53 protein-coding genes (2 of these 53 only partly in view) are annotated in these 55,251 nt (G+C 65.1%); 23 read left to right on the top strand and 30 right to left on the bottom strand.

Annotation, left to right across the window (positions count from 1 at the left end; all coding sequences use genetic code 11):
- From Q5H89_RS17065 to Q5H89_RS17055, 3 genes are all read right to left on the bottom strand, one after another.
- Positions 1-104, bottom strand: partial view of a hypothetical protein gene (locus Q5H89_RS17065; RefSeq protein ID WP_305020550.1) — the start only. It extends 568 nt beyond the left edge of the window; only the first 104 of its 672 coding nucleotides appear in the window; the start codon lies at positions 102-104; its stop codon lies beyond the left edge, outside the window.
- Positions 105-200: 96 nt separating this feature from the next.
- The gene (locus Q5H89_RS17060; protein WP_305020549.1) at positions 201-857 is read right to left on the bottom strand and encodes a hypothetical protein; all 657 of its coding nucleotides are present in this window, start codon (positions 855-857) and stop codon (positions 201-203) included.
- A 206-nt stretch (positions 858-1,063) separates the two neighbouring features.
- On the bottom strand, positions 1,064-2,524 hold the full coding sequence (locus Q5H89_RS17055; RefSeq protein ID WP_305020548.1) for a dicarboxylate/amino acid:cation symporter: 1,461 nt from the start codon (positions 2,522-2,524) through the stop codon (positions 1,064-1,066).
- Between the two features lie 159 nt (positions 2,525-2,683).
- Between Q5H89_RS17055 and Q5H89_RS17050 the strand changes: the two genes are divergently transcribed.
- On the top strand, positions 2,684-3,706 hold the full coding sequence (locus Q5H89_RS17050; protein WP_305020547.1) for an enolase C-terminal domain-like protein: 1,023 nt from the start codon (positions 2,684-2,686) through the stop codon (positions 3,704-3,706).
- Between the two features lie 47 nt (positions 3,707-3,753).
- Here Q5H89_RS17050 and Q5H89_RS17045 read toward each other — a convergent pair whose 3' ends face one another.
- Positions 3,754-4,323, bottom strand: a complete 570-nt coding sequence (locus tag Q5H89_RS17045; protein WP_305020546.1) for a DUF6799 domain-containing protein — start codon at positions 4,321-4,323, stop codon at positions 3,754-3,756.
- Between the two features lie 147 nt (positions 4,324-4,470).
- On the opposite strand from Q5H89_RS17045, the gene Q5H89_RS17040 reads away from it, so the two are divergent.
- Both Q5H89_RS17040 and Q5H89_RS17035 read left to right on the top strand, forming a co-directional pair.
- Positions 4,471-4,926 (top strand): MarR family winged helix-turn-helix transcriptional regulator, encoded by a 456-nt coding sequence (locus Q5H89_RS17040; protein WP_305020545.1) that lies wholly within the window; start codon positions 4,471-4,473, stop codon positions 4,924-4,926.
- Positions 4,927-4,998: 72 nt separating this feature from the next.
- Positions 4,999-5,649, top strand: a complete 651-nt coding sequence (locus Q5H89_RS17035; RefSeq protein WP_305020544.1) for a YceI family protein — start codon at positions 4,999-5,001, stop codon at positions 5,647-5,649.
- Positions 5,650-5,758: 109 nt separating this feature from the next.
- On the opposite strand, the gene lpdA is transcribed toward Q5H89_RS17035, so the two are convergent.
- Positions 5,759-7,156, bottom strand: coding sequence for a dihydrolipoyl dehydrogenase (gene lpdA, locus Q5H89_RS17030; protein ID WP_305020543.1), 1,398 nt, complete (start codon positions 7,154-7,156; stop codon positions 5,759-5,761).
- Between the two features lie 203 nt (positions 7,157-7,359).
- Here lpdA and Q5H89_RS17025 point away from each other — a divergent pair, with 203 nt between their 5' ends.
- Positions 7,360-8,232: a tetratricopeptide repeat protein gene (locus Q5H89_RS17025; RefSeq protein ID WP_305020542.1), complete on the top strand. Its 873-nt coding sequence runs from the start codon at positions 7,360-7,362 to the stop codon at positions 8,230-8,232.
- Between the two features lie 78 nt (positions 8,233-8,310).
- Here Q5H89_RS17025 and Q5H89_RS17020 read toward each other — a convergent pair whose 3' ends face one another.
- The 3 genes from Q5H89_RS17020 to Q5H89_RS17010 form a co-directional block, all read right to left on the bottom strand.
- Entirely contained in the window at positions 8,311-8,844 is a 534-nt protein-coding gene (locus tag Q5H89_RS17020; RefSeq protein WP_305020541.1) for a YfiT family bacillithiol transferase, read from the bottom strand.
- Between the two features lie 119 nt (positions 8,845-8,963).
- Positions 8,964-10,949: a right-handed parallel beta-helix repeat-containing protein gene (locus Q5H89_RS17015; RefSeq protein WP_305020540.1), complete on the bottom strand. Its 1,986-nt coding sequence runs from the start codon at positions 10,947-10,949 to the stop codon at positions 8,964-8,966.
- Positions 10,950-11,281: 332 nt separating this feature from the next.
- On the bottom strand, positions 11,282-12,631 hold the full coding sequence (locus tag Q5H89_RS17010; protein WP_305020539.1) for a YfcC family protein: 1,350 nt from the start codon (positions 12,629-12,631) through the stop codon (positions 11,282-11,284).
- A 96-nt stretch (positions 12,632-12,727) separates the two neighbouring features.
- On the opposite strand from Q5H89_RS17010, the gene Q5H89_RS17005 reads away from it, so the two are divergent.
- Entirely contained in the window at positions 12,728-12,976 is a 249-nt protein-coding gene (locus Q5H89_RS17005) for a hypothetical protein (protein WP_305020538.1), read from the top strand.
- A 110-nt stretch (positions 12,977-13,086) separates the two neighbouring features.
- Here the strand turns inward: Q5H89_RS17005 and Q5H89_RS17000 are convergent, their stop codons facing one another.
- Positions 13,087-13,437 (bottom strand): hypothetical protein, encoded by a 351-nt coding sequence (locus Q5H89_RS17000; protein WP_305020537.1) that lies wholly within the window; start codon positions 13,435-13,437, stop codon positions 13,087-13,089.
- 148 nt (positions 13,438-13,585) lie between these two features.
- Positions 13,586-14,923 (bottom strand): PAS domain-containing protein, encoded by a 1,338-nt coding sequence (locus Q5H89_RS16995; RefSeq protein ID WP_305020536.1) that lies wholly within the window; start codon positions 14,921-14,923, stop codon positions 13,586-13,588.
- Positions 14,924-15,127: 204 nt separating this feature from the next.
- Here Q5H89_RS16995 and Q5H89_RS16990 point away from each other — a divergent pair, with 204 nt between their 5' ends.
- Positions 15,128-17,368, top strand: a complete 2,241-nt coding sequence (locus tag Q5H89_RS16990) for a TonB-dependent receptor (protein WP_305020535.1) — start codon at positions 15,128-15,130, stop codon at positions 17,366-17,368.
- A 147-nt stretch (positions 17,369-17,515) separates the two neighbouring features.
- On the opposite strand, the gene Q5H89_RS16985 is transcribed toward Q5H89_RS16990, so the two are convergent.
- The gene (locus Q5H89_RS16985) at positions 17,516-18,670 is read right to left on the bottom strand and encodes an acyltransferase family protein (RefSeq protein ID WP_305020534.1); all 1,155 of its coding nucleotides are present in this window, start codon (positions 18,668-18,670) and stop codon (positions 17,516-17,518) included.
- A gap of 240 nt (positions 18,671-18,910) precedes the next feature.
- Here Q5H89_RS16985 and Q5H89_RS16980 point away from each other — a divergent pair, with 240 nt between their 5' ends.
- The 5 genes from Q5H89_RS16980 (at position 18,911) to Q5H89_RS16960 (ending at position 22,730) form a co-directional block, all read left to right on the top strand.
- Positions 18,911-19,609, top strand: a complete 699-nt coding sequence (locus Q5H89_RS16980; RefSeq protein WP_305020533.1) for a hypothetical protein — start codon at positions 18,911-18,913, stop codon at positions 19,607-19,609.
- A gap of 87 nt (positions 19,610-19,696) precedes the next feature.
- On the top strand, positions 19,697-20,821 hold the full coding sequence (locus Q5H89_RS16975) for a sensor histidine kinase (protein ID WP_305020532.1): 1,125 nt from the start codon (positions 19,697-19,699) through the stop codon (positions 20,819-20,821).
- 35 nt (positions 20,822-20,856) lie between these two features.
- A complete protein-coding gene (locus Q5H89_RS16970; protein WP_305020531.1) occupies positions 20,857-21,345 on the top strand; it encodes a hypothetical protein in 489 nt (162 codons plus the stop codon).
- A 28-nt stretch (positions 21,346-21,373) separates the two neighbouring features.
- Positions 21,374-22,216 carry a LytR/AlgR family response regulator transcription factor gene (locus Q5H89_RS16965; protein ID WP_305020530.1) on the top strand — a complete coding sequence of 281 codons (843 nt, stop codon included), beginning with the start codon at positions 21,374-21,376 and terminating at the stop codon, positions 22,214-22,216.
- Between the two features lie 79 nt (positions 22,217-22,295).
- The gene (locus Q5H89_RS16960; RefSeq protein WP_305020529.1) at positions 22,296-22,730 is read left to right on the top strand and encodes a hypothetical protein; all 435 of its coding nucleotides are present in this window, start codon (positions 22,296-22,298) and stop codon (positions 22,728-22,730) included.
- On the opposite strand, the gene Q5H89_RS16955 is transcribed toward Q5H89_RS16960, so the two are convergent.
- Entirely contained in the window at positions 22,727-23,542 is an 816-nt protein-coding gene (locus tag Q5H89_RS16955) for a LytR/AlgR family response regulator transcription factor (protein ID WP_305020528.1), read from the bottom strand. The genes Q5H89_RS16960 and Q5H89_RS16955 overlap by 4 nt on opposite strands.
- 3 nt (positions 23,543-23,545) lie before the next feature.
- A complete protein-coding gene (locus Q5H89_RS16950; protein WP_305020527.1) occupies positions 23,546-24,553 on the bottom strand; it encodes a sensor histidine kinase in 1,008 nt (335 codons plus the stop codon).
- Between the two features lie 65 nt (positions 24,554-24,618).
- Here Q5H89_RS16950 and Q5H89_RS16945 point away from each other — a divergent pair, with 65 nt between their 5' ends.
- Entirely contained in the window at positions 24,619-25,272 is a 654-nt protein-coding gene (locus Q5H89_RS16945; protein ID WP_305020526.1) for a hypothetical protein, read from the top strand.
- Between the two features lie 12 nt (positions 25,273-25,284).
- Here Q5H89_RS16945 and Q5H89_RS16940 read toward each other — a convergent pair whose 3' ends face one another.
- The gene (locus Q5H89_RS16940) at positions 25,285-26,148 is read right to left on the bottom strand and encodes a hypothetical protein (RefSeq protein ID WP_305020525.1); all 864 of its coding nucleotides are present in this window, start codon (positions 26,146-26,148) and stop codon (positions 25,285-25,287) included.
- Positions 26,126-26,605 (bottom strand): ABA4-like family protein, encoded by a 480-nt coding sequence (locus tag Q5H89_RS16935; RefSeq protein ID WP_305020524.1) that lies wholly within the window; start codon positions 26,603-26,605, stop codon positions 26,126-26,128. Before Q5H89_RS16935 ends, Q5H89_RS16940 begins: the two co-directional genes overlap by 23 nt.
- Before the next feature lie 184 nt (positions 26,606-26,789).
- Here Q5H89_RS16935 and Q5H89_RS16930 point away from each other — a divergent pair, with 184 nt between their 5' ends.
- The 3 genes from Q5H89_RS16930 (at position 26,790) to Q5H89_RS16920 (ending at position 30,710) form a co-directional block, all read left to right on the top strand.
- A complete protein-coding gene (locus tag Q5H89_RS16930; RefSeq protein ID WP_305020523.1) occupies positions 26,790-28,229 on the top strand; it encodes a TlpA family protein disulfide reductase in 1,440 nt (479 codons plus the stop codon).
- A gap of 77 nt (positions 28,230-28,306) precedes the next feature.
- A complete protein-coding gene (locus Q5H89_RS16925; protein ID WP_305020522.1) occupies positions 28,307-29,833 on the top strand; it encodes a TlpA family protein disulfide reductase in 1,527 nt (508 codons plus the stop codon).
- A 109-nt stretch (positions 29,834-29,942) separates the two neighbouring features.
- Entirely contained in the window at positions 29,943-30,710 is a 768-nt protein-coding gene (locus Q5H89_RS16920) for a hypothetical protein (protein ID WP_305020521.1), read from the top strand.
- Positions 30,711-30,725: 15 nt separating this feature from the next.
- Here the strand turns inward: Q5H89_RS16920 and Q5H89_RS16915 are convergent, their stop codons facing one another.
- From Q5H89_RS16915 to Q5H89_RS16870, 10 genes are all read right to left on the bottom strand, one after another.
- Complete coding sequence (locus Q5H89_RS16915; protein WP_305020520.1) at positions 30,726-31,610, bottom strand: DUF481 domain-containing protein; 885 nt, start codon at positions 31,608-31,610, stop codon at positions 30,726-30,728.
- A gap of 103 nt (positions 31,611-31,713) precedes the next feature.
- Positions 31,714-32,832 carry an AMP-binding protein gene (locus Q5H89_RS16910; protein ID WP_305020519.1) on the bottom strand — a complete coding sequence of 373 codons (1,119 nt, stop codon included), beginning with the start codon at positions 32,830-32,832 and terminating at the stop codon, positions 31,714-31,716.
- A 9-nt stretch (positions 32,833-32,841) separates the two neighbouring features.
- Positions 32,842-33,210, bottom strand: a complete 369-nt coding sequence (locus Q5H89_RS16905) for a DUF3368 domain-containing protein (RefSeq protein WP_305020518.1) — start codon at positions 33,208-33,210, stop codon at positions 32,842-32,844.
- Between the two features lie 37 nt (positions 33,211-33,247).
- Positions 33,248-33,520 carry a UPF0175 family protein gene (locus tag Q5H89_RS16900; protein WP_305020517.1) on the bottom strand — a complete coding sequence of 91 codons (273 nt, stop codon included), beginning with the start codon at positions 33,518-33,520 and terminating at the stop codon, positions 33,248-33,250.
- A 37-nt stretch (positions 33,521-33,557) separates the two neighbouring features.
- Entirely contained in the window at positions 33,558-34,916 is a 1,359-nt protein-coding gene (locus Q5H89_RS16895) for an alpha-amylase family glycosyl hydrolase (RefSeq protein ID WP_305020516.1), read from the bottom strand.
- Positions 34,917-35,291: 375 nt separating this feature from the next.
- A complete protein-coding gene (locus tag Q5H89_RS16890; RefSeq protein WP_305020515.1) occupies positions 35,292-35,774 on the bottom strand; it encodes a DUF305 domain-containing protein in 483 nt (160 codons plus the stop codon).
- A gap of 235 nt (positions 35,775-36,009) precedes the next feature.
- Positions 36,010-36,834, bottom strand: a complete 825-nt coding sequence (gene menB / locus Q5H89_RS16885; RefSeq protein WP_305020514.1) for a 1,4-dihydroxy-2-naphthoyl-CoA synthase — start codon at positions 36,832-36,834, stop codon at positions 36,010-36,012.
- 108 nt (positions 36,835-36,942) lie between these two features.
- Positions 36,943-38,787 carry a 2-succinyl-5-enolpyruvyl-6-hydroxy-3-cyclohexene-1-carboxylic-acid synthase gene (menD, locus tag Q5H89_RS16880; RefSeq protein ID WP_305020513.1) on the bottom strand — a complete coding sequence of 615 codons (1,845 nt, stop codon included), beginning with the start codon at positions 38,785-38,787 and terminating at the stop codon, positions 36,943-36,945.
- 146 nt (positions 38,788-38,933) lie between these two features.
- Positions 38,934-40,169 carry a chorismate-binding protein gene (locus Q5H89_RS16875; protein ID WP_305020512.1) on the bottom strand — a complete coding sequence of 412 codons (1,236 nt, stop codon included), beginning with the start codon at positions 40,167-40,169 and terminating at the stop codon, positions 38,934-38,936.
- Positions 40,169-40,603: a hotdog fold thioesterase gene (locus Q5H89_RS16870; RefSeq protein ID WP_305020511.1), complete on the bottom strand. Its 435-nt coding sequence runs from the start codon at positions 40,601-40,603 to the stop codon at positions 40,169-40,171. The genes Q5H89_RS16875 and Q5H89_RS16870 overlap by 1 nt, the downstream gene beginning before the upstream one ends.
- Before the next feature lie 123 nt (positions 40,604-40,726).
- Between Q5H89_RS16870 and Q5H89_RS16865 the strand changes: the two genes are divergently transcribed.
- The 3 genes from Q5H89_RS16865 (at position 40,727) to Q5H89_RS16855 (ending at position 44,596) form a co-directional block, all read left to right on the top strand.
- Positions 40,727-41,380 carry a histidine phosphatase family protein gene (locus tag Q5H89_RS16865; protein WP_305020510.1) on the top strand — a complete coding sequence of 218 codons (654 nt, stop codon included), beginning with the start codon at positions 40,727-40,729 and terminating at the stop codon, positions 41,378-41,380.
- An 88-nt stretch (positions 41,381-41,468) separates the two neighbouring features.
- Positions 41,469-43,184, top strand: coding sequence for a pyruvate dehydrogenase complex dihydrolipoamide acetyltransferase (locus Q5H89_RS16860; RefSeq protein ID WP_305020509.1), 1,716 nt, complete (start codon positions 41,469-41,471; stop codon positions 43,182-43,184).
- 299 nt (positions 43,185-43,483) lie between these two features.
- On the top strand, positions 43,484-44,596 hold the full coding sequence (locus tag Q5H89_RS16855) for an NADH:flavin oxidoreductase (protein WP_305020508.1): 1,113 nt from the start codon (positions 43,484-43,486) through the stop codon (positions 44,594-44,596).
- A gap of 91 nt (positions 44,597-44,687) precedes the next feature.
- On the opposite strand, the gene Q5H89_RS16850 is transcribed toward Q5H89_RS16855, so the two are convergent.
- Complete coding sequence (locus Q5H89_RS16850; RefSeq protein WP_305020507.1) at positions 44,688-46,139, bottom strand: phytoene desaturase family protein; 1,452 nt, start codon at positions 46,137-46,139, stop codon at positions 44,688-44,690.
- Positions 46,140-46,345: 206 nt separating this feature from the next.
- A complete protein-coding gene (locus tag Q5H89_RS16845) occupies positions 46,346-49,057 on the bottom strand; it encodes a glycoside hydrolase family 2 TIM barrel-domain containing protein (protein ID WP_305020506.1) in 2,712 nt (903 codons plus the stop codon).
- Positions 49,058-49,362: 305 nt separating this feature from the next.
- Between Q5H89_RS16845 and hslV the strand changes: the two genes are divergently transcribed.
- From hslV to Q5H89_RS16830, 3 genes are all read left to right on the top strand, one after another.
- On the top strand, positions 49,363-49,905 hold the full coding sequence (hslV, locus tag Q5H89_RS16840) for an ATP-dependent protease subunit HslV (RefSeq protein ID WP_173113619.1): 543 nt from the start codon (positions 49,363-49,365) through the stop codon (positions 49,903-49,905).
- A gap of 138 nt (positions 49,906-50,043) precedes the next feature.
- The gene (locus Q5H89_RS16835) at positions 50,044-51,015 is read left to right on the top strand and encodes a deoxyhypusine synthase family protein (protein ID WP_305020505.1); all 972 of its coding nucleotides are present in this window, start codon (positions 50,044-50,046) and stop codon (positions 51,013-51,015) included.
- Positions 51,016-51,018: 3 nt separating this feature from the next.
- Positions 51,019-52,773 (top strand): hypothetical protein, encoded by a 1,755-nt coding sequence (locus Q5H89_RS16830; protein WP_305020504.1) that lies wholly within the window; start codon positions 51,019-51,021, stop codon positions 52,771-52,773.
- An 8-nt stretch (positions 52,774-52,781) separates the two neighbouring features.
- On the opposite strand, the gene Q5H89_RS16825 is transcribed toward Q5H89_RS16830, so the two are convergent.
- Complete coding sequence (locus Q5H89_RS16825; protein ID WP_305020503.1) at positions 52,782-52,991, bottom strand: hypothetical protein; 210 nt, start codon at positions 52,989-52,991, stop codon at positions 52,782-52,784.
- A 122-nt stretch (positions 52,992-53,113) separates the two neighbouring features.
- Positions 53,114-53,677, bottom strand: coding sequence for a DUF1572 family protein (locus tag Q5H89_RS16820; RefSeq protein WP_305020502.1), 564 nt, complete (start codon positions 53,675-53,677; stop codon positions 53,114-53,116).
- A 119-nt stretch (positions 53,678-53,796) separates the two neighbouring features.
- Between Q5H89_RS16820 and Q5H89_RS16815 the strand changes: the two genes are divergently transcribed.
- Both Q5H89_RS16815 and Q5H89_RS16810 read left to right on the top strand, forming a co-directional pair.
- Positions 53,797-54,216, top strand: coding sequence for a helix-turn-helix domain-containing protein (locus Q5H89_RS16815; RefSeq protein ID WP_305020501.1), 420 nt, complete (start codon positions 53,797-53,799; stop codon positions 54,214-54,216).
- A gap of 79 nt (positions 54,217-54,295) precedes the next feature.
- Positions 54,296-55,057 carry an SDR family NAD(P)-dependent oxidoreductase gene (locus Q5H89_RS16810; protein ID WP_305020500.1) on the top strand — a complete coding sequence of 254 codons (762 nt, stop codon included), beginning with the start codon at positions 54,296-54,298 and terminating at the stop codon, positions 55,055-55,057.
- 84 nt (positions 55,058-55,141) lie between these two features.
- Here Q5H89_RS16810 and Q5H89_RS16805 read toward each other — a convergent pair whose 3' ends face one another.
- Positions 55,142-55,251, bottom strand: partial view of a hypothetical protein gene (locus tag Q5H89_RS16805; protein ID WP_305020499.1) — the end only. 328 nt of this gene lie beyond the right edge of the window; the window shows 110 of its 438 coding nt (coding positions 329-438); its start codon lies beyond the right edge, outside the window — the gene reads right to left on this strand; it ends in the stop codon at positions 55,142-55,144.

Here is a 55,251-nt window from a genome sequence, read left to right as displayed (position 1 = left end):
GAATCGGCTAGCAAGTCGTCGCAGTCGTTGGCACTATTGGCGCAGCAGCCGGCCAGCAGGGCTAGCAAAGGCGCGCAAGCCGCGCCGCGAAGAAGAAGGTTCATAACGGAAGTAACGCAAAACCCGGCCCCGGCAGTGCCCGCCGGGGCACCGTGCCGAAGCCGGGCTGAACCAAGGCGGCCCGGCCGCCCTGCACGTAATTACTGTTTGCTGGTGCTGCCGGGCAGCGTAGGGTTGTTGACTTGCCCGCCGGTGAGCATAAGCGGGCGCAGGCGCGCAGAAGCCGTGTCGAGTTGCGGCCGAATCTGGGCCAGCGCCTCGCGTAGGGCCAGCACGTCGGCCAGGCGCGGGGCCTCGGTTTGCGAGTAGCCGCTGTACATGGCCACCTTCACGTTGGAGGTGCCTTTGCCGGTGTAGGTGCCCAGCAGCTCGCCGTTGGCGTTCATCATCTGCACCTCGGCCTGAATATCAGTTTTATACCACTCGAGCGGCGCGCCAAATATGCTGGGTATCAAAAAGGTAATAACCTGGGCGGCTTGCAGGCTGCGGCCGGTGCGCACGGTTTTTACTTTGGTTACCACCAGGCGGGCGTAGCCATAAGTAGCCGTGTCGGTGGGCTCCAGCACGTTGCGCTGCAGCTCGGCCTTGAACATGCGCAACGGGTCTTCGGGCAGGGCGCCGTCGTTCATGGCCAGCGGGCCCGGGTCGGCGGTAATTTCCAGCGGGGGCAGGCGGTTGGTGATGGTGGCCGTGGGCACGGCCGAAAAGGTGCCTTTCACCGACTTGCAGGCCCCGAGGCCGGCTAGCGCGAAAGTAGTCAGCCAAAGAGCGCGGCTAGCGGGAGAGAAAAATTTCATAAGAAAGAGCAGACGCACTGCAACAATTGAAGTATGCCAAGACGCTTTTAGATAACAGACAGGAAATCGTTGGAAAAGGTAAATCTGAGAGCTAAGTTAAAGATTGGGACCCGATTACCGCGCCTTATAGTAGTCTTTTCTTACCTAATAAGCGGTGGCGCAGCTTTGTTTAGCCGGCCGCCAGAATACTATTTTAGGCAGCCCGGCTAGTGGCCGGCCGGTGCCGGCTCGGGGGCCAGCAGCTCGGCTGGGGCCACGTAGTTGTCAATAAATTCTCCTTCCCAGCGGGCTACCACGGCCGAGGCCAGGCAGTTGCCGAGCACGTTCACGGCGGTGCGGGCCATGTCCATGAGCGCATCAATGCCCAGGATGATGAATACCGGCCAGGCCGGCAGGTTAAACGACGGCAGGGTGGCTAGTAGTATTACGAGCGAGGCGCGGGGCACGCCGGCCACGCCCTTGCTCGTGAGCATGAGCGTGAAGACGAGCAGCGCCTGGTCGCCAAACGAGAGGTGCACGCCCGCTGCCTGGGCCACAAACACGGCCGCCAGCGATAAATAGAGCGTGGTGCCGTCGAGGTTAAACGAGTAGCCGGTGGGCATCACGAAGGCCACGATGCGGCGCGGCACCCCAATACTTTCCATGGCCTCCATGGCGCGGGGCAGGGCCGCCTCGCTGCTGGTGGTGGCAAAGGCGATGCTCACCGGCTCGGCCACGGCCGCCACAAAGCGCCGCAGCGGAATGCGCATGAGCAGCGCCACCGGCAGCAGCACCAGCAGCACAAAGCCAATGAGCGCGCCGTAGAGCGTAAGCAGCAGCTGGAAGGCATTAAGCAGCGGCCCAAAGCCAAGCTTGGCCACCGTGTAGGCCATGGCCCCGCCCACGCCCAGCGGGGCGAAGTACATCACCACGTTGGTGAACTTGAACATGACCTCCGACAGGCTTTCGCACAGCTCCAGCATCACGCGCCGGGGCTTTTCGGGGGTGAGGGCCAGGCCGATAGCGAAGATGATGGCGAACACCACTACTTGCAGCACCTGCCCCTCGGCCACCGACTTGGCAATGTTTTCGGGGAAAATGTGCAGGATAATATCGGCCACCGACTGCGGCGCGGCGGCCGCCAGGGCGTCGGCTTTTTCGGCAATGGCCGTGTTTTTGATGCCCACGCCGGCCTTGGTTAAGTTGATGGCCGCTAGCCCGATGAGCAGGGCAAACGTAGTTACTATCTCAAAGTAAACCAGCGCCTTGAGGCCCATGCGCCCCACCTGCTTAAGGTTGGCGTGGCCCGCAATGCCCACTACCAGCGTGGCAAATACCAGCGGGGCGATAATGGTCTTGACGAGGCGCAAAAAAGCGTCGCTCAGTACTTTCAGGTTCAGGGCCACGGCCGGGGCGTCGTGGCCCAGCTCGATGCCCACCAGCATACTCAGCACTATCCAGCCGGTGAGCGAGCGGCGCGGCGCCACAAACAAGGCCAGCGCCCCCAGGGCCAGCCAGCGGGCAGCCGTGGCTAGGGTGCTGAGGCCCAAGCCAGTGTGGTCATTGAGGGGCGCTTGCGGGGCGCCGCTGCCCGCCAGCAACGGGGCTTGCTGCCCCGCCCAATACGTGAGCGCGGCGGCAAGTAGAATAAGCAAACCGGCCAGGATAGCCGAGCGAGAAAACTTCATGCACTAAATGAAAGCAAACTGAAAACAGGCATCAAAGTACGGCACGCCGCGCCGAAACCCGGCCGCCCGGCCGGGCTAGCGGCCAGGTAGCCGCCACCGGCTCAGGTTAATAGCAGCGCCGGCCCCACCTTTGCGGGCGCTATCTGCCCGCTGCCCTTCATGACAACCTGGACCCTAGCCACCCACGAGCTGCCGCTGAGCTACCTCTGGAAACTCTCGCGCAACGCCTCCGCTGCCAAAATCAACCTCGTGCTGCACGCCACGCAGGCCGGTGCCACCGGCCGGGGCGAAGCCGCCCCCAACGTGCGCTACGACGAAACGCCCGCCCTGCTGCAAGCCCAGTTTGCCGACCTGCTGGCCCACGGCCTTGCCCAGGCCGATACCCTCGACGACCTCACGACGCTGCTGGCGGCCCGGCCCGTGGCCCACGCCCTGCGCTTTGCGCTGGAGGCGGCCCTCACGCACTGCCTGGCCGCGCAGGCCGGGCAGCCGGTGTGGCAGTGGCTGGGGGTGCCCGAGCCCAGCGCGCGGGTAGCCACCGCGTTTTCGCTGCCCATTATGGAGCCGGGCGAGGTGGCGGGCTTCATTGCGCGGCACCACGCCGAGCGCTTCCGGCTGCTGAAAATCAAGGTAAACCGGGAAGGGGGCCTCGACCTGCTGCGCGCCGTGGCGGCGGCCGTGCCCGGCCGCGCGCTGCTCGTGGATGGCAACGAGGCCTGGCCCGATGCCGATAGCCTGCTGCAATTTCTGGAGCAGGCGGCCCCCATACCGGGCCTGCGCCTGCAGCTGCTGGAGCAGCCGCTGCCTGCCGCCTGCGCCGCCGACTACCGCTACCTGCGCCCCCGCGCGGGCGTGCCGCTGCTGGCCGACGAGTCGGTGACCGACGAGGCTGATTTTGAAGAGATTGCCCGGCAGTTTCACGGCGTCAACGTGAAGCTGATGAAGGCCGGCGGCTACCGGCGCGGCATCGAGCTGCTGCGCCAAACCCGCGCCCACGGCCTACTACCCATGCTGGGCTGCATGGTCGAAACCTCGCTCGGCATCTGGTCGGCGCTGCAAATCAGCGCCCTGGCCGAGGTGCACGACCTCGACGGCCTGCTCATTGTGCGCCACGAGCCCTTTGGCCTGGTGCGCGAGGAGGCCGGCGAGCTGCTGCAAACCGAAAAAGGCCGCCGCCCCTAGCCGGGCAGCGGCCTTGGGGCCGGGGGTGGGGGCTAGCCCCCCGCGTTTTACTTCAGCTCTTTGAGGCGCACATCAAGCGCTTGCAGCTGCTTGTCTACCACGTCGGTATCGGGCGCGTTGGGGTGGGTTTGCTGCAATAGCGTCACTTTGCGGGTCAGCAGCTCCACTTTTTGCATCAGCAGCTGCTCGCGCTCGTTGGGCGCGTCGCCGGTAATGGTGGTGGGCGCCGTGCCCACCTGCACGTATTTATCATACTTGGCATCGGCGGGCACCGAGTTGTCGCCGCGGGCGGCGGCGGCGCTCTGCGGCGTGCTGAACACGATGCCCCCCTCGGCATTGATGTAGTCGTTTTCGTGCAGGCTGGTGATTTTGCCGCCCGGAAACTCCACAATGCCGCTTTTTACGTTGATTTTGGTGCCGTTGGGCAGCCGCACGTTCTGCGCGAGGGGCGTAATTTGGGTGCCCAAACGCTGCACCACTTCCCCGTTGCGAAACACAAACTGGGCGTTGCGGTTAGGCCGAATGGGCGTGCCGCCCGACTGCGCCTGGCTGGTGAAGGCGGTTAGCGACAGGGTGGCCCCTAGCAGCGCGGCAGCGGCAAAAGAAGAAAAACGCATAAGGTGAGGAGTTGGAAAGAGTGAGTAGGTACTTGGCAAAAGCCAGCGCCTTCTACGCAGGTAAAAAAAAAGAGTGAAAAAATGGAAACAGTGTTGCTACATTTAATGTATGTACACTAAATTTGCAGTCGTAATCAATAGTTAGTCGTGCGCCTCGAAGACGAAATCAAGCAGCCCACCTTCCAAAGCGAGGGCCAGAAGGCTTACCTCAACATTATTTATACCTCGGGCTGGCTGTCGCTGCGGCAGGCGGCGGCGTTTCGGCCCTACGGCCTTACGCTGCCGCAATTTAACGTGCTGCGCATCTTGCGCGGCCAGCACCCCAAGCCCGCCACGGTCGCGCTGCTCATCGACCGCATGCTCGATAAGACCAGCAACGCCTCGCGCATTGTGGACAAGCTGGAGGAAAAAAAGCTCGTGACGCGCACCGTGTGCCCCGCCAACCGCCGCGCCGTCGACATCTGCATTACCGACGCGGGCCTGGCCCTGCTGGGCCAGATTGACGACAGCGGCCTCACCGACATTCGCCAGAACGGCATGAGCGCCCTCTCCGATAGTGAGGCGGCGCAGCTCAACGAGCTTCTCGATAAAATTCGGGCCTGAAAATTGGCTAGCCCGCCCACTAGCCCCGCAGTTATCTTCTCTCTCCCTTTTTTCTTCTTACCCCATACTGTCATGAAAAAGATTCTGATGCCCGCCCTGCTCGGCGCCGCCCTGCTTGCCGCTCCCGCCGCCACGTTCGCCCTGAAGGCGCCGAAGGCTGCGACCAGCGCTACCGCCAAAATTGTGTCGTACAAGCTGCAGCCGCAGCTCAGCACCCTGGGCTGGGAGGGCAAAGCCGTAACCCACGGCCACAACGGCACCATGCAGTTTGCCAGCGGCGACCTGCAAGTAAATGGCAACCAGGTAGTAGGCGGCACGGTGGTAGTGGACATGAAGTCGATGAAGGCCACCGACATCACCGACGCCAGCAACCACGCCAAGTTTGTGGGCCACATGAGCAGCGACGACTTTTTCGGCGCTGAAAAGTACCCCACCTCGACCTTCAAAATCACCAGCGTGAAGCCGATTGCCGGCGCCGCTGCCAACGCCGACAACGCCACCATCACCGGCGACATGACCATTAAGGGCGTGACGCAGCAAATCAGCTTCCCGGCCAAAGTGGGCGTGAAAAACGGCGTGGCCGCCGCCACCGGCAAGGTCACCATCGACCGCACGAAGTTTGGCCTGAAGTACGGCTCGAAAACCTTCTTCGACAGCATCGGCGACAAAGCTATTTACGATACGTTCGACTTGACGTTCAACGTAGTAGCCAAGCAAGGCTAGTGACCGAAAAATAGCTAGCGCATTAAAAAAGGCCCCGCAGTGTGCGGGGCCTTTTTTAGTGAACGTCTGGCTGAACCATCACTTGAGATAAGTGGCCAGCAGAGTTGTCTTACAGGTGAATGACCTCGTCGTAGGCCGCGGCGGCGGCTTCCATAATGGCCTCGCTCATGGTGGGGTGGGGGTGCACCGCCTTGATGATTTCGTGGCCGGTGGTTTCGAGCTTGCGGGCTACCACTACCTCGGCAATCATCTCGGTCACGTTGGCCCCAATCATGTGGGCGCCGAGCCACTCGCCGTATTTCTTGTCGAAAATCACCTTCACGAAGCCGTCCTTGGCGCCGGCGGCCGAGGCTTTGCCGGAGGCCGAGAACGGGAATTTGCCCACCCGCACGTCGTAGCCCTTGGCCTTGGCTTCGGCCTCGGTGAAGCCCACGCTGGCAATTTCGGGCTGGGCGTAGGTGCAACCGGGAATGTTCTGGTAGTTGAGCGGCTCGGGGTGGTGGCCCGCGATTTTCTCCACGCAGATAATGCCCTCGGCCGAGGCCACGTGGGCTAGCGCTGGGCCGGGCACAATGTCGCCGATGGCGTAGATGCCGGGCACGTTGGTCTGGTAGAAGTTATCGACGAGCACGCGGCCCTTCTCCACTTTAATGCCCAGCTCTTCGAGGCCCAGGTTTTCGAGGTTGGTTTGCACGCCCACGGCGCTCAGCACCACGTCGCAGGCAATCTGCTGCTCACCCTTGGCCGTTTTGATAAACACGTTGCAGCCGGGGCCGCTGGTGGTATCCACCTTGGTTACCTCGGCGCTGGTGAGGATGTTGATGCCCAGCTTCTTGTAGGATTTCTCCATCTGGCGTGATACCTCTTCGTCCTCTACGGGCACGATGCGCGGCAGGTACTCCACGATGGTAACCTCGGTGCCCATAGCGCGGTAGAAGTAGGCAAACTCAACGCCAATGGCGCCCGAGCCCACCACCACCATGCGCTTGGGCAGGCTGTCGGGGGTCATGGCCTTGCGGTAGCCGATGATTTTCTTGTCGTCGATGGGCAGGTTGGGCAGCTGGCGGGCGCGGGCGCCCGTGGCCAGAATAATGCTCTTGGCCTCCACGGTTTCCTTAGTGCCGTCGGCGCGGGTCACTTCTACCTTGCCGGGGGCCAGCAGCTTGCCGGTGCCGGCCACGGTTTCGATTTTGTTCTTCTTGAACAGGAAGTTGATGCCCTTGCTCATGCCGTCGGCCACGCCCCGGCTGCGCTTGATAACGGCCTCAAAATCGAAGCCCGCCTCCTTCACCGTCAGGCCGTAGTCCTGCGCGTGCTGGAGGTATTCGTACACCTGGGCGGTTTTGAGCAGGGCCTTGGTGGGGATGCAGCCCCAGTTGAGGCAGATGCCGCCGAGGCTTTCGCGCTCAACCACGCCCACTTTCAGCCCTAGCTGCGAAGCGCGGATGGCGGCCACGTACCCACCGGGCCCTGAGCCAATTACTACCAGGTCAAATTGCAATGCCATGAGGTTAACTTAAACGGAGGAATGAAATAGAAAAAGCCGCCAGCCGGGCCGGGGCCGGCAAAGATAACCCCGGCGCCGGGCTAGCAGTTCGGGAGACTTTTTGTAGCAGCGCTTACTTTTTGCCGTTACCCTGGCGGCACTTTTTCGTAGAAGACCCGATGCGCCGGCAAAGCGGCCGGCTGGCCTATTTATTTTTCTTCTTAATGAACTCGCTCTCTACCTTTTGCGCGCCCGCCGCGTTGGCCTTACTCACCTTGGCCAGCGGCTGCGCCACCACCACCGAAACCGACCGGCCCGCCGCCGGCACGGCCGCCGTTACGCGCAGCGCGCCCACTACCGCTGCGGCCCCAGCGGCGACCGACGTCACGGCCCTGCCCACGCCCGACCCCGCCGCGGCGGGCACGGCCGCCACGGCCGCAGCAGCAGCCGTGCCCGTCGAAACCCTCGATGCGCCTTCGGCCGAAGCCGCCACGGCCACCGCCGACCCCGAGGCCCTCTCGACGGCCGCCGCCGCCGCCGAGCGCGCCGCCGAGCGCAAGATGAGCACCGCCGACTACCGCTACCAGCTGGCCCGCGCCAACCTGGTGCTCAAAACCAAGCCTAAAGATGCCCGCGCCCACTTCGAGCGGGCCAAGGCCTATTCTAACCTGAAGAATTACAAAGACGCCAAACCCGACTACGTGGCGGCTCTGCGCACCATGCGCGGCAACCCCGATGTGTACTACAACAAGGGCGTGAACGAGCTGATGCTGAAGGAGTACAAAGCCGCCGCCAATGATTTTAGCGGCGCCGTGAAGTTTCGACCCGATGACAAGGAGGCCTTTTTCGGGCGAGGCGTGGCCAAAATGCAGATGTATCAGTATAAGCCGGCCGTATCGGACTTTACCCGCGCCATCGCCATCGACTCGCTCTACGCCGATGCTATCGAGTACCGGGGCATCAGCTACGCCAGCTTCGACCGCATGAAGGAAGCCCGCCGGGACCTCGAAAAAGCCGCCCGGCTGAACCCCGAGGCCGAAAAAAGCCTGCGCCGCTACGGCAAAGGCAGCAGCCTGGTGCGCGGCGGCAATAAATAGCCCTCGCGCTGACACAACGCCGGCCGGCTATTCCGCAGGGAGTGGCCGGCCGGCGTTGTGTTAGCGCTAGGCATGGTTTTAGGTCGCTAAGAGTTGCAAGTGCGCCACGTGGTGCTGGCCGTGCCAGGCGTAGAGTACCAGCGTTTGCTCGAGGGTAGCCGTTTTTTGCGAGCCTGGGTGGTAAAACGTGCGCTGCCACTGTGCCTCGTCGAGGTGGTGCAACAGCGTGAGCCAGCGGCTGTGCAGGCTTTCGAGCAGGGCCAACGATACGGTAATGGGCGTGGCGGCCACGTCGGGCAGCTCGGCCCAGGCCGCTTCGTCGTAAGGGCGAATGGTAGGATTGTCTTCGGTAAGGGCCAGCCGGAAGCGGGTGTAGGCGTTTAGGTGCGAGTCGGCCATGTGGTGCACTACCTGGCGGCCCGTCCAGCCGCCCGGGCGGTAGGGGCGCTGCAGGCGCTCGCCGCCCACCCGCCGGGCCGCCGCCGTAAGCTGGGCGGGCAGCTCGGCTAGCTGCTGCAAATAGCCAGCACGCTCGGCGGGCGAAAGGGGAGCGGTGGGCAGCTGCGGCCGGCCAATGGGATAGCGCAGCGGGTCGAGGTCAGGAGCAGGCATAGGTAGTAGGAGTGAAGGGCAGGCAAAGATGCTGGTTAAAGCCGCTAGCCCTGCCGCCGGTTGGCCAGCTAGCTGGCTCAACCGGCGGCAGGGCTGGCCGTGGGGTCGGGCGACGCGCGCTATTGCGTGAGCAGCAAGCGGGTGCTCTGGGTGCCGCAGCGCACAATGTACAGGCCCGCCGCGAGGCCGCTGGTAGGCAGCAGGCTAGCCGAGCCATCGCCGGCCACCGGCACGCTCGCCAGCAGCTGCCCCCGAATGTCGAGGAGCTGCACCTGGGTGCCTGCGCTGGCTTGCACCACTATGCGCGCGGTGGGCGCGGCCGGGTTGGGGTACACGTGCAGGCGGGCCTGGGCGGCCGGGCCGGCGCCCAGGCCCGCTAGGGTGCGCACCGGCGAGTAGGTGGCCTGCCCATCGGTATCGACCTGCCGCAGGCGGTAGTACACCGGGCCGGCCGGGTACTGCGCCAGGTTGGCATCGGTATAGCTGTAGGTGTGCGGCTGCGTGCTGGTGCCCTGGCCGGGCACCTGGCCCAGGCTCGTGAAGGTGATGCCATCGAGGCTGTACTCCACCACAAAAAACGCATTGCCGGCCTCCGAAGCCGTGTGCCAGCCTAGCTGGGCCGCCGGGCCCACGCGCTGGGCCGTGAAGGCGGTGAGCACCACGGGCAGGGGCGCGGCGGTTGTGGTCACGCTTTCCAGGGCGCCGATGTTGCCCGCGGTGGGCATGGCCGGGGTGGGGTTGCCGACAAAGTCCTGCGGGCCCGGGTTGACATTGAACTCAGCCTGCAGGTTGAGGCCGGCCCCGCGCACCGGCGAGATGGCCATGGGCGCCCGCGTGGGGTCGGCGCCGGGCAGCTTGGGGTCGGCGTTGAGGCCGGTGAGGCGGCCGGTGCCCAACTGCTCCTGGCCGGTGGCGGTGCGCCAGCTAGCCAGGTCGGTGTAGCGGGTGCCGTTCCAGTCGATAACCAGCTGGCTGGGGTTCCAGTAGCAGTTGCCCTGCAGGCGCAGGCCGGTGGTGCTCACCGTGCCTAATACCGGCAGGCCGCCGGTGGTTTGCAGCACGTTGTTGCGGATGGCCAGGTCGCTGAAGCCGCCGCTGGTGATGAGCACGGCCGTGGGGCTGGAGCCGTCGGTGGTTGGCGTGAGCAGTACCGTATTGTTGTGAATAGTAGCGCGTTGAATCCCCCCGTTGTCGCCCGATGACCATACGAGCAGGGCGCCCTGGCTGTCGCGCCGGGCATCGTCCTTGCTCACGTTGTAGCGAATGGTTACGTCGTGCATAGCGGGCGCTCCGTAATACTGGGCCAGCAGGTAGCCGGGGCCGCCGTTGTCGTGCGAGTAGTTGTATTGCAGCACCGAGTTGGTGCAGCCGCCGTCGAGGTCAAAGCCCCCGCCGTCGTGTGCGGTGCCCGAGCTGTTGTGGTGCGACTCGCTTTTCTGGATAACCAGGTTGTTGCAGCAGTAGCCCCAGATGCCCACCGGGCCGCCGTCGGGGTTGGCATTCAGCCAGCCGTTGTGGTAGGCCAGGCAGTTCTCCACGAGCGCCCCGTCGATGCCCGACAGCAGGATGCCGCTGCCGGTGTTGGTGGTGGTCACATCGGCCCGGCCCGCGTTGTCATACGCCTGCACAGTGCCCACATACCACTGGTGATGAGCCGCCAGGCCCTCCGAGTACGACGACAGCCCGGCCTCGCCATTGGCGTGCACCTGGCTAGCCGTAATGCGCACATCGGAGTAGCCGCTGCTGCCCTGCCAGCTGCCGATGGAGATGCCCGAGCTGCGGTAGCCACTCACGTCGAGGCTGTCGAGGCGCAGGTAGGAGAGGTTGGTGCCAGGGGCGTCGAGGTAAAAAACCACGCCCGAATTTGTGCTGCTGAGGCGGCCCGCGCCCACAAACGCCAGGCGCCGCAGCTCGATGCCCGCCGCGTTGTAGCTATAAAAGCCGGCCGCGGTGCCGCTGGCAATGGTAGCCGGCCCGCTGCCATACGAGCTTACCACAATGGGCTGGGCCGCGGTGCCCGCGCCTTGCAGCACCAGGGTGCCGCCGAACGTTTGGCCCGCCTCAAACAGCAGGCGGTCGCCGGGCTTAAACGTGGTGGCATTCACTCTTTTAAGCGAGCGCCACGCGTTGGCAATGGAAGTCCCCGCTTGCGCGTCGCTGCCCTGCGAGCTGACATAGTAAGTCGCCGCATGAGAGTAAAAAGAGACTTGTTGAATAATAAATAATAATAGTGCAAATTTCTTACCCATTATGCATCAAATAAGAATGATGCACAAAATTAATTTTGATTACAGTAATTAAAATATCAACATTAGGGGCATGAAATTAGAATTAATAAAGAACTTTTGGGCGATAAAGTGCAAAATTTCATTCATTATCAAGAAAATACCAAATTGCACTTTGTCTAAGTGAATGCAATTACAGGCGCGCCGCGCCGCTACGGCAGCCGCAGCCAGATGCCGAGCAGCACGCTGGCCGCGCCCAGCGCCAGCAGCAGGCCATAGAGGGGCGCGGCAAAGCGCAGCCACTGGTCGTAGCGCACGCCGCAGGCCGCCAGCATGGCCATGAGCGCGCCGTTGGTAGGCGTGAGCAGGTCCGTCATGCCGGCCCCGTACTGGTAGGCCAGCACCGTTACCTGCCGGGGCAGGCCGATGAGGTCGGAGAGGGGCACCAGCAGCGGCATGGTGAGCACCGCCTGGCCGCTGACGCTGGGCACCGGCAGGTGCAGGGCGGCGTGCACGCCCAGCATACCCAGCGCGGCCGCCGCCACGGGCAGGTGGGCCAGCGGCGTGGCTAGCCCCTGCACAATGGTATCGACGATGTGCCCCTGCTCGAGCACCACGAAAATAGCCCGCGCAAAGCCGATGAGAATGGCCGAAAAGGCAATGTCGCGGAAGCCCGCCACGAAGCCCTCGGCCGTGCCCGTGGGGCCTAGCCCGCCCACCAGCCCGGCCCCCACGCCCAGCACCAGAAACAGGGCGCTCATTTGCTCAAAATCCCACTCCAGGCGCACCACGCCGTAGGCAAAGAAGCTGAAGGCCCCCAGCAGCAGCAGCAGCACCAAGCCGTGGCGGCCGGCCCCAGCCGCGCCCGGGGCCGCATCCTGCGTATCGGCGGCGGGGGCAGCGCGGTGCCGAATGGCGTGGCGCATGGTGCCCGCCATCCAGATAAGCAAGGCGATAGCCAAAAACCACAGCCGGTAGCCCGCCGCCGACAGCAGCGGCAGCTGCGCCAGCTTCTGGGCTATGCCCACCTGAAAAGGATTAATCGGGCTGAAGGCCGCCCCCACAATGGCTGCCCCCAGGCTGGCCGCCACCGCCGTGAGCACCGGGTAGCCGAGGCGCCGCATCAATACCAGCAGCACCGGCACGAGGGCAATGACCTCCTCGCCCATGTTTTCGAGCGCGCCCATGGTGGCAAACAGCAGCGACACGAGCGGAATAATGGCCACCTCGCGCCCTTGGGCGTGGCGCAGCAGCCAGTCTACGCCGTAGCGCAGCGCGCCCGTCTGGTCAACCACCGTGAAGGCCCCGCCGGCCAGAAAAATCAGGAATACCACCGCCCCGGCATCGGCCAGGCCCTTGGGCACGGCTACGGCCACTTGCAGCGGCGCCACCGGCGTGCGGGGCAGGCGGTGGTAGGAGCCCGCCACCACCACCTCGCGGCCGGTGGCGGCATTGAGCCGGCGGGCAAACTGGCCAGCGGGCAGCACGTAGCTCAGGGCCGCCGCCAAGATGATAAACAGGGTAAGCAGCACCAGCGGGTGCGGAAAGCGAAACGACTTCATGCCCGCAAAGTTGGGGCGCCCCGGCCAAGCGCGGGCCCTGGCCGGCGCCCGGCCGCTAGCGGCGCGGCCCTTCGGGTGTATCTTCGGGGTAGCCCTATGACGATTGCCGCCTTCAAAAACCTGCACCAGCGCCTACAGGCCGAGCACCTGGCCCGGCACGGCCACCCCCTGGCCGAGCGCGCCGAGGACAGCTTCGAGCTGCGCCTGTTTGCGGTCGAGAACTTCTACGCCGAGGTGTGGCGCAGCCGGGGCGAGGAGGCTATTCTGTTCATCCATGTCTTCGACCGGCCCAGCGGCCTGGGCGACTACCTGCCCCTGATTTCGCTAGGGGAGGTCAATATGTGAGAGCCGGCACGGGGGCGGCCACCCGGCTGCGCGAAGGGCTTCGCGAGATTGCCGGAGCAGAGCAACCCGAAGCAGGCTTTTGGCGGTAGGCAGAGCCGCCCGCGGCGGCCCTAGTTGCTGCGCTCGACGGCCGTGAGCAGCTGGTCGATTTCGCTGGCCAGGCGCTCTATCTGCTCGAGGCCGGCGCGGGCCTCCTCCATTTGGCCGCGCTGGTGCTGGCGCACCAGCGACTGGCCCGTGTCGAGGGTTTGGCGCAGCAGGCGCTCGATGCCCGCCACCTCGGGGCGCGGGCCCACCTGCGGCTTGAGCACGGTATTGAGCCACTGGCCCAGCGGGTTTTCCTGCAGCGCAAATAAGCTGGGCTCGGCCTCCCGCACCCCGTAGAGCACCGAGCGCAGGCGCGACTTAAACAACACCTGCTTCACGCGGGCCTGCTGAAAGTCGAGGGCGGTAAGCTCCATAAGCGAGAAGGAGAATGAGTGGGGCTGCCAGTGCTGCGAAGCAAAGCGGCTTGGCCGTCACTACTTTATCTGAAGGGAAAGCTGGCCAGCCAGCGGCGGCGGGTGCCGCGCCGGCCTGCCTAGCAAATTAGTAGCCAAACTGCGCCAGCTAGGCTGCCGCGGGCGGGGTAGGGCCAGGAGCCGCGCCCCCGCCCAAGGGTTGCAGCCGGGCCAGGGCCGCGCGCGCCTGCACCAGCTCGGTTACCTCGTAGGCGTAGGAGGTGAGGCCGGCGGGCTCGCCCTTTTCCTCAAAGCGCTGAATAATGTAGGTGAAGTACGCCGGCCGGGTCGAGCCGTCGGCCTGCCGCAGGTTTATCGGCATTTCGTGGGCCTCGTAGGGCTGGCCGGTGCGGTACACCTCATTGAGGGTGTCGAGCAGGCCTAGCTGGGCTATTTCGGGCACGGCTTCGGCCACGGTGCGGCCCACCAGCTCGCGCCCGCCCATGGCCGCCTGGTAGCTGGCATTGGCAAACTCGTAGCGGAAATCGGCGCCGCGCACGATGCCAATCTGGGCCGGCGCCTGCTGAAACAGGGCTAGCAGCGACTGCCGCTGCTGCTGGGCCAGCTGGTAGTGCGCATACGACTGCTCGGCCAGGGCGGCCTGCTGCTCGTTGGCCTCCAGAATTTCCTGCACCATCATCTTCTGGTCGTGGATGTCGGTGGCGCCGCCCACCCAGAGGTTGATGTGGCCCTCGGCGTCGCGGCGCGGGTGGGCGCGGCTTAGTATCCAGCGGTACTGGCCGTCGTGACGGCGCAGGCGGTACTCTACCTGGTAGGGCGTGCCGGCGGCCACCGACTGCGCCCACTCATCGCGCACGCGCCCGCGGTCGTCGGGGTGCAGGTTGGCAAGCCATTTCTCGCCCAGCTCCTCGCTCATTTCGCGGCCCGTAAACTCCAGCCAGCGCAGGTTAAAGTAGTCGCGCTGGCCATCGGGCGTGGCCGTCCAGATGAGCACGGGCAGGTTTTGCAGAATAAAGCGGGTGCGCTCCTGCTCATCGGTCAGCCGCTGCTGGGCTTCGGCGGCGGCGCGGGCGGCGCGCAGCTGCTCGGTCACGTTTTGGGTGCGCTGCAAAATGTATTGCAGCTGGCCCTGGGCATCGATAATGGGGTAGTGGGTGGCCTGCCAGTAAAACTCTTCCAGGCCGCCGCCCTGCTCTTCGGGCCGCGCCAGGTCGTAGCGGATAAGCGGCATGGTATGCGGCTCCAGGTAGCGCCGCACGTGCTCGTGCGACTCGCGAATCTGGGCCGCGCCGCTCTCGCTGGTGGCCGGGTAGGCTTCAAAAAACGGCTTGCCCACGGCAGCTTCCCGGCTCTTGAGCGATACCGCTACGTGGCTGTCGGTATTGTCCAGGATGGTAGCCTCCGGATTGGGGGCGATGAGCAGAAAATTCTCGGGCAGCGAGCGAAAAACGTTCTGGTAATCGACGGGGAGCGCAGGGGCAGGCATAGAGCAGAAAAACTTAGAGCGGGGCGAAAGTTAAGCACGCCGCGCAATTGAACGGCTGGCCGCCGCTTGCGTTGCTGCGCGCCCGCCCAACCACCCCGGCCGACGGTTCGGCGCGCCCTTTTGCCGGCTCAGCAGCTTTTAGTTGAAAGCCGCCGGGCCGGGCCGGCACCTTTGGGCCAGTCATTCGCCTCCCCCGCCGGCCCCATGAAAACCGCCTGCCTCGCCGCCCTGCTTGCCCTGGCCGCGGCCCCCGCATTCTGCCAAAGCCGCCCGGCGGCTAGCCCTGCCGCCCGCGCCACCACCCGCCTCAGCGGCACGGTGCTCGATGCCGCCGGCCACCCGCTGCCGGGTGCCAATGTCTTCCTGAAAACGACGTTCGACGGCGCTGCCACCGACTCGCTCGGGCGGTTCAGCTTCGCCACCACGGCCCAGGGCACGCTGCCGCTGGTGGTTACGCTCATTGGCTACGAGCTGCAGGACGCGCCGCTGGCCCTGCCGGCCGGGGGCGGGCCGCTAGCCCTGCCCCCGCGCCGCCTGCGCGAAAGCCGCGCCTCGCTGGCCAACGTGGTCGTTACGGCCGGGGCCTTTGAGGCCAGCGATGCCCGGCGCGCCGCCGTGCTCAAGCCGCTCGACATTCTGACCACGGCGGGGGCCAATGCTGACATCGCCGCCGCCCTCAACACCCTGCCCGGCACCACGCGGGTAGGCGAGGAGGGCAAGCTTTTCGTGCGCGGTGGGGCCGCTTCCGAAACCCGTACCTACCTCGACGGCCTGCCCGTGGCCAGCCCCTACGGCGGCGCCGTGAGCGGCGTGCCGGCCCGGGGCCGGTTTTCGCCTTCCCTGTTTAAGGGCACGCTGTTTAGCACCGGCGGCTACTCGGCCGAGTACGGACAGGCGCTGAGCGCGGTGGTGGCCCTAAGCTCGGTGGACCTCGACCCCGAAACCCAGACCGGCATCTCGCTGCTGAGCGTGGGCGGCAGCCTCAGCCGCACCAGGCGCTGGGAGCGCACCAGCGCCTCGGCCAACGTGGACTACACCAACCTGACGCCCTACTACGGCCTCACGGCTCCCGACCAGCGCTGGGAGCAGGCGCCGCAGCGGCTTGGCGGCGCCCTGCGGCTAGCCCACCGCACCGGCGAAAGCGGCCTGCTGAAAATCTACGCCACCTACGCCAGCCAGCAGGTAGCCACCCGCCAGCCCGACCCCGAGGCCGCCTTTGCCCAGGCCGGCCGCCTCACGGCCCTGCGCAACGACAACGCCTACCTCAACGCTACCTACCGCAGCGCCCTGCGCCGCGGCTGGAGCCTGAACACCGGGCTAGCCCTGGGCCGCGAGCACAACGCCGTGCGCCCCGAGCCGCAGCTCATCGACGAAACCGAGCAGACCGCCACCGCCCGCCTCGTGCTCACCAACGACTCGGCCAGCACCTGGTTCAACCTCAAGCTGGGCACCGAAGCCACCGCCCAGCGCTACGCCCTGCGCTACCAGGCCACGCCCGATGCGCCGGTCTACACGCCCGGCTTCGCGGAGCAGCGCACCGCCGTGTTTGGCGAAAGCGACCTGAGCCTGGCGCCGCGCCTTACCGGGCGGGTGGGGGTGCGGGGCGAGTATTCGGCGCTCTTGACTAAAGCCAACCTGGCGCCCCGCCTGGCCCTGGCCTGGCAGCTGGGAGCCGGCAGCCAGCTCTCGGCGGCGGGCGGGCTGTTCTATCAAACGCCGACCAACGACCTGCTGCGCGTGCAGCCCGCGCTGGCCTTCGAGCGGGCCGCGCACTATATACTCAGCTACCAGCGCAGCACTGCCAGCCGCACCCTGCGCGCCGAGCTGTACTATAAGAGCTACCAGCAGCTAGCCCGCTTCGATGGCTACAACGTATTGGCTGCCAGCCGCTACGCCAGTACCGGCCAGGGCTACGCGCGCGGGCTCGACGTATTTTTCCGCGACCGCTACCAGACGTTCAGGAAAATTGACTTCTGGGTGAGCTACGGCCTGCTCGACACCCGCCGCCAGGCCCGCGCCGACCTGGCCGAGGCCGTGCCCACCTTCGCCGCTACTCACAGCCTGAGCGTGGTGGGTAAATACTGGCTGGCCAGGCTGCACACCCAGCTCAGCGGCACGCTGGCCTACGGCAGCCCGCGCGCCTACTTCGACCCCAACCAGCCGGGCTACAACCAGGGCCGCACCCCTAGCTACCAGAGCCTCGACCTGAGCCTGAGCTACCTCACGCACCTGGCCGGCCAGTTCACCATCGTGCACCTGAGCGCCACCAACGTGCTGGGCCGCGACAACATCTTCGGCTACCGCTACGCCACCGCGCCCGCTGCCGCCACCGGCCAGTACGCCGCCGTACCCGTGCGCCAGCTAGCCCCACAGATGGTGGTGGCCGCCCTGCTCATCTCACTTAATAAGAAAACGCCCGGTGATACCTCAGTAGCGCCCGATTAGTAGGCTAACTGGCAGCGGGCTGAAAATAAACTGCCGCCACCGATGGGTAAAAGGCGGCGCCCCGGCATCAGCAGCTTGGTAGAGGGCCCGCCCTGTACGGAAAAGGATGCCAGGATGGCGCAGGGCTTTGCCTTGCGCTATCTTTTTTTAGGGCCGGGCGGGCGGGGGAGTGAGCACTTTCTGGCGCAGCCAGCGGCGCACGGGCTCGTCGTAGAGCTTGAGGCAGGCGTAGGCCAGGCCCACGGCGGCCCCAAACGTGAAAATAATCCACGGCAGGCCCTGCGCCAGCGGCACCTTGTGCCGGCTCACCCAGGCGGTATAAATGTAGATGAGCGGGTAGTGCGTGATGTAGAGCGGGTACGAGATGTCGCCGAAAAACTTGCACAGCCGCGTGGCGCCGGCGCTGGCAATGTGCCCGCCGGCCCCCAGCCACACAATGAGCGGGAAAACCGCGATGATGCTGAACGACTCGTACAAGCCGTTCAGCCACAGGCGGCCAGGCCCGCCCACGCGCGGAAAGGCCAGCACCGCCAGCAGCAGCAGGCTGCACCACAAAAAGGCGTTGGGCAGGCGCGTGAGGCTAGCCGTGCGCGAGAGCAGCAGCCCGGCAAAAAACGGAAACAGCATGCGCGTGAGGCCAAAGCGCAGCCCGGTGAGGTCGGGCGCCCAGCCGCCTACCACGTCGCCCGCCGGGCTCGTTACGGCCAGGTGCACCAGCGCCGCGCCGGCCAGCGCCACCAGCACCCCCAGCGCCGCATTGGAGAGCTTGCGCGCGCCGAGCGCATAGAGCAGGTTGGCAACGTACTCGTAGAACAGCGACCAGCCGGGGCCGTTGAGCGGGTGCATTTCCTGCCAGCCCCGGATATCCAGCGAGAGCGGCACCGGCAGCAGCGTAAAGCCGATAAGCATGAGCAGCAGCACTTTCCACCCCGGCACCTGGGCGATGCCCGGCCACAGCGGCGACGCCTGGAAGTAAAAGCACAGCGCCCCGATAAGCATCCCCATCACCACCATCGGCTGCAGGCGCACGAGGCGCGCCTTGAAAAAGTCTTTCACCGTGAGGCGGCCCCAGCGGTCGTCGTAGGCATAGCCGATGACGAAGCCCGAGAGCAGGAAAAAGAAATCGACGGCCAGGTAGCCGTGGTTGATAACCTGGTCGAGGTAGCTGGTGGCGTGCGCCTCGCACAAGTGAAACGCCACCACCGTGAGCGCAGCCACGCCCCGCAGGCCGTCCAGGATGGCGTAGTGGGGCTTGGCGCTCAGCGTATTGGGCTGTGTTGCGGGGCGTAATTGGGTTTGCATAGGCAAGGTCGGGAACGGGAGACGGGGCGGGCGCCGGCCGGGCAAAAGTCGGCCGGGCGAAAGTACTCGCGCGCCGCTGCTTAGCGCCAAAGCCGGGGCTGGGCCCACGCTTCTTCCGGGGTTTCGGGGGTTTCGGGGGACGCTTTGGGCGCTTCGGCAACGGTCATTTTAGCCGGGGCTGGCTGGCGGCCACCTTTGATGCACTAACCCGGTCACCTCCCCTTTTACCCTTTCTGAGTCATGAAAAAGCTGCTGTTTACCCTCGCCCTGGCGGCCGCTAGCCTCGGCGCCGCTGCCCAAACTGCTTCGGCCTCGGCTGCCCCCACTACCGCCCCCGCCGGCTACGCCGAGCAGCTCGGCGCCACCATCGCGCAGGTGATGGGCACCGGCAACGCGGCCGAGCTGCAAGCCCTGGCCGCCCGGCTGGAGCGCGCCGCCGCCGTGGCCCCGGCCGACTGGCTGCCCCGCTACTACCAGGCCTACGCCTTGGTCATCAGTACATTTACCGGCAAGGAAACCGGCGCGGCCAAAGACAAAACCCTCGACCAGGCCGAAGCCGCGCTGGCCCAGGCCCACCGCCTGCACGGCGACGAGTCGGAGCTGTTGGCCCTGCAAGCGTACCTCTACCAGGCCCGGCTCAGCATCGAGCCCGGGGCGCGGGCGCAGGAGTACTCGGCCAAGGCGCAGGAGGCCGCCGACCAGGCGCAGGCCATTAACCCCGCCAACCCGCGCCCTTACCTCATCGGAGCCAACAACGTGTACTACACGCCCGTCAACTTCGGCGGTGGGCCGGCCGCCGCCAAGCCGCTGTATGAGGCCGCCAGTGCCCGGTTTGCCGCCTTCCGGCCGGCCGGCCCGCTAGCCCCCAATTGGGGCCAGAGCCAGGTGCAGGCCCGGCTCAAAGCGTACGAAGTGGCCGCCGGCCAGCCCACCCGCTAGGCCCGGCGCCTCGCTGCGGTGCGCCGCGCCCGCCCGGCTGTGAGCCGGGCGGGGCTATTTTTAGCCCTTGCTTTTTGTTTCAGTGCCATGCCCACCCTGTTGCCTCCCGCGCCCGCCTGCCCGCCCTACGCCGACTCGGTGCCCCCCGGCACGCCCTGGGTCACCACCGTCGAGCGGTCCAATGTGCGCGCCTTCGCCAGGGTGCTGGGCTGGATAGCCGCGGCGTGCGCCGGCACGGCGTTGCTGTTCTCGCCGCCGCCCTGGCGCGACCCCAAGGGCTACGCCATTTCGCTGGGCATCTCGTTTTGCTACGCGGCGGGGCTCTGGTTTGCCAATGCCTACACCGCCGACCTGCTCAACCTGCGCACCGGCTGGAGCGAGCGGCCCATTCGGCGGCTGCTGCTCACGGTGGGGCTATCGCTGCTGGCCTCGCTGGTGGTGCTGGTGGTGATGGGCGAGCTTATAGTGCTGGTACTCTACCACAAGCCGCTGGGCTACACGCTGCGGCACAACTTTTTTGCCAACTCGGCCTTCCCGCTGCTCACTACGGTGGTGGTGTCGCTTTTCATGCACTCGCGCTCGTTTCTGCTGGCCTGGCGCGAGGCCACCGTGCGGGCCGAGCGGCTCGAAAAAGAATCGGCCGTGGCTAGGCTCGACTCGCTGCGCCGGCAGGTCGACCCGCACTTTCTCTTCAATTCGCTCAATGCCCTCACCAGCCTCGTGGAGGAAGAGCCGCAGCGGGCCGTGCGCTTCATCCGGCAGCTCAGCAGCGTGTACCGCTACGTGCTCGATAGCCAAAGCCAGGAGCTGGTGCCGCTGGCCGAGGAGCTGGCCTTTGCCGAGGCCTACGTTTATCTGCAAAAGACCCGGCTCGACGAGGCCTTGCAGGTTGAGTTTGAGCGGCCGCCCGCCGCCGCGCTGGCTAGCCTGCTGCTGCCGCCGCTGGCCCTGCAGCTCTTGCTCGAAAATGCCCTCAAGCACAACACCGCTTACCAGGCCAGCCCGCTGCACCTGCGCGTGGCCGTGGATGTGCCGGCCGCCACGCTCACCGTGCGCAATACGCTGCGCCCCCGCCGCCTGGCCGCCGATGAGGCGAGCGGCCGGGGCCTGGCCAACCTGCGCGCCCGCTACGCCTTTCTCACGCCGCGCCTGGTGGCGGCGGGCCCGGTGGGCGCGGAGTTCGTGGTTACTTTGCCGCTGCTGGCCTTGTAGGGCGCGGCACAAGGCTGGGCTTGATTTTTTGAAACATGCTAAAACGTGGCTATCCGGAACTACTAGTAGTGCTGTGCGGCGTGGTGGCTGCCGGCATCGGGTGGCTGCTGGTGCGCAACGGCGTAGCGCCCAACGACCGGGTGGCCGTGGAGCGGGCGCTGCGCCAGGCCAAGCCTGCTGATATAGAAAGCATTGCCGTGTTTCCGTTGCAGCCGGGCCAAAGCCGCCCCTTTGAGGTGCGGGCCCCGGCGGCGCTGCGCCCGCTGCTGCCCGCCTTGCAGCAGCTGCGGCCGGTGGGGCTCGGGCCGGCCTTCGAGCCGCTGCTTGAGGCTACGCTGCAGGTGCGCCTGCGGTCGGCGCTGGCCACGGCCCAGCACCTGCACAGCCGCACCATCACGTTCCGGCTGGCTACCTCGGCCGAAGGCGAGGTGGCCCAGCTGGCCCAAACCAATTATTTCTACCACTCAGCAGCCCTGAGCCAGCACATCTGGCAGCTGCGCGATAGCCTGGCGGCTCGCCGCTAGGTGCTCGTTTCTTCCCCTTTTTCCGGCAATGCTCCGCGCCTTACTCGTTGAAGATGAACCCCTGGCGGCCCGCCGCCTGGCTGGCCTGCTGGGCAGGCAAGCCGTGCCGTTTGAGATACTCGGCCCGGCCGAGTCGGTGGCGCAGGCCGTGGCCCTGCTGCAGGCCGGCCCCGCGCCCGACGTGCTGTTTCTGGATATTCACCTGGCCGATGGCCTGAGCTTTGAGCTGTTTGAGCAGGTGCGCGTCAGCTGCCCGGTTATTTTTACCACGGCCTATGACCAGTATGCCGTGCGCGCCTTCAAGGTAAATAGCGTCGATTACCTGCTAAAACCCATTGACGAGGAAGAGCTTAGCGCTGCCGTGGCCAAATTGCGCCAGCGGCTAGGGGCTGCCGGCGGCGCCAAGAGCGAGCCAGAATTTGGTACAAAAAGTTCGGTTTCCAGTACAAAAGCCCCGGCCCCGGCGCTTGATGCGAGCACGCTGGCGGCCCTGCTGCACCAGCTGCGGCAGCCGCCGGCCAGCTACAAAAGCCAGTTTGTGGTGCGCGTGGGCGAACACCTCAAGGTGGTGCCCGTGGAGCAGATTGCCTATTTTTTCAGCCTCGAAAAAACTACCCTGCTGCAAAGCACCGACGGCCGCAAGTACGTGGTCGACTACTCAATGGAGCAGCTTGAAGGCTTGCTTGACCCAGGCCAGTTTTTTCGGCTCAACCGCGCTTACCTGGCCCGGCAGGCTGCCATCCACGACATCATTCACTACACCAACTCGCGGCTGCAAACCATCCTGAAGCCTGCGCCGCCCGAAAGTGAGGGGCCCGTACTGGTGAGCCGCGAGAAAGTGAGCACGTTTAAAAGCTGGCTCGACCGCTAGCGAAATAAAAAAGAGGAAGTTACCGGGAATTTTTTGGATACTGGGCAGCGTCTACAGCCCAGTATCATTTTCCGTGGCTATGCCTGAAATACTTACCCTTACCGAAACCGATACTTTTCACCTCCGGCACGACGCCGCCGCGCAGCTGCTGCGCGGCCACTGGCCAGCCCCGGTGCTCGATGCCGACCTGCGCAGCCACTACGCCGAGCTGCTGGCGCAGGCCCAGGAGCACGCGGGCTGCCGCTACTGGCTGCTCGACATGCGCCGGCGCGCCTGGCACATGCCCAGCTTCGATACCTGGTTCAGCGCCGGGTTTGCGGCAGAGGTGCAGGCGGCGCTGGGCCAGCCGGTGTTCATCGCCTACGTGCTCAGCCCCCGCCACCAGACGGCCGCCGAAAGCACCCGCACGCAGGTAGCCCAGCGGGCTTGTGCGCAGCACGATGTGTACCCCTGTTTTTTTGCGGAGGAAGACGCGGCCCTGGCCTGGCTGCACCACCAGCAGGGCCTGCGCTAGCCTTCGAGCCAGTGCTTGACGGCGCTGGCTTTTTCTTTGCTCACCAGTATTTCGTCGGTGGGGGCGGGGGCCAGCTCTACCAGCAGCTTGCCGCCAAAGTGCGGCACCAGCCGGCGCACGGCCGGCAGCTGGGCCATGAGCTGGCGGTTGAGCCGGAAAAACTGGCGCGGGTCGAGCAGGCTTTCGAGCTGCTCCAGGGTGTACTCAACCACAAAGCGGCGGCCGTCGTGCGTGGCCAGCGTGGTCGTGTCGTGGCGGCTCTGAAACCAGGCCGCCTCGGTGGCGGGCAGCGGCAGCAGGTGGTCGCCCTGCCGCACCAGAAACCGCGTTTTATACGGTCGTTGGGGCTGCGGCAGCGCATCGAGCAGGCGCTCTAAGCTAAAGGAGGCCTGGGGCCCGGGGGAGGCAGCAGCAGGCGTCGGCTCTTCGTTCCTCACACCCGGCTTCTCCTTAAAAAAGAGCAGCTTAGCCAGGGCAGCTTGCAGCTCCGTCAGCTTGAGGGGTTTCAGCAGGTAGTCAATGCCATTGGCCCGGAAAGCTTGCAGCGCATACTGGTCGTAGGCGGTGGTGAAGATGACCGGGCTGCGCACTACCGTTTGGGCAAACACGTCGAGGCTGAGGCCATCAGCCAGCTGGATGTCGCTGAGAATGAGGTCGGGCGCGGGGTGGGTGGCCAGCCACTCCACGGCCCCCGCCACGGTGTCGAGCACGGCCAGCACCGCGGCCTCGGGCGCAGCCTGGGCCAACAAGCGCTGCAGGCGCTCGGCGGCGGGATATTCGTCTTCAAGAATCAGAATGCGGAGTGGCGGCATGGGCTAGGCGGGCAGCAGGGGCAGCGTAACGGCAAAGATGCCGCCCGCCTGCCGCACCTGCACGGGCTGGCTAGCCCCGAGCAGGGCGTAGCGCTGGCGCACGTTGGCCAGGCCCGTGCCGGTGCCGGGGGCCAGCCCGGCGGCGCGGGGCTGCCAGGTGTTTTCGACGCGCAGGCCGGCGCCCTCGGCCACCAGGCGCAGGTGCAGCGGCCGGGCCCGCGAGGCCTCGTTGTGCTTAAGCGCGTTTTCGACCAGCACCTGCACGCTGAGCGGGGCCACGCGCTGTGCTAGGGCAGCCTCAGGAATGTCATAGTGCACCTGCACATTGTCGCGGAAGCGTACTTTTTGCAGCGCCACGTAGGTTTGCACGAAGGCCAGCTCCTCGGCCAGGGGCACGGTGGGGCGCTCGCGGCTGAGGAGCACATAGCGGTACACATCGGCCAGGCCCTCCACGTAGTGCTGGGCGGGCTCGTTGTGGGGCTCGATGAGGGCGGCCAGGGTATTGAGCGAGTTGAACAGAAAATGCGGGTCGAGCTGCTGGGCCAGGGCATCGAGCTGGGCCTGGGTGCGGGCCCGGGCCAGCTGGTCGGCGCGGCGTAGGTTGGCCTCCCACTGCTCAAACAAATGCCGGCTTTCATAGAGTAGCAGCACGATAAACGTCGATACCAGGTTCAGGCTGATTTCGCGCAGCTCGGCGGCCGCCCCCAAGTGGTAGCCTTGCAGGGCCGCCAGCAGCAGGGCTAGGGCCAGCGAGGCGGCTACTGTGTAGGCCACGCCGGCCGCCGCCAGGCACCAGAGGCGGCGCGCCGTGGCGGCGGGCAGGGGCCAGCGACGGCGCAGCCGCTGCCACAGCTGGCGGTTGCCGAGCCAGAGCGTGACGGTAAACACTAAGGCCACACCATAATCTACCAGCCAGGGCCAGCCCAGCGACTGGCTGTAGCCCCCGCGGGGCACCAGCTCGAGGGCCGCCAGCAGGGGAATACCAAAGAGCAGAAAGCGCCGGTCGTTCATGCGTGCAAAGGTTAGCCGCCGGCGGGCAAGCGCGGCCGCCCGGGCGCCGCTATCTTGCTGGCCCAATGGCGAAGTTATTCGAACGTGGCTGCGGCCGCTGGCTGCGGCTGGGTTTGGTAATAGCTGGCTGGCTGCTGGCTAGCCCAGCGCTGGCCCAGCGCTATCACTATACCGAGCCCGACGAGTTTAGCGGTAAGGTGCTGCCTACTGCCACGGGCAGCATCCTTATTTTTAATAACTTTCAGCAGAGCGGATTGAATTTCAGTGTGCGCTTTGACAAAGAGCGCGTCGAGCCGATTTATGATAACATGGTCTACACCATCAATGGGACCGGTGTCGAGTTTCTGCCGCCGGAGACTGACAGTGCGCCGACCGACTCGCCCGCCGTCATCCTGGCGCGGGTAGTGAACAGCAATGTGAGTGGCGAAGACCATTTTGGCCCCGCCCCTCTGTGGCACGTCGAGTCGGTGGTGCTGCCCGGCATTTACCCGGCGGCTACCCTGTGCTATCAACTCAAAGGCGAGGGGCCAGCGGGACGGGAGCTGCGGTTCATGGCGCTCTATTTTATGCACGGTACCAACGTGCTAGTGCTCGGCTCGCATATGTTGCCCGCCGAAAGCACTGCCGAGGTAAAAGCCCGGCTGTTGCGCACGGCCACCAGCATCACGTTTTCGCCTACGCCCATTAATCCGCCTGCCTCCTATCACCCAGCGGAGTAGCCTGGTGCGCCCCTAGCGCAGGGCCAGCAGCGGGTGCCCGGCCAGCGCCTGGGCCAGCAGCGCGCCCACCGCCGACACGTACAGCGCCGTGCCCAGCCACGTGAGCGCCACCGCCCGGCGCGGCACCCAGCGCCCCAGGGCCCAGCCCAGCAGCGGCAGCGCCTGCAGGGCGTGCATGCCCAGGAAGTGCGCCAGGCGCAAATCGCCGGCCACGGTGCTCCAGCCCAGGCCAGGCAGGCCGGGGCCGCCGTCGGGCGCGCCCACCGTATGCTGTTGGTTATGAATCATAAAACCCCCTAGCACCGAACCTACTAAGAACACCAGCAGCCCCAGCCGCAGGCCCCACACGTAGCCGGCCGGCCCGTGCGGCCGGTAGCGCCAGGCCAGGTACACGGCCCAGATGGTCATGAGGGTATTGACGGCAATAAATACCCCCATCAGCCCAAACAGCGCGCCGTTGAGCGGGCTGCTGGCATTGTAGTGCGAGGTGGTGCCCCGCGCGGCCTGCACAAAAATTACCACCTGCTCGACCACCATACTCACGGCCACGCCCCCGCTGAGGCGGCGCACCGCCCGCTGGGCCGGGGCCGGCAGGTCGGCCAGCAGCCAGGCCAGCGTCCAGGCGTAGGCCACTATCGAAAGCGAAAACTTGAGCGGCTTGGCCCACACCAGCAGCCCCGTTACGTGGTGGTGGTCGAGGGGCAGCAGCACCAGCGCCAGCCCGGCTAGCCCCACGTTCAGCCAGCCGGCGTAGGCCAGCGGCGGGTTCACGCGGCGCAGCACGCGCAGGGCGCCGGCCAGGCGTTGGGCCAGGCCGGGCGTGGCAACGGGGCTAGGGGCCGGCGCACCAAAATCAGCGAGCGAGAGCGTCTTCATGGGTCTGAATAGTAGTAGGTTGCGAAAAAGACTTTTGCCCAAAAACCCGGCGCACACCGAAGTACACCAGCAGCCCCACCGGCCCAAACAGAAACGTGAGGCCTAGCGCCGGCACCAGCGCCCCGTGCGGCACGCCGCGCCGCTGGGCATCGCGCGCTTCCCAGGCCCCGGTAAACAGGTCGAAGCACAGGTAGTGCACCCAGCCCGCCAGCAGCGCCCAGGGGTCGTGAAACAGCGCCGCCACCTGCGCCAGCGAGCCAAAGCCGCCCTCGCCGCCGTGCCCGCCCAGGTAGTGCGTCGTAATGAGCGCCGCGTAGGCCACGGCCAGCCCTAGCGGCCACGCCCCGCTGAGTACCAGCGATTTAGTGACGCGCCAGCGCGGGGCCAGCACCAGCAGCGCCCAGCCCAATAGGGCGAGCGGGTTGGCGAGCGAAAACAGGGAATCGGGCGTGAGCATGGGCTGGCAGTGGGGTAGTAACTGCGTCAAAACTACGGGCCGGCCCGGCCGGCCGCCAGCCTAAACCGGGTGAAGCACCCTGGCCCGCCGGCCAAGCCGCCAGGGGCCGGGGTGAAGCAACCAATTGGTGGCGGGCAGGCTCTTATATTGCCGTACCTGTTTCCACCTCAAGCCGTTACTACCGATGCTGTCGCTGCTACCTGCCCTCACCCTGAGCGCCGCGCTCCACCTGCTGGCCGGGCCCCCGCCCGTTACCCGCTTCAGCGGCCACCTTGCGCACGCGCCGGCCGGCGACACGGTGCGCCTGTTTGTGGGCCCAAAGCGCGCTAAAGCGCCACTCAGCCCCAGCGGCGATTTCCAGTTTGAGTTCAATGACCTGGAAGCCACGACCCCGGTGCACTTTACCTACGCCGGGCAAAGCACCCGCCTCTACCTCATGCCCGGCGACCAGCTGCGGCTGACGCTCGATTTCAAGGACTTCGATAAAACCTTGGTGTACAGTGGCCGGGGCGCCGACGTAAACAACTACTTGGCCCAGGCCCAGTGGAAGTTTGAGTACAGCCCGCCCGGCAACGACCCGCGGCCGATGGATGTGCTGAAGCAAAAGCCCAGCACGACCCCCGCCGAAATGCGCCGCAATGCCGATGCGTTTCGGCAGCAGCGGCGGGCCTTTCTGGCCGAGTATGCCAAGGCGCACCCACTGCCCGCTAGCTTTCGCCACGAGGCCGAGTTTGGTATCGACCTGGCCTGGGGCACACAGCTGCTCAACTACCTGGCAATCAGCCGGGCCCAAAGCACGGCGGAGGCGGGGCCCAACCAGCCCGTAGACCCGGCGTATTTCAGCTTTGTGCAGCAGCTGCCGCTGCGCGAGCTGGGCCAGCACATGCGCGGCCTCGATGAAAACACGGCCGTGGCGCAGTTTCTCTACGCCTACCAGGACCGCCTGGTACCCAGCGGCAAGCTCAGCACCGACCCTGCCGAGGGGCCGCGCCTCTACAAGCTAGCCACGCAGGAGCTGGGTGAAGGCAAAACCCTCAATATGGCCATGCAAATGCTAATGGGCTGGAAAATAGATGCTGATGTGGCAGGCGCACAGGTATTTTATCGCACCTTCCGGCAGCACAACGCCGACTCGACCCTGGCCCGCGGCCTGCGTCTGAGCATGGCCAAGAAATTAACCCTGAGCCCCGGTAAGCCCGCCCCCGCCTTCACGCTGCTCGATAATATGGGCAAAGCCGTATCACTCAGCGATTTCAAGGGTAAAGTAGTGTACCTCGACTTTTGGGGCACGTGGTGCGGCCCCTGCATGAAGGAAATGACTGAGTCGGCCCCCGCGCTGAAAAAGCAGTTTGAGGGCCGCGACGTAGTATTCCTCTACGTGTCGCAGGGCGACCCCGAAGACCGCTGGAAGCAGACATTGGTCGACAAGCAGTTTATCAGCGCCAACAGCGTGCACCTGCGCGAGCCCCGCGAATCGCGGCAGGTGGCCATCGACTACCAGGTAAACCAATGGCCTACCTACTGGCTCATCGGCCGCGACGGCCGCATTGTCGACGCGCAGGCCCCGCGCCCGTCTGATGGCCCCAAAACCGTGGCCGCCATCGAAGCCGCCCTCAAGCCCTAGCCGCGCCCCGGCGGCGGGGCAGGGGCCCTCGTTATCTTTGCGGGGCCAAGGCTACGGCCAGCTTCGCTATGGGTGCTATGTTACAGGTTTGGGCCCTAGGGCGCGCGTTTATTCGGTGGCGAAAGCTGCTGCTGCTCAGTGGGCTGCCGCTGGCGGCGGCGGCCCAGCGCCCGGCCCCGCCGCCGTTTAAAGCGCCCGCGTTTCGGGGCGGGGCGGCGCCCGCCCCGGCGGCCGGCACCACCACCGTAAGCGGCCACGTAGACGAGCCTACCGCTAGGGTCATCAGCCTCAGCTATGGGCCCGACTGGCGCGGCCACCTCACCCAAACGGTGGAGGCCCGCCTCACTGCGCAAGGCAATTTCCGGCTGGTGCTGCCCCGGCTGGCCGCGCCCGCCGAGGTGCGCCTGGGCTACGACAACACGTATGCCACGCTCTACCTCGAGCCCGGCGACGACCTGCGCCTGACTTTCGACCCTAGCCGGCTTGAACAAACCCTGGCCTTTACCGGGCGCGGCGCCAATGCCAACAACTACCTGACCCAAAGCGCCCTGGCCGCCAGCCAGGACGATGAAGCCGGCCGCACGCCCGACGCCCGCGCCGGCCGCCTCAGTGCCGCCGACCTGCGCCGCACCGCCGATGCCTACCGCCAGCGGCGGCTGGCCGCCCTGGCAGCCTACGCGGCGGCCAGGCCCCTGCCCGCCGCCTTCATGCGCCAGCAGCGCCAGGCCCTCAGCGATGAGTGGGCCAGCTCGCTGCTCAGCTACTTCTCGCGGCAGTCGGCCGAGCGGCGCCAGGGCGGCTACGCCACGCTGCCGGTGGGCTACTACGATTTTTTGGGCGAGCTGCGGCTGGCTAATCAGGATTCGGCCCTGACCCAGAGCGCCTTCCAGAGCCTGCTGATGACCTATGGCTTCACCCAGCTCAACGACGAGGACGGCAACCTGCCTACCGGCCGCGAGGCCGGCCGCCGCCTCTACCAGCGCGCTACCGAGGCCTTGGGCGATGGCCGCGTGCGCGACGTGGCCGTGGGCCAGTACCTGCTGGGCAAGGTCGAGAGCGAGCACACCGATATCCGGCCGCTGCTGCCCGATTTCCGGGCCCACAACCATGACTCAACCATTGCCCGCGCCGTGCGCCAGGCCGTGCGCGCCCACCTGGCTCTGGCCAACGGCCAGCCCGCGCCCGACTTTACCCTCCTCGATGCCAGTGGCAAAAAAATAGCGCTCAGCAGCCTGCGGGGTAAAATTGTGTACCTCGATTTCTGGGCTACCTGGTGCGCGCCCTGCCTGGCCGAGATGCCGGCCAGCCTGGAGCTGCGCAAAAAGTTTGCGGGCCGCGACGTGGTCTTCCTCTACGTATCGCTCGATAGCCAGGCCGTCGACTGGCAAAAGTACCTGGCTACCAAGCAGGTGGCCAGCCCCAATGCCGTGCAGCTGCACGATGGCGGCGCCTTCGATGGCCCCGCGCCCAAGGCGTTCAACGTGCAATCTATCCCGAGCTACTGGCTCATTGGGCGCGATGGCCGCATTATCGCCAACAACCCGCCCCGGCCCTCCACCAGCCCGGCCATCGACACGGCCCTCGAGCAGGCACTGAAACCTTAGGGCCGGCTAGTCGGTTGAGCCCCTCCAGGTTAACTACAGGTTTACTATAATATTAACGGGCAGCGCGCGCAGCGCGTATTACCCAGGGTAGAAGTTACGTTATTTGGTTGTGTTTAATACTCAAGTAGTTTGGTTGCGCCGGTGGGCTAGCTGGCGTTGGCTGTGGGCCGTGCTGCTGGCGCTGGGCCTGGCCCGGGCGGCCAGCGCGGCCCCGCCCGCGCCCGCCGATTCGCTGCGGCCCGGCCTGGTGTTTACCAAGCGCCGGCTGGTGGTGCAGATTGACTCGCGCTACTCCATTATCAACAGCCACTTTTCCATTATCAATGGCCTGAAGCTGGGCCTGGAGTGGCGAGGGCGGGTGCGCACCGGCGCGGCGTTTTACTTTCTCAGCAGCCGCATCCCCACGCGCCTTGAGCCACCCGACAATGCCGCCGACGAGCCCGATGCCACCCTGCGCTTCTACAACGTGGCGCTCTACGGCGAATACGTGGTGCTCGAAAACCCACGCTGGGAGCTGGATGCCAACTTGCAGAGCGGCATGGGCGCCGTGCGCGTCGAGTACACCCGCGACGACCCCACGGGCACCCGCACGCGCACCCCGCGCGATTTTATTGCCCTGGTCGAGCCCTCGGTAGCGGCCGAAATGCGCCTCTTTTCGTGGGCTAGCCTGGGTGCGGGCGCGGGCTGGCGCCAGCCGCTGTTCGTGGATGAGGTAGTGCGCCGCGAAATCAGCGGCCCCATCTTTTACCTGCGGGCCAAGATTCTGGTCGCACCCCTGCTGCGCATCAAACGCAACCACGAGCCGCTGTTTTCGCAGAAAGACATGCGCGCCCACGGCGTCAATACCCGCACGCGCCGCCGCTTCTACGGCGAGTAGGCATGGGCTAGGGCCTTATTTGCCAGTGGTATAGGTAAAGCCTACGGTGAGGTTGGTGTTGAGCGGGCTGCGGTTTTCAACCGCCACGCTCTCGTAGGAGTAGGCGTAGCTGGCCGTGAGGGCCAGGTGCCGGCTCACGCCAAAGCTGAGGCTGCTGGTTGAGTTAATGCGGTAGTCGCCATTAAAATCTTGCAGCGAGGGCTGGTAAAAAGCCAGCGTTGTAAACACCACCGGCCCCTTGCCAAAGCGCAGCTTCAGGCGCGTGGAGCCGCGCGGCACCTGCCGCAGCAGCCCTTCGAGGTACTGCGTGTGCTCATAAAGAAAGAATTGGCTCAGCGTTACTTCGTTCTGCAGCGAGTCGTGGTAGAACTGGTAGCCCACGCCCACGCCGCCCACCAGGCGCCGCGCAATGGCGCGCAGGTTGCTTTGCCCGCCTTCGGCCAGGGCGTAGTACTTGAGCCGGCCCACCTGGTAGGCCGGCGTGAAGAGGCCTAGCAGCTCGCGCTCGCGCAGCAGGCCGTCCTGCTTGCCGTAGCTGAAGTTGAAGGCCGCCGGCAGCAGCCAGTGCTTGCCCAGCGCCAGGTTGGCGGTGTGGCTGGTGGTGAGGTAGATGCGCTCGACCGTGCCGGTGCTGTAAATGCCCGTGAGCGCCGCCGTATAGCGCACCCCCGAGCCGCTCACATTATAGGTTTCAAACTCGGAGGAGGGCAGCCCGCTCGCGCCGCTGCCGCTAGGGGCCACTATGGGCGCCGCCGTCGTGTCGGCCGCCGGCGCACTGGTCGCGGTCGAGTCCGGGATGGTCTGGGCCCCGGCCTGGCCAGGCCGCGCCAGGCTAGCCACCAGCAGGCTGCCTGCCAGCAGCGGCAGGCGCCACCCAGAAAGAAAGAAAAAGTGACTCATGCAGTAGAAGCGTTAAAAGCTGAGGGCTAAAAGTTAAAAATCTGATGGTGTAGAATTTAACTGTTAGCTCTCAGCTTAAAACCTTTTTCAATCAGCTTGGGGCTTAGCGTTCGCGGCGCGGGGCTTCGATGCCGCGCAGCGTAGCCCCGCGGTCGAGCTTGCCCGACCCCGTGGCCCGGAAAGCGGGCACGTACACCACGGCCTTGGGCAGCTCGTACTTGCCCAGGCGGGCGGTGAGCAGGCCTAGCAGGCGCTTTTCGAGGGGGCTGGCTAGGGGCTCGCCCTCCACGTAGGCCGTCACGGCCTGGCCGAGGCGCTCATCGGGCCGGCCCGCCACGAAGGTGCGGCGGTTCTGGCCCAGCTCGGCCAGGGCCACGTCGAGCACCAGCTCCACTTTTTCGGCCTGCACCTTCACGCCGCCCGAGTTTATCACAAAATCAGCCCGTCCCAGCCAGTCGAACGTGTGCTTGTCAACAAGGTCAATGCGGTCGTTGGTGATGATGAGCTTGTCGTCGGTCACGTCGCCGCGCACCGTGAGGCAGCCGCGCTCGTCCTGGCCCAGGTGCAGGCCCGGCAGCACCCGAAAGTGGGGGCTGGCCTCGGGCCCGTTGAGGCGGCGCAGCGCCATGTGCGAGGCCGTTTCGGTCATGCCGTAGGTCAGGTACACGGGCACTTTCAGCTTCTGAACCTCACTCAACAAGCTCGGCTCCACGGGCGCGCCGCCCACTAAAATGGCCCGCATTTTATTGAGCCGGCCGGCCCGCCCGGCGGCCAGCACGGCCCGCATTTGCAGGGGCACGAAGGCCGCAAAATCAAACACCGCGTCGGCCGGCACGAAGTCAAATGGGTCGGCGTGGGGCTCCACTACGGTCAGGCGCATGTGGCGCTCCAGGCCGCGTACCAGCATCATTTTGCCCCCGATAAAGTCACAGTTCAGGCACACCAGCGCCCGGTCGCCGGGCCCCAGGTCGAAGTAGTCGCCGGTGCGCGCGGCCGAGGCGGCTAGCTGCCGCCGCTTCAGCGTGATAAGCTGCGGCTGGCCGGTGCTGCCCGAAGTGCGCAGCCCAAACTCGTGGGCGCCCGTGAGCCACTGGCGCAGCAGCTCCAGCACCTTGGCCTCGTAACCGTTGAGGTTGGTGTGCGGGTTGGGCGTTTGCTGAATGCTGTCGTAGCTGAACTCGCGGCCGTTGAGCAGGAGCGAGGTGGGGAGGTTTTCGGACATAAAGCAAAGTTATTCGCCGGCCGCGCGGCACACGCGCTCGGCTACCTGGTCGGAGAGCCACATGCCAGCCGTGCGCAGCTCCTCAAGCAGCGGGCGCACGGCTGGAATAATACCCCGCTTTTTTGCCAGCACCAGCAGGCCCGCCGTACCCGTAAAAGCCAGGGCTAACTGGTTGGCCGCCCGCCGGGCCGCATTATCATCGAGTATCAGGAAGCAATCGGATAATTCGAGGGCCAGCGCTAGGGCACTGTGCTCGCCCGCATCGAGTTGGTAGGCGGTAAGGGCCGTAGGCTGCGGCTGCATGGGAGCTACTATTTGCAGCCAGGAGGGTAGGCTAGCGCCATACTCGGCCGCTACGGTCGGTGTAACCAGGTTCACAGCAAATAGTTGCCGCAATAAGCTCAGCTGGCCGATTTTAGCGAGCAGTATCAGGCAGCTCGCGTCCGAGATAACGCTGGATGGAAGCGAGGTCTTCGTCAAAATCAGTCTCTGAGTAAGTAGCTAGCGGCGAGAAGCCGTATTTTCCCATTTGCTCGATGAACTCGCGTCGCCCAATGCCAACCAGCGCGGCGGCGGCGGCGGTGGAAAGCAACCCTTTGGTGTAAAGCGTCCCCGCTAGCTCCATTTTCAAATCGTGTTCTTGCTGAGGAGTAAGCTCGTGCGGGATGTCGATGGTGAGCGTTTTCATACCTGAAAAATACGCGCTAGCCCTTAATTCGTTCCGGTTACCGCCCATACTCATACACCACGTAGCCCCAGGGCTCCACCTTCCAAGGCTTGGCAGTTAGCGGCTCGGTGGTGTACATAAACAGGTTGTAGGGCCGGCCTTGCAAGGCTTTTTCCTGCACACTGATAGTCTGCTCCTTATTCGACAAATTCAGGATAACCAGCACCTTCTTGCCCGCCTTTTCGCGCACGTAGGCATACACGGCCCGGTCGTCGCCCACGCTCACTTTGCGGAAGGCGGCATCGGCGGCCAGGGCGGGGTTACGCTTGCGCAGGGCTAGCAGCGTTTGGTAAAACTTGGCTCGCTGGTACTTGCCAAAGGTCATCGGGTCCTTGTCGAAAAACTTGAGCGGGCGCAGCACCGGCTCTTCCTGCCCGCTGTAGATGAGGGGTACGCTGTTGGCCATCGTTTGGGTAAACACCGCGAAGGGCGCGTGCACCCGGCCCGGGAAGCTGCCGTAATCAGCTTTGTTCCAGGTGTTTTCGTCGTGGTTGCTGGTGAAGTACATCTCAATCGTGCCCTTCGGGTACATGCTCTGCCAGCCGCGGTACACGCTGTCGAGGGCCGTGGCGGGGCGCTTGCCGGCCGCTACCTTCTCCATCGCCTTAAACATGTGCCAGGGGTACACCGCGTCGAAGCCGTTGCGGGGCAGGTAGGCGCTGTCGCCCTCGGCCAGCATAAACAGGCTCTTGCTCTGGCGCAGCGTTGGGATGGCGCGCTGCCAGAAGCTAGCCGGCACGTTCCAGGCCACGTCGCAGCGGAAGCCGTCGATGTTGCTGGTTTTCACCCAGTAGCGCATGGCGGCAATCATGCTGTCCTGCATCTCGGGGTTTTTGTAGTCGAGCTGCTTGGTGTCGTCCCAGTCGAAGGCCACGGCGGGCTGGCCCTCCTTGTTCTTCACGAAGAAATTGGGGTGCTGGGTCAGCCAGCGGTTGTCGGCGCCGGTGTGGTTGGGCACCCAGTCGATAATCACCTTCATGCCCTTGGCGTGGGCGGCCTGCACCAGGCGCTGCCAGTCGGCCATGCTGCCGTACTCGGGGTTGAGCTTGGTGTAGTCAGCCACGGCGTAGTAGCTGCCCAGGCTGCCCTTGCGCGCCACCTTGCTGATGGGGTTAAGGGGCATAAACCACAGGGTTTCCACGCCCATTTTTTGCAGGCGGTCGAGGTGCTTGGCAAAGGCGTTGAGCGTGCCTTCGGGCGTGTACTGGCGCACGTTCACCTCGTAGATGTTACCCTGCATTATCCAGGCGGGGTGCGCGGCCGGCGCAGGGCTAGCGGGCGGGGGGAGCGCTGGCTGCGCAAACGCCCGGGAAAGGCAGCAAAAGCTTAGTAAAGCTAAAAGGAGATGTTTTTTCATGGCAGCGGCGAAGAAGTAGAAGTTGCAAAGTAAGTACAGGCTGCCGGGTCTGTTAGCCAGAATAAGGTGAGTGAGTACTTGCTTTTTACTAAAAAATCCCGTATAATTACCTCGCTCACTAGCTCCACCCGCCATGCAAGCCCACCCGACTTCCGCCCCCGAATCGGTACCAGCTACCGGAAGTATTTCCGCCGCCGCAGTGGCACCCTGCCCCATCCTGGCCGCCGTGAAAGCCCGCGCCAAAGCGCTGAAAAAAATCCGTAAGCATGAAAACAAGCGGCTCTTTCTGGGCTGGTGCTCGTGCCTGCATGCGCTGGGTTTCAGCTTCTAAAAAAGCCGGAATATTACGCGCCTCAAAGCCCGGCTGCTAGCTGGCTAGTGCGTCGGCTGGGCTTTAAGCTGCTTTATCAGCGCCTTCATTTCCCCGATTTCCCGCTTTTGGGTGGCGATGATGCCATCGGCCAGCTTGCGCACCTCAGGGTTCTGGATGGAAGCGCGCTCGCTGGTGAGAATGGCAATGGAATGGTGCGGAATCATGGCCTCCATCCAGCGCGTGTCGTCGACAAACGACTGGGTGCGCATCAAAAAGTAGACTACTACAAACAGCACGCTGCCCGCGCCGCCGATAAATAAGTTGAGTTCGCGCCTAGGGTACATCGCGCCCATAAAACCCAGCATGATAAGGCCCATCGGCACCACCATCAGGCACGTCATGTAAAAGCGCATCAGGCTGAAATACACGTGGTCCCACTCGTACGTGTTCAGGTACATCACCACGTACATGATGCCGAATGACGCGGCGAGCATCAGAAAAAAGCGGGGGTAGTGGTTTTGCGACATAGGCTGGCCAGACTGCATAGCACAAGGAGGTTAAGTGAAAACTAGCCCTTGCTAACGCCTCGCTACGCCCCAGGTTATGCGCTTGCCGCCAAGCAGCTTGTATCGTAAGTACCCACTGCACGCAGTGCAGGTAAAGGATAAGTCATTAACCAATAGGCAAATAGGGCATAATGCGAAAAGCGTACAGAATTGCCGCCCAGGCGGCAATTCTGTACGCTCTCCATCCAAAACCTACACGCGAACCGCGCCTACGCTACGGAAATTTCGGAAACTTCGAGAAGTCGGGCTGGCGCTTCTCCAGGAAGGCATTTTTGCCTTCCTTGGCTTCCTCACTCAGGTAATAGAGCAGCGTGGCGTTGCCGGCCAGCTCCTGAATACCGGCCTGGCCATCAAGCTCGGCGTTGAAGCTCGATTTGAGCATACGCAGGGCTAGCGGGCTCTTCTGCAGTATCTTGTGGCACCAGGCCACGGTGGTTTCCTCCAGTTTATCGAGCGGCACTACTTTATTTACGAGGCCCATGTCGAGGGCTTCCTGGGCATCGTATTGGTCGCAGAGGAACCAGATTTCGCGGGCTTTTTTCTGGCCCACAATGCGCGCCAGGTAGCTAGCCCCAAAGCCACCGTCGAACGAGCCCACGTTGGGGCCGGTCTGGCCAAAACGGGCGTTGTCGGCCGCCACGGTCAGGTCGCACACCACGTGCAGCACGTGGCCGCCCCCGATGGCCCAGCCGGCCACCATCGCAACCACAGGTTTGGGTATGCTGCGAATCATCTTCTGCAAGTCGAGCACGTTGAGGCGGGGCACGGCGTCGCCGCCCACGTAGCCGCCGTGGCCACGCACACTCTGGTCGCCGCCCGAGCAGAAGGCCCGCCCGCCCTCGCCGGTGAGGATGATGACGCCGATATCGGTGCGGTTGCGGCAAATGTCCATCGCCTCAATCATCTCATCCACCGTGAGCGGCGTGAAGGCGTTGTGCACCTGCGGCCGGTTGATGCTGATTTTAGCAATGCCTCCGTGCTGGGAGAAAATGATTTCCTGGAACTCCTTAATCGGGGTCCACTCAATGGGTTCAGACATAAGTAAAGTAGAAAAGCTCAGCGAACCTCGGCGACAACCACTGCGTACCTCAGCGGTAACTTGCCAGAGGTCGTTTGGGAAGTTACCGCCGAGGTTCGCTGAGAAAAATTAAGAAAATGCCGCTCTCACGGCGGCGCGGTATTCTTCAAAAAAGGCGGCGTTGGTTTTAGAATCGGTGAAGATTTCCAGCACTGCCGCGCCGCTTTCGGCTGCAAAGAAAACCGGCAGCGCGGTAGTAAGCTCTTCAAGCGACGACACCGGCAGGTAGCGCAGGTTGAAATCGCGGCACAAATTCTCGGCCGTGAGGGCCTGGTGGGTTTCAAAAAACTCGGCTAGCTCGGGCTGCTGGCGCGGCCCGTCGATGAGCCGAAAAATGCCGCCGCCGTGGTTGTTGAACAGCATCACCCGCAGGTTGGGCGCAGGGTAGTTGTGCCAGAAGGCGTTGCGGTCGTAAAAAAACGCTACGTCGCCGGTGAGCAGCACCACCGGCCGCTCGGGCTGGGCTAGGGCCGCGCCCACGGCCGTGCTGGTGCAGCCATCGATGCCGCTGGTGCCCCGGTTGGCAAAAACCTCGATTTGCTGGTCATCGGGCAGGCCCAGAATATTGGCGTAGCGCACGGCCATGCTGTTGGCCAGGTGCAGCGCCGTATCGTCGGGCAGGTTGGCCAGGGCTAGCCGGAAGGCCGCAAACTCGTTGAACGGCTGGTCGTCGGCGGCGAAAAACTGGCTCAGGAAGGTAATAGCGGCCGTTTCGGCGAGCGGCCAGGTAAGGCTGGCGGCGGGCTCGCTCGGTAGCGGTTCCAACTGGGCTAGTGGCGCGGGCGCCTCGGTTGCGTCCGGGTCGTCCGTCACCTTCTGGGCTTCCCGCAGGCTGAGAAAAGAAACCGGCTGCGGGCTGGCCGCTCGGTTATAATCCTTGGTTTCGGAAACCGCCAGCTGCTGAAAAAACACGGCTGGTTGCACCCGAATAACCCGCGTGAGGCTGCGGAAGGTATCGGCCGCCTCGCCGGCGGCTTGCAGGTGCCAGTGCTGAGCAGGCGCGGCCGCGCGCAAAAACAGCTTCAGGCTTTTGGAAATCAGCGACTGGCCGAAGGTGATGAGCAGGTCGGGCTGCAGGCCGGCTTTTTGCGCGGGCGACAGGCCGGCCAGAAAAACGTCGTGGTGCCGCACGGCGGGCACGTCGCCCAGGTTGGCAATGCTGTCGGCCACCACCGCCACTTGCCGCGCCTGGGCAAACTCGTAGAGCGCAGCCGCCAGGCTAGGGCTGTCGGCCTGCTGGCCGGCCACCACCAGCACCCGGCCCGCATCGCGCAGCTGGCGGCGCAAATCCAGAATTTCGGCCGGCGGCAGAATGGTATTCGAGTGGTCGTCGCGAATAATTTTAACGTCGGCCTCGTAGTCCATTTCCTCGCCCGCCTGGGGGTAGAACGGCTCGCGCAGCGGCACATTCACGTGCACCGGCCCGGCCGGGCCCGCCAGGGTCAGGTTGATGGCCTCGTTGAGAATGCGCTCGCCGTGCCACTTGGCATCGGCATGGGCGGTGTCGGCCGGAAAGTCAAACGTGCCCTTGGCGTGCGCGCCGTACAGGTTGCGCTGCCGGATGGTCTGGCCGTCGAGCTGGTCTATCCACTCGGGCGGGCGGTCGGCGGTGAGCACGAGCAGCGGAATCTGTTGAAAAAACGCTTCGGCCACGGCGGGTGCGTAGTTGAGGCCGGCCGTGCCACTGGTGCACACCAGCACCACCGGCCGGCGCGTGGCCTGCGCAATACCCAGGCCGATGAAGGCGGCGGCCCGCTCGTCGGGCACCACGCGCAGCTTGCCCCGGTAGGCCGGGTGCCGCGCAAAGGCCAGCGTGAGCGGCGCCGAGCGCGAGCCGGGCGACAGCACAACGTCGGTAATGCCGTGCCGGGCGCAGATTTCGGCAATGTTAAAAACGGCTTGGATATTTTGCATGGAAAAGGAATAACGTCAAAAACGGTTGTCGTGCTGACGAAGGAAGCATCTTGTCAGGACTAAGACCATTTAGCTTGTTTCTAACGGCTGCAAACCTGACAAGATGCTTCCTTCGTCAGCATGACAAACGTTTTAAGTACAGACTCCTAGTGTAGAATCGCCCCCACGGTTTGCAGCTTCAGCTCGGTTTCCTGCCACTCGCGGCTAGGGTCTGAGTCGATGGTGAGGCCGGTACCGGCGTAAAGGATGGCCTCGGTGGGCCGCAGTTGCAGGCAGCGCAGGTTTACGTAGAGGCGCGCCACGCCGGGGCCCGCCACGTTTACCGGCCCCAAAAAGCCGCTGTAGTAGGCGCGGTCGTAGCCCTCGTGGCGGTGCAAGAAGGCTAGCGCCGCCACCTTGGGCATGCCGCCCACGGCCGAGGTAGGGTGCAGTAGCCGCAGCATATCGGTGCCCAGCGAGGCGGGCGAAGGGACGTTTTTCAAATCGACCTCAAAGTCGGTGCGCAGGTGCAATAGTTGCCCGGCCACGGCCGTGCGCGGCCCCGCCTCGTGGTATTCGCGCAGGCGCAGCTGCTTGAAGCAGCTCACGATGTAGCGCGCCACCAAGGCCTGCTCCTCAATTTCCTTCTGCCGCCAAATGGCATCCTGGGGGCTGCGGCCGGCCACCAGCGGCTGCGTGCCGGCCAGGGCCATGGTATGAAAAAAGCCATCGGCCGTGACCTCGGCCAGCACCTCGGGCGACACGCCCAGCCAGGTGCCCACGCCCGGCACACTCACCAAGGACACGAAAGCGCGCGGGTTGTGCTGGCTTAGCTCGGCAAAGGCCCCTAGCGGGTCGAACCCCGCCGGCAGCGGCCGGTGCGCCACGCGCGAGGTCACTACTTTCACCACTTCTTCGGCCGCAATGGCGGCCACGCCGGTGCGCACCAGCTGGGTGTACTCGGCCTCGGTGGCAGCGGGCGGGGCGGGCTGCGGGCTGTAGTGCCAGGCCAGCGCGGGCGGTGTGGGCAGGGCTAGCCAGGCCGTGATGTTGGGCACTAGCGCGCGGGCGGCGGGCGCAATGCTCACCGTATCGGGCCGGGCCAGGTCATACTGCACATCGGCGGGCAGAAAAAGCGCCGGGTTGTGGTCCGAATCGCGAAACGGAAAAAACGCGAAGCCGGCCGGCGCCTGGGCGTCGAGCGCGGGTGGCAGGCCCGTGTAAGTGGCTTCTAAAGAGCGCGCTATCAGCAGGCGCGGGTGGCTAGCCCCCGGCTCGCGCCAGATGGCCAGCGGCCGGCCCGTGCGCAAGGCACCCGCCGCCAGGTGGCGCAGGCGGGCCCACGCATCGGGGCCGGCCGTGGCGGCGGGCCAGGAAAGGAGCCGGGGTTCTGCCGCTTGCATCAGGCCTGTTTTTCGGTGGCGGCGGGCAGGTCAATCACGGCCATCGTGATGCGGCTGATGCACACCAGCGCCCCCGTCTCTTCGTGCGTGATGCGGATTTCCCACACCTGCGTAGTGCGGCCTACGTGCAGGGCCGTGGCCCGGCCGCGCACCCAGCCCGCGCGCACCCCTTTGATGTGGTTGGCGTTGATTTCGAGGCCCACGCAGGCCTGGCGCGTCACATCGATGCGGGTGGCGGCCCCGATGCTGCCCAGCGTTTCGGCCAGGGCCACCGAGGCGCCGCCGTGCAGCAGGCCCATGGGCTGGTGCGTGCGGCCATCCACGGGCATGCGCCCTTCGAGGTACTGGTCGGTGATGGCGGTGAGTTCAATGCCCAGCGCATCGGCTAGGGTGGGGCGGTGCGAAACCCAGGTTTTTACGTCGTCGAGCGTCATGTAGTGCGTGGTGCTTGTAGTGGTGCTTGGTCTGGACTACTTGGCTGGGCGGTAGCAAAAAAATGCCGTCAAGCACCATACCCCCCTAACTAAGCACCGAATTCCAACCCGTACTTTACGGCATTGTTCGGCAAAACTACTTCGCCCACGCCCGTGCCAGTTCAGCAGCTTTACCTTCTTCGCCACGGCCAGACCGACTTCAACGTGCAAGGCATTGTGCAGGGCAGTGGCGTCGACTCGGACCTCAACGCGCGGGGCCGCCAGCAGGCCGCCCAGTTTTGGGCTGCTTACAAGGACCTACCGTTTGCCCGCGTGTACACGTCTAAGCTCAAGCGCACGCGGCAGTCGGTGCAGCAGTTTATCGAGGCCGGCCTGCCGCACGAGGCCCACGCGGGCCTGAACGAAATAAGCTGGGGCACCCGCGAAGGCACCCGCATCACGCCCGCCGAAGACGCCGAATATGCCCGCGTGCTGGCGGCCTGGCAGGCCGGCGACGACCACGCCCGCCTGCCCGGCGGCGAAAGCCCGGCCGAGGTCGCTGCCCGCCAGCGCCCGTTTATCGAGCTGCTGCACAGCCGGCCCCAGGATGAAATGGTGCTGGTGTGCCTGCACGGCCGCGCCCTGCGGGTGCTGCTGTGCCAGCTGCTAGGCTACCCGCTGCGCTACATGGATGGCTTTGAGCATCAGAACCTCTGCCTCTACAAGCTGCACTACGTGGACGGGCGCTATACCATTCGCAATTTTTTGGACGTAAGTCACTTGGCGCCTGCTTCCTAACTTAGGCTGCCCACTTGGCCGTACCGGCCAATTGTTTCCCCACATTTTGGCGGCTAATTTTGGCCTCCAATCCCAACCTGCAACTCCGATGGCCGAAATTATCAAAATGCCGAAAATGAGCGACACGATGACCGAAGGGACCATCGCGGCCTGGCTCAAGAAAGTAGGCGACAAAGTGAAGTCGGGCGACATCCTGGCCGAAGTCGAGACCGACAAGGCCACCATGGAACTCGAAAACTACGAAGACGGCACCCTGCTCTACATCGGCCCCAAAGAGAAAGACTCCGTACCCGTAGATGGCGTGCTGGCCATTGTGGGCAAAGAAGGCGAAGACATTTCGGGCCTGCTGGGCGGCCAGGCTGGGGCTAGCGCGCCCCCGCCAGCGGCTGCGCCGGCCCCCGCCGCGGCCCCAACTCCAGCGCCCGCCCCGGCGCCCCAGGCTGCGGCCCCCGCGCCGGCCCCTGGTGCCCCCGCGGCCCCGGCCGCGTCCGCCAATGGCAAGAAAGCCACCGTGGTGCGCATGCCGAAAATGAGCGATACCATGACCGAAGGCACCATCGCCGCCTGGCTGAAAAAGGTAGGCGACAAGGTGAAGTCGGGCGACGTGCTGGCCGAAGTCGAAACCGACAAGGCCACCATGGAACTCGAAAACTACGAAGACGGCACCCTGCTCTACACCGGCCCTAAGGAAGGCGAAGCCGTAGCCGTCGATGGCGTGCTGGCCATTATTGGTGAGGAAGGTGCTGATATTCAGGCCCTGCTGGGCGGCCAGAGCGGCGGTGCCGCCCCGGCGCCCGCCGAAGCTGCCCCAACTGCCGCCGCGCCCGCCGCGGCAGCGGCCCCGGCCGCCGCACCGGCCGAGAGCACCGGCCGCCTGCTAGCCTCGCCGCTGGCCAAAAGCATTGCCAAAGACAAGGGCGTAGACCTGCGCCAGATTAAAGGCAGCGGCGAAAACGGCCGCATTGTAGCCCGCGACCTCGAAAACGCACAGCCCCAGGCAGCCCCGGCCGCAACTCCGGCGGCCGCGCCGGCCTCGGCCCCCAGCGAATACATTCAGGCGGCTTTGCCCGAGCAGCCGGCCGCCGCCAAGCCCGCCGCCGCTCCGGCCCCGGCCGCTGCCGAAGGCACCTACACCGATACCCCGGTGTCGCAGATGCGCAAGGTGATTGCCAAGCGCCTGTCGGAGAGCCTGTTTACGGCGCCGCATTTCTATCTCACGATGGAAATTCTGATGGACAAGGCCATGGAAACCCGCGTGAAGCTCAACGAGCTGTCGCCGGTGAAGCTCTCGTTCAACGACATGGTAATCAAGGCCTCGGCCGTGGCCCTGAAGCAGCATCCGGCCATCAACTCGTCGTGGCTCGGCGACCGCATTCGCCAAAACAAGGTGGTGAACATCGGCGTGGCCGTGGCCGTGGACGAAGGCCTGCTGGTGCCCGTTATCCGCAACGCCGATGGCAAAGGCATGTCGCAGATTGCCACCGAGGTGAAAGAGCTGGCCGGCAAAGCCAAGAGTAAGAAGCTGCAACCCGCCGAGTGGGAAGGCAGCACCTTCACCATCTCGAACCTGGGTATGTTCGGCATCGACGAGTTCACGGCCATCATCAACCCGCCCGATGCCTGCATCCTGGCAGTGGGCGGCATCAAGCAAACCGCCGTGGTGAAGAATGGCGAGCTAGCCATCGGCAACATCATGAAGGTGACGCTGAGCTGCGACCACCGCGTGGTAGACGGCGCCACCGGCGCGGCCTTCCTCCAAACCCTGAAAGGCTTGCTGGAAGACCCCATGCGCATGCTCATCTGAGGCCAGGGCTAGCTGCTAAGCTGGCTTTTATGAAGATGCAAAGTTATAAAAACAGCCCTTCGGGGCTGTTTTTTGTTTTTAGGCCGGGTGCTTTCCGGGCTAGGGTGCTTGCATAGGGGAGAGCTGCTTGGGTGGCCCGCACGAAGTTGGCAGCCAGGCCCGTGAGGCAACATCCCTGGCCTTGGCCAAGGGCGTGCGGCGGCTTCTGGTGCTAGGGCCGGGGGCTTGGCCAGGGCTTTTTTTAAATCAAATGGGGCCGGTGGCCGGTTATCAGCCGCTTATCTTTTTGTAAAAAGCTTATGGCTTCCAACGCCCTTTTTTCGCCGTTTTCACTGAAATCGCTACAGCTCAAAAACCGCATTGTGATGGCGCCCATGACCCGGTCGTTCTCGCCGGGTGGCGTGCCGGGCGCCGATGTGGCCGCCTATTACCGCCGCCGGGCCGAGGGCCAGGTGGGCCTGATTCTGACCGAAGGCACCGTGGTCGAGCGCCCGGCCTCGTCTAACGACCCTAACATCCCGCACTTCTACGGCGAGGTGGCCCTGGCGGGCTGGCAGCACGTAGCCGAGGAAGTGCACGCGGGCGGCGGCAAAATTGGCCCGCAGCTCTGGCACATGGGTGTGATGAACGAGCACCGCTCGGGCTGGACGCCCGCGCAGCCCTTCGAAGGCCCGTCGGGCCTGGTGGCACCCGGCGTAGCCAAGGGCAACGCCATGACGGAGAACGATATAACCGATACCATCGCCGCCTTCGGCCGGGCCGCCGCCGATGCCAAGCGCCTGGGCTTCGACTGCCTGGAGCTGCACGGCGCCCACGGCTACCTCATCGACCAGTTTTTCTGGCAGGGCCTCAACCAGCGCACCGATGCCTACGGTGGCCCCGACCTGCCTGGCCGCAGCCGCCTGGCCGTGGAACTGGTGCGCGAAGTGCGCCGGCAGGTGGGCAACGACTTCGTTATCAGCCTGCGCCTCTCGCAGTGGAAGCAGCAGGACTACAACGTGAAGCTAGCCCACACGCCCGCCGAAATGGCCGCCTGGCTTACGCCCCTGGCCGAAGCCGGCGTAGATATTTTTCACTGCTCGCAGCGCCGCTTCTGGGAGGCCGAGTTTGAGAACCAAGACTCCGATTTGAACTTCGCCGGCTGGGTGAAAAAGCTAACCGGCCAACCCACCATGACGGTGGGCTCGGTGGGGCTGTCGGGCGAGTTTCTGGCGGGCTTCGCGGGCGAAGCCTCGGTGCCCAATGCGCAATCGCTCGACGAGCTGCTGCGCCGTCTCGACCGCGGCGACTTCGACCTCGTAGCCGTGGGCCGCTCCCTGATTGTGGAGCCCGAGTGGGTGGAGAAAATCCGGGCGGGCCGTGCCGCCGAGCTAGCCGGCTTCAGCCGCGAAGCCCTGCGCACGCTGGTGTAGGCCGCCCCGGTTTACTGCCTTTCTACGCCCGGCCGGCGAAGCAGCTAGCTTCGCCGGCCGGGCGTTTCGTTTAGGAGAAAAGCCCGGGCCCCTAGCCCTGGAAAAGCGGCGGCGCGGGCAAGTGGAATATGTCGCGCAGGGCGCGCCGGGCGGCGTGGTAGCCGCACAGACCGTGCACGCCGCCGCCTGGCGGCGTGGCCGATGAGCACAAATACAGCCCGCGCTGCGAGGTGCGGTAGGGCGAGGCGCGCAGCGCCGGCCGGGTAAACAACTGGCTGATATCCAGCACGCCGCCGTTGATATCGCCGCCCACATAGTTGGGGTTATAGCTTTCTAGCTGCGCCGTGTCGAAGGTGTGGCGACCGAGGATGCGCGCGCGAAAGCCCGGCGCAAAGCGCTCGACCTGGCGCTCGATGGCCGCGGTTCTATCGACCCGCGAGCCGTGGGGCACGTGGCAGTAGGCCCAGGCCGTGTGCCGGCCGGCCGGGGCGCGGGTGGCATCGAAAAGGCTCTGCTGGGCTAGCAGCACGAAGGGGCGGTCGGGGTGCTGGCCCTGGGCCGTAGCGCGTTCATTCGCAGCAATTTCGGCTAGGGTGCCGCCCAGGTGCACGGTGCCGGCGCGGGTGCACTCGGGGGCGATGAACGGAATTGGCTCGGCCAGCGCCCAATCGATTTTAAACACGCCCATGCCGTAGCGGTAGCGCCGCAGCTGCCACTGGTAGATGCTGGATAGGCGGTGCCCGGCCAGCTGCAAGAGCTGCGCGGGCGTCACATCCAGCAGCACGGCCCGGGCCGGCGGCAGCTGCCCTAGCGAGCGCACAAAGGTGCCCGTTTCTACGGTGCCGCCCAGCGCCCGAAAGTGGGCCACCAGCGCATCGGCAATGGCCTGCGAGCCGCCTTTGGGCAGGGGCCAGCCGCCGCGGTGCGCCGCAATAAGCAGCACCAGGCCCGCGGCCGAAGTGGCCAGATTGCTGAGCGGCTGAATGGCGTGCGCCGCCATGCCGGCCAGCAGCCCCTGCGCCTTTTGCCCCCGAAACCGCCGGGCCAGCACCGTGGCGGGCAGCAGGGCGGGCAAGCCAAACCGGGCCATAGCCAGTGGGTGCTTGGGCCAGTGCAGCGGGGCCAGCACGTCGCTGGCAATGCCCGGCCAGCTCGCCACCAAGGGCGCCAGTAAGCGCGTGTAAGCCTCAGCATCAAGGCCTAGCGCTTGGGCGGTATCGGCCAGGGAGTGCATTGCCGCCGCCGCACTGCCATCGTCGAAGGGGTGGGCAGCGGCCACGGGCGGCGTGATATATTCCAGCCCGTACTGGGCTAGGGGCAGGGTCTGGAAATAGGGCGAGGCCGCCGCCAGCGGGTGAATGGCCGAGCAGATATCGTGGCGGAAGCCGGGCAGCGTCAGCTCGGCCGTGCGCAGGCCGCCGCCCAGCTCGTCTTTGCCTTCGAGCAGCAGCACGGCCAGGCCGGCCTGCTGCAAGGCAATGGCGGCCGCCAGCCCATTGGGCCCCGACCCCACCACAACGGCATCATACGTGGAAGCACTCATGCGCAAGACGCTGGCGCGGGCTGCCAGCTAAAAAAATGAATTGCTTATCCTGCCTCAGCCGGCCGCATTGCCCTTAGCCGGGTGAGCGCGCAGCTAACCCGGCCAAGATAGGCCAGGCTATACGGCGGCGTTCCCGTGGCGGCTGTCAGCAAGTGAGAAGAGCTATTTCCTGCAACAGAAAAGCCGCCAGCTAAGTGGCTAGCCCCTCAAAACACGCGCTTTATCTGCAAGCCATTCAAAAAGGCTTCCCCGGCCTCGGCCTGAAAAACGAGCCGGATGCCCTGCCCGCCCCGCGCTACCACCGGCACCCGGAAACTAGCAGCTTGTAAGGGCCGCAGGCCGCTAGCCGCGTCCAGGCCGGGCAGGGCGGCCTGGCCATTCACCAGCACCGAGAAGCGGCGGGCCATCGGGCCCGTTGCGGCGGCGGGCGCGGCTTTTTCGCCCGCCAGGTTGTAGGCGAGCTGCTCGGCCTGCGGGGCAGCTTCTAGCTCGGCAAAGTGCAGCGTAAGCTCGTAGGCGCCATCGGGCACGTCGAGGCGAAACTCGCTGAGGCCCAGGCGCTGGGTTTCGTACATGGCGTCGTACTCGGTGCCCAGGATGTTGCGGTCGGAGCCGTAGGGCAGGCGCTCGCCAGGCAGCTTATACACGTGGCCGCCCACGTAGCCCCAGCCGCCGGGCGCGTAGGCCTGCTCGGGCAGCCACACCTGGTGCAGCCGGGCATCGGTGAACGTGCGCTCGTCGCCGAGGCTCACATTCAGCTCGGTAAAGGGTATTCTCGCATCGGCTAGCCGGGTCGGAATCAGGTGAAAGTCAATACTTACTTCATCATCTACTGCTTGGCCGGGCGCTTGCGCCCGCAGCTGGTTGGGGCCATTGTGGAAGGGCACCGAAAAGCGGGCTAGCCCCTCGGCGGCCGGCCGGGTGCCCAGGTCGCGGCCATCGAGCAGCAGCTGCACGGCGGGCTGGTTGGTATACACCTCCACTACCTGCCGGCAGATGAGCGAATCGGGGCCGGCCGCCGGGCCGGCGCGCAGGGTCCAGGCGCGCGAGCCGATTTTGAGAAACGGCGTTTTCAGCAGCCGCGCCTGGTAAAACAGGTAGGCGTCTTTGGGGCGGCGGTCGGCGGTGAGCAGGCTTTTGTTGTTGATGTGCGGCACGGCCTCCTGCCGGGTTTCGGAGTTGAACTCGGCCAGGTTCCAGACGGTGCTGCCCGCCACGAAAGGCCGCGCCAGAATGGCCGCCAGGTAAAACTGGTGGTAGCGGTTGGCATACTCCGTGGTTTTGTCGAAGCGCCGGGGGCCAGCGGCGTGCAGCCGCTCGTCGGCGTCGGCGCCGTATTCCGTCACGAGCAGCGGCGTGGCGGGCAGCTCGCGGTGCAGGCGGTCTAGAAAGCTGGGAAAGCCTTGCAAATCACCCGAGTACCACCCCTGGTAGAGGTTCCAGCCCAGCACCTGCGGCACGGCCAGCAGCCCGGCCTGCTTATACAACTCGTAGTCGCCGTGGCACACGAGCATGGTGGGGCGGGCAGGGTCTTCGCGCCGCGTGAGGCTGTCGAGCTGCTGGGCCAGGGCCTGCACGCGGCGCAGGTAGGCGCGGCCAGCGTCGTTATCGCGCTTCAGGCCGGGCGGCAGGCGCAGCAGCACCTCGTTCATGTAGGCCCAGATGATGACGCTCGGGTGGTTGAAGTTTTGCCTAATCATCTCGGTCTGCATCGCGCGGCAGGTCTGGAAGAAGGCCGGCGAGTCGGTGATGGCGTTCACCACCGGAATTTCGACCGAGGCTAGGATGCCGAGCCGGTCGCAGGCTTCGAGCACGGCGGGGTCCTGCGGGTAGTGCGACACGCGCAGGAAATTGCCACCCATCTCCTTGAGCAGCTGCACGTCGCGCTCGGCCAGGGCGGTGGGTAGGGCGTTGCCCAGGCCGGGGTAGTCCTGATGGCGGTTGGTGCCGATAAGCTTGAGCGGCTGCCCATTCAGGAAGAAACCCTGCGCGGCATCAAACCGAAACCAGCGCAGGCCGAGCGGGCTGCTCACTTCATCAAAGGCTGGGCTAGCGGGCTGACCGGCCGGTTGCACCGTCGTTAGCACCCGGTAGAGGTAGGGGTCGGTGGGCGCCCACAGGTGCGGCTGCCGCACCGGCGGCAGCGCCAGGCGAAACGCCCGGCTAGCCCCCGCTGGCAGGGAAAGGCGCGTTTGCTGCTGGCCCACGAGCTGGCCCTCGCGGGTCACGACCCGGGTTGTGATGACCACTGGCTGCGCCCGAGTCAACTCATTCACCACGCGCCCGGCTACCACCACCTGCGCCGCCCCGGCCGCTACGGCGGGCGTAGTTACGAACACGCCCGCCGAGGCATGATTGGCCAGGTCAAAGTGCACGGGCTCGGCCGCCACCAAATAAGCATCGCGGTAAAGGCCGCCGTAGAACGTGAAATCGGCCGACAACGGCGGGATGGCCGCGTTGAAGCGGTTGGTCACCTTCACCAGCACCTCGGCCCTAGCCCCGCCCGGCCCAAAAGCGAGCAAGTGGCTGATGGGCAGGCTGAATGCCGTGTAGCCGCCACTATGGCGGCCCGCCAGCTGGCCATTCACGTACACTTCGGCTTCCTGGTTGGCGGCTTCGAAGCGCAGCCACAGGCGGCGGTGCTGCCAGGCGGCGGGCACGCGCAGCGTCTTTTTGTACCAGCCCACACCCCGGTAGTAGCCGGGCGTATCGTCGAGCACGTCGGCCGCGTTCCAGGTGTGGGGCAGCGACACGGGCTCCCAATGCGGCGCGGCGGGCTCGCGGCTTGTGTCGAAGGCCGCTGAGTCTTTGCTAAACAGCCAGTTGGCGCTGATAGATTGCACCAGCCGCTGCGCCGCGGCCGGCCCGGCCAGCAGCCACCACCCCAGCAGCCACCCGTAGCGAATCAGTTTATTCATACGGCAAGGATAACAGGGAGTAGGCCCGGCGGCGGCATGGCCCCACGCTAGGGCCCGGTTGGGTGGCTAGCTGAACGAGGGCGCGCCGATGAAAGCCCGCCCCTTTGCGCTAGCCGTACCTGGTGCCCAGGCAGCTGAGCCAAGCGCCGCTTAAAATTCGCCCATGCCGCCGCGCACAGCAAGCCGAAGTCGGATTTGATTCAACGCCTTTCTGGTACGGCTAGGTGGGGGTATTTGACGAGTAGGCCAGGGGGCATATTGGGCAGTTGGGCCGGTGGCTGGCCTAGCGGGCGTATTTTTGCGCCATGCTCCCAAAAATTCGCTCTACCACCGTGCTCGGCGTGCGCCACAACGGCCAGATTGCCCTCGGGGCCGACGGCCAGGCCACTATGGACAAGCACGTGGCCAAAAACAACGTGCGCAAAGTGCGCCAGCTCAACGACGGCAAAGTGGTGACCGGCTTCGCCGGCTCCACCGCCGATGCCTTTATGCTGCTCGACCGCTTCGAAGAGAAGCTCGCCGCCTACGGCAACAACCTCAAGCGCGCCGCCATTGAGCTGGCCAAAGACTGGCGCAAAGACCAGTATTTGCGCAAGCTCGAAGCCATGATGGTGGTGTGCGACAAGGACGAGCTGCTGATAGTGAGCGGCACCGGCGATGTGCTGGAGCCCGACATGGATGTGGCCGCCATCGGCAGCGGCGCCATGTATGCGCAAGCCGCCGCGCTAGCCCTCAAAAAGCACGCCCCGCACCTCACGGCCCGCCAAATGGTGGAAGACGCCCTGCACATTGCGGCCGATATCTGCATTTACACCAACCACAATTTGATTATCGCCGAGCCGGCGTAAGCTGCTTACCAAAAAGCGTTTGTCATGCTGAGCTTGCCGAAGCATCTTGGCCGGTTACGTACGGAGTAACACCCTTACGTACCTTAGCAAGATGCTTCGGCAAGCTCAGCATGACGGGCGTACTCAATCCTCCCCACCATGCACATTACCAACTTCCTCAAGCACCACTACCGCCACTTCAACGCCGCCGCTCTCATCGACGCGGCCGATGGCTACAACAAGCACCTCGCCGAAGGCGGCAAAATGATGATTACCCTGGCCGGCGCCATGAGCACCGCCGAAATGGGTATTCAGCTGGCCGAGCTTATTCGCCAGGACAAGGTGCAGATTATCAGCTGCACGGGTGCCAACCTGGAGGAAGACATCTTCAACCTCGTGGCCCACGACTTCTACGAGCGCGTGCCGCACTACCGCGACCTCACGCCCGCCGACGAGCAGGCCCTGCTGGAGCGCCACATGAACCGCGTCACCGATACCTGCATCCCCGAAGAGGAGGCTATGCGCCGCCTCGAGCACACCGTGCTCAAGTTTTGGGAGAAGGCTGACAAGGCCGGCGAGGCGTATTTCCCGCACGAGTTCTTCTACCAGATTCTGCTGAGCGGCGAGCTGGAGCAGTACTACCAGATTGACCCCAAAGACTCGTGGATGCTGGCGGCGGCCGAGAAAAACCTGCCCATCATCTGCCCCGGCTGGGAAGACTCGACCCTCGGCAACATCTACGCCGGCCACGTTATCACGGGCGATATCAAGAACGTGCACACCATGCGCACGGGCATTCAGTACATGATTTACCTGGCCGACTGGTACACCTCGCAGGCTACCGACGAGAGCAAGGTGGGCTTCTTCCAGATTGGCGGCGGCATTGCCGGCGACTTTCCCATCTGCGTGGTGCCCATGCTGCACCAGGACTTGCAGCGCCACTCGGTGCCGCTGTGGGGCTATTTCTGCCAGATTTCGGACTCCACCACCAGCTACGGCAGCTACTCGGGCGCCGTGCCCAACGAGAAAATAACCTGGGGCAAGCTGGGCGAGAAAACCCCGAAATTCATCATCGAGAGCGACGCCACCATCGTGGCCCCGCTGATTTTCGCCATCGTGCTCGGGCAATAAATTATGCTGATTCCGCGCCCCGCGCCGGACCTCGCCGCCCCGGCCGCGGGCCCTACCCTCCCTCGCCGGGCCGGGTGGGGCCTAGTGGCCGGGGCGGTGCTGCTGCTGCTGGCTGCGGTGGCGCTGCTGGCCTACCTGCTCACACCCTACCCCGCCCTGCGCGACTGGTACCTGCACCACACGCCGTTCCTATACCGGGGACCAGCCTGGCCCCGCGATTTTTTTACGCCTGCCGTGAAGGCGCGGGGCAACTTGCTGGCTGGGCTGGCTTTGGCAACGTTGGGTGGGGTAGGGGCCTACGGCTGGTGGGGCCGGCGGCGGCCAGTGGTAGCCGCCCCGCCGCTGCGCCTGCTAAGCCGAGCCGACTGGCCCTGGCTGGCGGGGCTGCTGGGGCTGGCCGCGGGCCTCTGGGCCTGGGGCGCCACCCAGGTGCCGCCCGCCTACGACGAGGTGTTTTCGGCGGTGTACTGCGCGGGCAATGAGTCGCTGCTGGCAACCTGGAGCTACTACATGCTGCCCAACAACCACGTGCTGTTCAATCTGTTGAATGGCGGTTTATTTGGCTGGCTGCACCGCCTGCCCTGGCTGGTGCCCACCGGCCGGCTGCTCTCGGGCCTGGCCTACGCAAGCACGCTGGCGGTGGTGTTCCGGCTGGTGGCGGGCCTGAGTGGGCGGCGCTGGGCGGGCGCGCTGCTGGCGGTGCTGGCCGGCTTGCAGTTCTCGCTGTGGGGCTTCGGGTTTCAGGCGCGGGGCTACGCGCTGTATGCGCTGCTGCACTGGGTGGCGCTGGCGGCGCTGCTGGCCTACTGGCGGCGGCCCAGGCGCAGTAGCTTGGTGGTGAATGCGCTGGCAGTGGCGGCGGGCTACGCCACGGTGCCTACTTTTTTGTTTTACCACGCGGCGCAGCTGCTGGCGGGTGCCGTGGTGCAGGCCCGGCAGCGGCGCTTCGACGGGCAGTTTTGGCTGGCTCAGGTGGGGGCGCTAGCCCTGGCGGGGGTATTTTACCTGCCGGCCATCGGCTTTTCGGGCTTGGCGGCGCTGGCAGCCAACCCCTACGTGCGGCCTTTTGACGGCAGCCTGGGCGAGTTTATAGGGAAAGCCTGGCCCGATGTGAAAAGCTACGCGCCCTATGCGTTTGGCGAAATCGGCCTGGGGCCCTGGCTGGCGTATGGGCTGGCGCTGCTGCCGCTGGGCCTGCTGGCGCACCGCCGCTACTGGCGGCTAGGGCTGCTGTATGGCTGCTGGCTGCTGGCCATGCTGGGCGGCACGCTGGGGCTGCGGCACGTTATTTTTCATCGCAATCTGCTGGCGCTCTTCAGTTTGGCCGTGGTGCTGGCGCCGCTGGCCGTGGGCGTGCTGCTGGGGCGCTGGCACCGCTGGGCGGGGCTGGCCGGCGCGCTGGCCGTGGTAGGAGTTACCGGGCTGGGCTTTGTGCGGCACAACCCAGTGCGCGAGCCGCTAGCCCTGTATTACTACGACCTGACCGGCGGCTTCGAGGCCGCGCAGCAGCGCCTGGCCCGGCTGCCGGCCGGTACTACCTCGGTGGGTTTTTCGGAAGAAAGCTTCTACCCGTATTTCCTGTACCTGCGGGCCGGCGGCCAGGCCCCGCACCCGGCGCAGCGCCCGGCCGTGGCCACCGATTACTACCTCACGGCTGCCAACGATGCCCTGCCGCCCAGTTTGCAAGGCCGCTACCAGCCCGTGGATACCGTGGGTACCTACCGCCTGTGGCGGCGGGCCAGCCCGGCCGGGCACTAGGCCGGTTTTCAGGCGGCGCTTTCGGCGGCCGGGGGGCTAGCTAAGGGCTGGGAGCTGCTGCGGCGGGGTGGCGGGCTGGGCGCGGAGGCACGGGCATCCCGGGCCGAAGCGGCGGCCGGCCGGTGGGCCGATGACGCTTCGGGCTGCTCATCGGCGTGCACGTCCTGGTTGAAGTAGAAAGAATCGCTCAGAGCGAGGCGGCCGAACAGGTAAAGCATAGCGACGGGCGTTAGGAGGGAAAGAATAAGTACCTAGAAAGACGCACTACGGCGCAGCTTATTGCAGCGGCGGGCTATTATTAATACGGATTTAATGCCGGGTCGGATAGTTTCGGCGCTGGCTAGCGTGCCAGCTTCTCATCCGTAAAGTGCTCGTGGTGGGGCGGCTGCGCGAATTTCTTGGCATTGTAAGCCGCCGAGCCGCCGCGCGGAATAGACAGCGACTGCCACGCCGCGCCCGCCGCCAGCCGGGCCAGAAAAACCAGCTGGCCCACGTGGTAGGGGTAGTGCGCCAGCTGCCGGTTGATGGCCTCCAGCACCGTATGGCCTTGGTTGCGGATATAGATGATGCGCCCCAGGTCGGCCTCGGCTAGCCCATCGAGCGCCCCGAAGAGGCACTGCCAGCCGGCCTGCCACTCGGCCAGCACCGCGGCGCGCGGTCGCGGCTGGGGGTCAAACTCGGCCTCGCGGGTGCGCCAGGGCTTCTCGCCGTCGGTGGTGAGAAAGTCGGTCCAGCGCGAGCGCATGTTGCCGCTCAGGTGCTGCACAATGGTGGCCAGGCTGTTGCTCTCGGCCGAAGGCTGCCAGTGCAGATGCTCGTCGGAAACCTGGCTCAGGGCCTGCTCGCCTAGTAGTTTATAATAAGCAAATTGCTTGCGGGCGCTGGGAAGAAAGTCGGTGGGCATGGCGACAGGAGCGGGGTGAACGGTGCTGGATAATGGATTAAAAGTAATCGGCCCGGCATTTCGTCTAGCCCGTATCTTCTTGCCTCAGGAAAATTCTGCCTTCCATCTGTTACCTGCGCATGGCGACTACTCCCATCCCTCAGAAAATACTGGCCCGCCAGCACGAGATAACGGCCGATTTCAAGCGCCTGGTGGCTGGCCACGTGGCCGACATCGCGGCCGGGCGCGCCACCGAAATGCTCGAAATCCGCGACTTTGCCGGCCAGCTCTGCATTCATCCCACGCACCTCAGCAACACGCTCAAGCTCACCACCGGCCACCCGCCGTGCTTCTTTTTCGAGGCCGAAATCCTGGCCGTGGCCCAGGGCCTGCTGCGCGACACTACCCGCCCGGTGGCCGATATCGCGGCTAGCCTCACCTACGACCCCTCAAATTTTACCAAGTTTTTCAAGCGCTTTGCGGGCACCACGCCCAAGCAGTACCGCGAGCAGGTGTGGGCCGCCCGGCGGGTCGAACTATCGGAAGCTGACACCATTTAATCTGGGCTACTCACCATGCGCTGGCCGGCCGGGAGCCGGACCTTTGTGCTGTTCATTCACCCTAGCTAAATCCTTCTTCATGAGCACTTCCAAAATCGCCCTCGTTACCGGCGGCAGCCGGGGCCTCGGCAAAAACATGGCCCTGAGCCTCGCCGCCAAAGGCATCGACGTCATCCTCACCTACCACAGCCAGCAGGCCGACGCCGACGCCGTAGTGGCCGAAATCAAAAGCCACGGCCGCCAGGCTGCCGCGTTGCAGCTCGACGCGGGCAACAGCGCCAGCTTCGACGGCTTTTTTGCCCAGGTGCAAGCCACCCTGCGCGATACCTTCCAGGCCGAGCGGTTTCAGTTTCTGATAAACAACGCGGGCACGGCCCTGCACGCCGCCTTTGCCGACACCACCGAGGCGCAGTTTGATGAGGTAGTGAACGTGCACCTCAAGGGCCCGTTCTTCTTGACCCAGAAGGCTTTGCCGCTGCTGGAAGATGGCGGCCGCATTATCAATATCTCGTCGGGGCTAGCCCGGTTCAGCTACCCCGGCTCCTCGGCCTACGCGGCCATGAAGGGCGCCATTGAGGTGCTGACCCGCTACCAGGCAAAGGAGCTGGGCGCGCGCGGCATTGCCGCCAACGTAGTGGCGCCCGGCGCCATCGCCACTGATTTCAGCGGCGGCATGGTGCGCGACAACCCGCAGGTGAACGCCGCCGTAGCCGGCGCCACGGCCCTAGGCCGCGTGGGCGAGCCCGACGACATCGGCGGCATCGTGGCCTTCCTTTGCACCGATGAGGCCCGCTGGATAAACGCCCAGCGCATTGAGGCCTCGGGCGGGATGAATGTGTAAGAAAGGGCTAGCGTCGTAGTCAAAGAGCCAGCTTTCCTATTTGTGGAAGAGCTGGCTCTTTGACTACGACGCGAATACTGATTATTAGTAAAAATTCTCCCGGTTAGGAGCTTGATTCCAATAATCAGCTTGCCAGAGATGATTCTTGTATTCAGGCCATATTCTGTGAATCTCAGCCAGCAACTCTTTGCCGC

It is taken from the genome of Hymenobacter cheonanensis, assembly GCF_030581075.1.
Lineage (GTDB): Bacteria > Bacteroidota > Bacteroidia > Cytophagales > Hymenobacteraceae > Hymenobacter.
Note: the sequence above shows the minus strand (reverse complement) of the source record. Positions and strands in the feature narration are given on the sequence as shown.

Excerpts from the sequence above, each read along its gene's own strand:
- Q5H89_RS16985 (WP_305020534.1), bottom strand. The coding sequence starts at position 18,670 with ATGCAAACCCAATTACGCCCCGCAACACAGCCCAATACGCTGAGCGCC.
- Q5H89_RS16960 (WP_305020529.1), top strand. The coding sequence starts at position 22,296 with ATGCCTGAAATACTTACCCTTACCGAAACCGATACTTTTCACCTCCGG.
- Q5H89_RS16945 (WP_305020526.1), top strand. The coding sequence starts at position 24,619 with ATGGCGAAGTTATTCGAACGTGGCTGCGGCCGCTGGCTGCGGCTGGGT.
- menB (WP_305020514.1), bottom strand. The coding sequence starts at position 36,834 with ATGTCTGAACCCATTGAGTGGACCCCGATTAAGGAGTTCCAGGAAATC.
- Q5H89_RS17060 (WP_305020549.1), bottom strand. The coding sequence starts at position 857 with ATGAAATTTTTCTCTCCCGCTAGCCGCGCTCTTTGGCTGACTACTTTC.
- Q5H89_RS16820 (WP_305020502.1), bottom strand. The coding sequence starts at position 53,677 with ATGCCCACCGACTTTCTTCCCAGCGCCCGCAAGCAATTTGCTTATTAT.
- Q5H89_RS16850 (WP_305020507.1), bottom strand. The coding sequence starts at position 46,139 with ATGAGTGCTTCCACGTATGATGCCGTTGTGGTGGGGTCGGGGCCCAAT.
- Q5H89_RS17025 (WP_305020542.1), top strand. The coding sequence starts at position 7,360 with ATGAACTCGCTCTCTACCTTTTGCGCGCCCGCCGCGTTGGCCTTACTC.
- lpdA (WP_305020543.1), bottom strand. The coding sequence starts at position 7,156 with ATGGCATTGCAATTTGACCTGGTAGTAATTGGCTCAGGGCCCGGTGGG.
- Q5H89_RS17005 (WP_305020538.1), top strand. The coding sequence starts at position 12,728 with ATGACGATTGCCGCCTTCAAAAACCTGCACCAGCGCCTACAGGCCGAG.
- Q5H89_RS16860 (WP_305020509.1), top strand. The coding sequence starts at position 41,469 with ATGGCCGAAATTATCAAAATGCCGAAAATGAGCGACACGATGACCGAA.
- Q5H89_RS16815 (WP_305020501.1), top strand. The coding sequence starts at position 53,797 with ATGGCGACTACTCCCATCCCTCAGAAAATACTGGCCCGCCAGCACGAG.
- Q5H89_RS16915 (WP_305020520.1), bottom strand. The coding sequence starts at position 31,610 with ATGAGTCACTTTTTCTTTCTTTCTGGGTGGCGCCTGCCGCTGCTGGCA.
- Q5H89_RS16835 (WP_305020505.1), top strand. The coding sequence starts at position 50,044 with ATGCACATTACCAACTTCCTCAAGCACCACTACCGCCACTTCAACGCC.
- Q5H89_RS16855 (WP_305020508.1), top strand. The coding sequence starts at position 43,484 with ATGGCTTCCAACGCCCTTTTTTCGCCGTTTTCACTGAAATCGCTACAG.
- Q5H89_RS16925 (WP_305020522.1), top strand. The coding sequence starts at position 28,307 with ATGTTACAGGTTTGGGCCCTAGGGCGCGCGTTTATTCGGTGGCGAAAG.
- Q5H89_RS16910 (WP_305020519.1), bottom strand. The coding sequence starts at position 32,832 with ATGTCCGAAAACCTCCCCACCTCGCTCCTGCTCAACGGCCGCGAGTTC.
- Q5H89_RS17035 (WP_305020544.1), top strand. The coding sequence starts at position 4,999 with ATGAAAAAGATTCTGATGCCCGCCCTGCTCGGCGCCGCCCTGCTTGCC.
- Q5H89_RS16825 (WP_305020503.1), bottom strand. The coding sequence starts at position 52,991 with ATGCTTTACCTGTTCGGCCGCCTCGCTCTGAGCGATTCTTTCTACTTC.
- Q5H89_RS16950 (WP_305020527.1), bottom strand. The coding sequence starts at position 24,553 with ATGAACGACCGGCGCTTTCTGCTCTTTGGTATTCCCCTGCTGGCGGCC.
- Q5H89_RS16845 (WP_305020506.1), bottom strand. The coding sequence starts at position 49,057 with ATGAATAAACTGATTCGCTACGGGTGGCTGCTGGGGTGGTGGCTGCTG.
- Q5H89_RS16870 (WP_305020511.1), bottom strand. The coding sequence starts at position 40,603 with ATGACGCTCGACGACGTAAAAACCTGGGTTTCGCACCGCCCCACCCTA.
- Q5H89_RS17010 (WP_305020539.1), bottom strand. The coding sequence starts at position 12,631 with ATGAAGTCGTTTCGCTTTCCGCACCCGCTGGTGCTGCTTACCCTGTTT.
- Q5H89_RS17020 (WP_305020541.1), bottom strand. The coding sequence starts at position 8,844 with ATGCCTGCTCCTGACCTCGACCCGCTGCGCTATCCCATTGGCCGGCCG.
- Q5H89_RS16890 (WP_305020515.1), bottom strand. The coding sequence starts at position 35,774 with ATGCAGTCTGGCCAGCCTATGTCGCAAAACCACTACCCCCGCTTTTTT.
- Q5H89_RS16955 (WP_305020528.1), bottom strand. The coding sequence starts at position 23,542 with ATGCCGCCACTCCGCATTCTGATTCTTGAAGACGAATATCCCGCCGCC.
- Q5H89_RS17055 (WP_305020548.1), bottom strand. The coding sequence starts at position 2,524 with ATGAAGTTTTCTCGCTCGGCTATCCTGGCCGGTTTGCTTATTCTACTT.
- Q5H89_RS16930 (WP_305020523.1), top strand. The coding sequence starts at position 26,790 with ATGCTGTCGCTGCTACCTGCCCTCACCCTGAGCGCCGCGCTCCACCTG.
- Q5H89_RS17050 (WP_305020547.1), top strand. The coding sequence starts at position 2,684 with ATGACAACCTGGACCCTAGCCACCCACGAGCTGCCGCTGAGCTACCTC.
- Q5H89_RS17045 (WP_305020546.1), bottom strand. The coding sequence starts at position 4,323 with ATGCGTTTTTCTTCTTTTGCCGCTGCCGCGCTGCTAGGGGCCACCCTG.
- Q5H89_RS16900 (WP_305020517.1), bottom strand. The coding sequence starts at position 33,520 with ATGAAAACGCTCACCATCGACATCCCGCACGAGCTTACTCCTCAGCAA.
- Q5H89_RS16975 (WP_305020532.1), top strand. The coding sequence starts at position 19,697 with ATGCCCACCCTGTTGCCTCCCGCGCCCGCCTGCCCGCCCTACGCCGAC.
- Q5H89_RS16970 (WP_305020531.1), top strand. The coding sequence starts at position 20,857 with ATGCTAAAACGTGGCTATCCGGAACTACTAGTAGTGCTGTGCGGCGTG.
- Q5H89_RS16875 (WP_305020512.1), bottom strand. The coding sequence starts at position 40,169 with ATGCAAGCGGCAGAACCCCGGCTCCTTTCCTGGCCCGCCGCCACGGCC.
- Q5H89_RS17000 (WP_305020537.1), bottom strand. The coding sequence starts at position 13,437 with ATGGAGCTTACCGCCCTCGACTTTCAGCAGGCCCGCGTGAAGCAGGTG.
- Q5H89_RS16990 (WP_305020535.1), top strand. The coding sequence starts at position 15,128 with ATGAAAACCGCCTGCCTCGCCGCCCTGCTTGCCCTGGCCGCGGCCCCC.
- Q5H89_RS16995 (WP_305020536.1), bottom strand. The coding sequence starts at position 14,923 with ATGCCTGCCCCTGCGCTCCCCGTCGATTACCAGAACGTTTTTCGCTCG.
- Q5H89_RS16830 (WP_305020504.1), top strand. The coding sequence starts at position 51,019 with ATGCTGATTCCGCGCCCCGCGCCGGACCTCGCCGCCCCGGCCGCGGGC.
- menD (WP_305020513.1), bottom strand. The coding sequence starts at position 38,787 with ATGCAAAATATCCAAGCCGTTTTTAACATTGCCGAAATCTGCGCCCGG.
- Q5H89_RS16935 (WP_305020524.1), bottom strand. The coding sequence starts at position 26,605 with ATGCTCACGCCCGATTCCCTGTTTTCGCTCGCCAACCCGCTCGCCCTA.
- Q5H89_RS16810 (WP_305020500.1), top strand. The coding sequence starts at position 54,296 with ATGAGCACTTCCAAAATCGCCCTCGTTACCGGCGGCAGCCGGGGCCTC.
- Q5H89_RS16895 (WP_305020516.1), bottom strand. The coding sequence starts at position 34,916 with ATGAAAAAACATCTCCTTTTAGCTTTACTAAGCTTTTGCTGCCTTTCC.
- Q5H89_RS16965 (WP_305020530.1), top strand. The coding sequence starts at position 21,374 with ATGCTCCGCGCCTTACTCGTTGAAGATGAACCCCTGGCGGCCCGCCGC.
- Q5H89_RS16980 (WP_305020533.1), top strand. The coding sequence starts at position 18,911 with ATGAAAAAGCTGCTGTTTACCCTCGCCCTGGCGGCCGCTAGCCTCGGC.
- hslV (WP_173113619.1), top strand. The coding sequence starts at position 49,363 with ATGCTCCCAAAAATTCGCTCTACCACCGTGCTCGGCGTGCGCCACAAC.
- Q5H89_RS16940 (WP_305020525.1), bottom strand. The coding sequence starts at position 26,148 with ATGAAGACGCTCTCGCTCGCTGATTTTGGTGCGCCGGCCCCTAGCCCC.